The organism is Bacillus cereus group sp. BceL062 (genome assembly GCF_051780025.1).
GTDB classification, from domain to species: Bacteria; Bacillota; Bacilli; order Bacillales; family Bacillaceae_G; genus Bacillus_A; species Bacillus_A toyonensis.
In genome coordinates this window covers 461,373-519,043 of sequence record NZ_JBPWGY010000001.1, presented here as the reverse complement: position 1 = coordinate 519,043, position 57,671 = coordinate 461,373, and the positions used below count along the sequence as shown (strand labels likewise).

The following is a 57,671-nucleotide window of genomic DNA, read 5'->3' as shown; positions in this document are numbered from 1 at the left end:
GCTTCCGAAGCATATCCCTGCCCCCAATAACGCGGATGCAAATCATACCCTATTTCAGATCGTTTACTCCATAATTGTAAATTATTCAACCCAATTGTCCCAATTAAAGTGTTTGTTTCTTTTAGCACAATCCCCCATCGTATTGCCTTTTTCTCAAAGTAGTTTTTCGAAAAAGATTCAATCATACGTGAAGCTTGGCCAAATTCCGTAAAAGAATTCATACCGTAATAACATGTAACTTCATCCAATGAAAAGATTTCATATATTTTTTGACAATAAGATTGTTCTATTTCAACTAAACGCAAGCGCTCTGTTTCTAATATAGGAAATACCACAGGATCACTCCTTTCTCTCTACTAATTTATTATAGCAGAAAAAATATTCATAATTAGGCAAGTCCTCAATGTCCCACTAATCAAATATTTCTAATGACTCTTTTCCTTTTTATTCTATAACAAGTAAGAGTATACCTTCTTACTTGTTGATTACGGCCTTGGTCATATAATGTAATTTATATTTTGCTTATTTCTCTTTACATAATACTAATACCCCTCCAAATACATCTGTTCGCTCATTATAAGAATAATTTCCATTCTAAAACAACAGACTAATTCATACATTCATGTTAAAATATAGAAAATATTCCATTCTATTATGGAGGTTTAAAAATTCTATGTATATATTCATCAGCTTAGTCCTCTTACTCATTTTGCTTATTTTTTTATTCGCAAAAATATTCACACCAAACTCATTCATGATGACTAACTTTAAAGGAAATAGCTTTAAGACATTTTCAATTGGTATATTAATCGCTGCCATACTCTCTCTTTCATATGGAATCTATCACGCAGCAACATATCAACCTAGTTATTTAGATATTAAATTACATAACCAAAACTACACCGTTTTCGGTAATGTGGGCGAGTTCGGTTATTTCTCAGCGAACTTACCGAAAAAAGATGTAGAAGTTGAACTGTATTTCGCCTCTTGGGAAACATTACAGTTTAAAAATCCAGAAATATTCATAGATTATCCTTCAGGCAAACAAGAATTTTGGAGGGCAAGTATAGTATCAATATCCACAAATAAACTAAAAGAAAAACACAACATAAAAGAAATTTATCAACTCTCCCCATACTCATTTAAAGAGTCTGGAAATATTACATTAACAATAAAAGAGAATAATGGAAGAACTAAAAAAGTTTCCATTCAAGTGAAATAAATAAAAAACTGTCCCTCCAGTAGACTGAAGGGACAGTTTTTACATATGTATTCTATATTATTATTTTAACTCTTCACTTAATGTAGTCATTATTTCTTTGGCCGTACTCTTCCCGTTTCCAATACATGCACCAATTCCAACACCGTAATATGAAGCGCCAGCTAAATATACATTAGGATATAGAGCAGTCAATTTTTCATTTAATGCTTGAACCGCTTGATTATGTTCTAAATGATATTTCGGCATTAAATCTTTCCAATTTGTAACTTCAACTACTTCTGGTTCTCCTTTAATTCCAAGACTCTTTTCAATATCATATAAAGCGACTCGTACTAATTCTTCTTCACTATAATTTTTGATCGTTTCATATATCGGATTGGTACTCTTATAAAACATTCTTACTAAAAGCTTTTGTGTACCCGATGTATGTTTCCACTTCCGGCTTGTCCATGTACAAGCATCACAATGTAAATCACTGTTTTCTGTTACGATAAACCCTGTACCGTCCGCTGGTAGTTGTTCATCTGGAATGTCAAAACCTAAATAAATACTAATAAGTGATGAATTTTTAAATTTATTAAAATGCTCGTTTAACTCATTAGATTGTAATAAAGTTTGTGCTATATCATGCGGAGCTGCTAAAACAACATAATCAGCTTGGATTGATTCCTGATTTGCAATAGAAATCTCATATTGATCTCCTCGTTTACTTACAGCCGTCGTTACAGCACCTTTTTTTATGACAGTTTCAGTTAACTTGTCTTCTAAGCGATTAATTATCGTAGATAGTCCACTTTTAAATGATACAAACTTTTTATTTCCTGCTGATTGAAATTGCTTTTTATTCTCTTCAAAACCTTTCATAATACTTCCATATTTATTTTTATAATCAAGTAAATACGGTAATGTTGATGCCATTGTAAGCTCATTCAATTTACCAGAATACACGCCTGAAAGTACCGGCGCAATTTGTCTTTCCACTAACTCTTTTCCTAAAAAGCTTTCTAAAAATAGAGCAAGTGATGTATCTTTCGTAAACTCTTTATTTTTCGTTATGAAATCTTTTAAAGCAACAATTTTCCCTTTCGTTGAGACTAGCGTACTGCTAAACAACGACTCGACACTCATCGGAATACCAAATATACTGTCAGAAGGAATGGGGTGTAAAATATTATCAGAATATATGTATGAAATACCCGTTTCGTTATATACCATTTCTTCTTCTAAGTTTAAATCTTTTACAAGTGGCATAACATGTTCATTGCGAGCAACGATAGAATCCGCTCCTGATTCCATAATAAAATCCTGTTCTTCAACACTATGGATTTTACCACCTAAAGACTCTTCTTTCTCGACAAGGATTAAATGTAAATCGATATTATAATCCTTTTTTAATTTTTCTAAATAAAACATAGTAGAAAGTCCCGTTATACCTCCACCGATAACAACAACTGTTTTCATATGTGCTGCGCTCCTAACCGATACAATTAATCATTCCTTTATTTATTATACCCAATACTCCTTACATTCGACTAGCGGCTTGCGCATTCTGTAAAAAATTTGACACTATATACAAATACATTTATATACATTTAATCCGTACATAACCATCATTGTAAATGAATATATAAAAAAGAACTATAACATTTACAAATCACGTCATAGTTCTCTCTATTTTAAAAACATAAAGTAATTGATCAGTTTGTCTATTTCTTGACTTAATGCCAGTACTTTTTCATGTTGAATTCCATAATCCGATACTAAATATAAAAGTTCTTCTTTTTTTATTTCAATTACCTTTTCCAATTTTACTAGTTCCATGTCGATTTACTTCTCTCCAAACATAAAATGTATGTTATTTAGTATAGCCTACTTACATAATTAGTAAAAGTAAAATACACATGTAAAATCTTACATATTTGAAAAAACAATATACTACTAACAAAAAAAGAAACTTATATCCTCCCTTTTTACAGATTATTAAAATTCATTACGAATGAATAACATACCGGAATTGTTCTAAGGTTATACCTTTATATTCCGGAGCTCTCTTTATATGATCAAAATAACTATATGAGAATTTGAAAACATGTCCAAAATCCCAATCAAATTCACTATAGTCCTTTAGCCAAAATTGATTTTCAGTTGGTAATACGTGAGCACGTTTAGATTCAATTAAAGGCAAATGATCTATAGGAGTATGTAGATTTATTTCAGTATTCAGCATAAGTTTTTTACTAGCACGCAGTACGTATACTAGTTTTAAAAGCGGACGTATCCCTCGTTGAAATACATCTTTATGTCCTAAATCATACATTATATTAATTGCGTGGGAAAAAGTAAGCATATGGCCAATTAAATCATGATGTGATTCTGCTCTATAAATAACCTTAAACTCCGATAGTTCATTTAAAATAAACTTAGATAATTGTTTTGGATTTCTTAATTCACTTTGTATCTCGTCATATATACTTAATTGTTTAACTTCTTTCGTCGTAAAACCAATCCACGATCTACCAGGAATTGTTTTTTGAAATGATAATATAAGATCAGTTATCCCTTCTATCGCTTGATTATTTCCCCATTTTTGTAGCTCTTTCATAGCTAATAAACTTAATGCCGCATAAATGACGTTATGCCCCACCCAATGAAGTTCATCAATTGTATATTCCAATGATTTTATTATCTTTTTTTCAGCACTTTGAAAATCAATTTCTTCTTTACTATCGATGATTTCATCTAAGTTTTTCTTGTTCAGCATCATTTTTGTATGCGAATGCATATTACGAGCTATCTCTTCTTCAATATTATTATCCTTCATGAAAAAATAACTAGCAATTGCAGCTGCCCCATAATGTGCATGCCAAATATCCTTTGTTTGTTTTTTGCATTGAGAAATAATTGAAAGGCCGCCTTTTAACACACTTTTATTTTCCATTTTCTATCCCCCATAATAAAACTCACTTTATATTCATCCTAAAGATGGCGTTAATACAAATAAAATGTGATTCGATTCATCACTTTTATTCAAAAATCGATGCTTCACGTTTGGTGGGATACGTACAACATCACCTTCTTCTAAAAAATATTCTTTTCCTTCTAATTCCACATACACTTCCCCTTTCATGACAACCGCAATCTCTTCCTTATCTTCATGTGAATAGTGACTTTCCGTTGTGTTTGCTTTTTTATTTAAATCCATCATTAACATTTCAATACGCGCTTTCATAAAATCAGGTGTTAATACATCATATACAATGTGATCATTATTTTCCCGATATACTTTTTTTCGATCTTTTTTCTTAGAAATGAGTGAGTCTGTATCAATATCATTAATAAAAAGTGTAAATAGCGGCACATTTAATGCTTTCGCAATTAATTCCAATACATTTAAAGAAGGATTAGCATGTCCTCTTTCAATTTGGCTAATCAGTGACGTACTAATCCCTGCATACTCAGCAAACTCACGAATTGTCATATTATTTTTCTTACGATAACTTAAAACAGTTTGTCCAAGTCGATAGTGAATCAAAATAACTACTCCCTTTCGTCCATCATAATGTATGATTCATTCCCTTTGTGCTGACTTACTAAACAAGGGCAAATAATCCTTTTCTATCGTCTCCAAGACTTATATACTTACCTTTGTGCATTATATCGCATTAAGTATATTATAATAAACATTCTATCGGAGGGACAGACTTTGAAATCACCTATTTTTTCATATTTCATCTTATTTTTCGGTGTATTCGCCTTATCAACTTCAGCAATTTTTGTGAAATTGGCAGATGCTCCTGCGGCAATTATTGCTTTTTATCGATTATTATTTGCTACAGTAATTCTGTTACCGTTATTACTATTTAATAAAAGGAATCGAAACGAACTAAAAACATTATCGAAAAAACAATGGGGATTCGGATTTCTATCCGGGCTATTTTTAGCTGCACATTATGTACTATGGTTTGAATCCTTACAATATACTTCCGTAGCAAGTTCTACAGTTATCGTAACGTTACAACCTTTATTTTCAATGATTGGTGGTTACTTTTTATTTAAAGAGAGATTTACGAAAGGAGCGGTTATCGGTTGCTTCATTGCCATTTCAGGAAGTATCGTCATCGGTTGGCAAGATTTCCAAATTAGTGGCGACGCTTTATACGGAGATATTTTAGCATTTATGGCGGCCGGCATTCTTACAGCTTACTTTTTCATTAGTCAACACATTCGTAAAGATTTATCTCTTATACCATATTCGGTAATTAGTTATGGAAGTAGCGCATGCTTTCTCGGTATATTTGCTTATATGCAGCAACAATCTTTCATTCATTACGCTACACAAACTTGGTTGTCCTTTATTGGACTAGCTTTCATTGCAACGATTTTAGGACAAACGATATTCAATTGGTTATTAAAATGGATGAGCGCTACTGTTATTTCAATGAGTATTTTAGGTGAAACAATTGGTACTTGTGTTCTAGCATACTTTATTTTGAGTGAAACCATTACTTTACAACAAGCACTAGGAATTTCAATTATTTTCATTGGATTAACATTATTTTTATTACAACCGAAACTAGCGAATCACACATGACAATTAAAAAAGCATGACATTGATTTGTCATGCTTTTACATATTAATTATGTACAATTAAACCATCAGGTCTAAAACGACTCATCATAATTTCATTTATAAACTTTCCGTGAGCCTTTAAATTCCCTACCTTTACCCCTTCTACTACAAACCCAAATTTTTCATATAGATCTTTTGCTTTCGGATTTGTTTCTAATACACCAAGTTCTACTCTCTCTAACATTAACCAATTATCAGCTAAATCAAGCATTTTTGTAAGAAGTGCTTTGCCAATACCTTTATTATGATATTCACTGTCTACCCCAATAAATAAATCGCCTGAATGAGATCTTCGTCCTGGACTTTGTGTTAAGCCAATAAAACCTACTACTTCCCCGTCATACTCTGCAACAAATTCAAATTGATTTGGTGCTAAGTTTCGAATTCTATTTTCCATAGCGTCTACACGCATGCTAGGTAAGAAAACCATATAAGGTAAAACCTCATCCTGTATACATATACGATGAATTGCTCTAGCATCTTGTATTTCTACTGCTCGTATGTTGATTTCCATATTCCTCCCCCTCCATATAAATAACAATATATTATCATTCTAGAAACCTATATTAAATCATTCCCCACCTGTATTTCTTTATGTTATTTCTACATAATTATTTTGGTATAACATTTAGTTTCCAAACACCTTACCCTAATAACCCTATACTTTAAATTTTCACCTTATTATATAGCTCAAGCAAATTCTCTATTGGAATACCATTTATTTTCATACCAGTTACATCACAATTTACTATTTCAATATTTTTCAGGTTACTATTATGCATTGTACTACCTTCCAAATCACAGTTTTCAAATGAAAGAGGTTCCTTCTCATCTCCAAGACTTGTATTTTTGAATTGCACTCCACCTAATGTCACCAAATTAAATGTACTACTAGAAAGATTTAAATCTGCATATGAAGACCTTCTAAAGTTTATATTCCTAAACTTTGATTGACTTACATTACAATTACTCATATTCATATGCATTATATTACTACCAACAAATGCACTATTTTTTAAATTTACTTGATAATATTCTGTATGAACTAAATTACAGTTTTCGTATTGACCATTTTTCATATCTTTATTTTTAATTAGGTTCTCTTCACCTGCACCTACATTTTTTCTTTTTACATAGCAATACTCATCTTCAGATTTAAAAATGATTTCATAGGCCATTTTTTTATAAAAATGATGATTATTAACTTGTCTACTAGATGTTTCAAGATCCCAAATCCTTATGTTCGGAAATTTTTCTTCTATTAACTTAATAATCCTTGATCCAATTCCTTTTCCTTGAAGAAAAGGCTCTACAAAAATACGATCGATTCTTCCGTACGATTTACCAGAGATCGTAACTATAATTCCCCCGATTATTTTTTCATCCATTATCACTTTGTAAGAATCCAATTCTTCAATTGAATATTTCATCATTTCAACTGAAGAATATCCTGGCGGTTGAATGTTATAATCACTTACATCATCTTGGCCGCATAACCACCGCTTCGCTTCTTCGTCAAATGTTCTTTTCATTATTTCTGTTAACTTTTCAGCATCTAAAATTGTAGCTTTTTCTACAGATATTATTGTCATTTTTGTGTTCCCCTTCATTGTTACAATCTCATAACTTTTGTAATCTATATAGTTATAAAATAAAGAAAATTAAAATCAATCACTCTCTTTACTATTAAACTACAAATCAACCTATATTTTCCACTGTTACTTAGTATGAATGAATAAAAAAAGAGAACATGTAATATACACATGTTCTCTTCTTTTTATTTTACGCTTATTCACTTTCAATTTTATATAATTAAAAATTTGATATTACTTAAAGCCACTCGTTACATGTATTAACTAGTTCCTGTAAATCCTCTATAAAACGACTCGCATGATATCCATCACAAACCGCATGATGTACTTGCAATGAAAAAGGTAGCATTACCTTGCTTCCATCATTGAAATATTTTCCGCAAGTTATAATTGGTAATAGAAAATCACCATCATTATTAATATTTAAATTAAATCCTGTAAAACTAGTCCAAGGTATCCCAGAAATTGGATAAACATTTGGCGGAATATTTTCTTTCGGGAAGAGACCATGAACATTAGCAAAACATTTCATATCCTCTTCATAGTTTTTATAGAAAATGTGGAAATCACTAGAATAATCCGTCCATATACTTGAAAAAGATTTATCACCTTTATGAAAGATTGTATAACTAGGTATCATTTCCTCCCAATACCCTAAAACTCCTTCATCATTAAAACATGTTCGAAATTCTTTATGTTTATTTATCATTCTAGAAATTATATAAATAAAAGTCGGATAAAATTTTATTTCCTTTTGATGTATTTTCTCTAGCATCATCGTAATATCAACATTCGCTGTCATACTAAACGAACACTTTAATTTTAAATAATGTTCAAAATACTGCTCTCTATTCCAATTTTCTCTGTCAATTACATGAAACTTCATTTCATTAGCCTCCTAAAATTTCATTTTTATTTTAGAAGGCTAATTTCCTTGTTTTCACCACACTTGTTCACTCCTTATAGTTTACATTTATACTCACGTTTTTATTTAATTATATAGCATTTGCAAAAATCCATTCACATATTTCTTGCAATCCATCCACATACTATTAATAAGGTGAAACTTTAATCAGTGGGGGGCAGTTGATCCCCCACCTAACCTTCTTTGTTTTTGCCGAATTTTGAGGTGGAGGTCTTACTGCCCGTTAATGCGGGATAAATCAAATGACGTTTGGAGGATTCAAACATGCATGATAAAAATGAAAATAAAAAAGTAAATGTTATCGAAAACACTACATCTATTCACAATAATAATACTGCAATTCTAACTAGCGAAGAACAAGCAATGAACGGCTTATACGGAATGCCCGAAACAACCATTGAAGATGCTGATCACGCTGTAACTGATGATTTGACTTCAAAAAATTAATGAACTACATAGAAAAAAGCCAAGGAAAATATCCTCGGCTTTTTTAACTATGCATCCACTTTTTGTATTTCTTCACTCTTTTTTGAAAGTTTCCCTGGCCAAAAAGCAAAGCGACCTAAAACAACTGTAATTGCCGGTACAAGTAACGGTCTTACAATAAACGTATCAAGTAAAACTCCAATTGCGGTCACAATACCAAATTGAACTAAAACTTGAATTGGTAACGTACCTAACACCGCAAAAGTTCCTGCTAAAATTAAACCTGCAGATGTAATGACACTTCCTGTTTGTATAACACCATTTTTTACTGCATCCAAGTGATTTTGTGTCTTTCTGTTTTTCCATATTTCTGAAACCATAAAGATATTATAATCTTCACCTAAAGCAACTAAAAATACGAATGCGTATAGCGGTATCGCCCCTTGTATTGCCGGCGCTCCCATACCAAAGTGAAGTAATATCCATCCTGCTCCTAATGCAGAGAAGAATGATAAAACAACTGTTACTATTAAATAAATCATCGCTACAATTGATCGTAAGTAGACAAGTAATAGTAAAGCTATAATACTAATCATTACTGGAATAATAACTGCTTCATCACGTTCCGTAATTTGTTTTGTGTCATATAGTGACGCTGTTTCTCCACCAATCCACAATTGATCTTCAACATCATTAATCCCCGCATCTTTTAATACTTTTTCTACACTATTTTTCAATTTAGGGATTTGATCTAGCGCTTCAATAGCGTACGGATTTTCCGCTAAAGAAACTTCATACATTTGTATTTGTTTATTTTCTTTTCCCTCTTTTGGCTCTTTCACTGTATTTACAAAAGAAAATTTCTCTATCTCTTGTTTAATAGGAAGCTCTTTTCCTTTCGTATTAACAACAACTTTTACTGGCGCTAGTTCTCCAGCTGAAAAATGATCACTAATTAACGTAAACCCTTCACGTGAAGGCATATCCTTCGGAAACGATTCTAAAAGGTCATATGTGTATTGAATACGTGGTACGAATGAAGCTAATCCACCTAATACAAACATAGTTAGCATAATTATTGTCCACGGTCTTCGTACGACAATATCTCCAAGTTTATTACTAAAGGAGCCTTTTGATTTTTTAACTTTTATTACTTTCTGTTTCTTTCTTGCAAACTCCTCATTCGTCGCAGTTGTTCTTGGTATAAACGGGAAGAATGCAACTCTGCCGAAAATTAATAAAAATGCAGGAAGAATTGTTAAAGCAGCAACCCCCATTATGAATACAGCAACACTAAATGGTACTGCAAATCGATGAAAGGCGCCGTAATGAGCAAGTAATAATGTTCCTAATCCAAGTACGACAGTTAATGCACTCATTATAATTGCCCCGCCAGATGCTTTAATCGCAAGTTGCAGCGCTTTATATTTACTTTCTTCTTCTAACAAGTACTCTCTATATCTTGAAATTAAAAATAGACAATAGTCTGTACCCGCGCCAAACAATAATACGGTCATGATTGATATCGCTTGGGCATCTACTTTAATCCACCCATGATCAGCTAAAAAACCAAGTGTAGGACTAATAATACCGTATGCAAAGCCAACAACAAGTAAAGGTAAAATTGCTAAAATTGGTGAACGGTAAAGTAAAATTAATAAAACCAATACTAATAGTACAGTAGCGACTAATAATTTCACATCAGCTTGACTAAATAAACTAACCGCATCTGTTTGAATACCTACAGGGCCAGATAATCGAACATGTAAACCAGAGTCCGTTATTTTTTGTTTAAATGGATCAACATCCACCTTACTATTCACCAGTTTTCTTACATCTTCAAGATTTCCTTTTAATATATCCGTACCAGCTGATTTATTAAAGAATATCGGTGTGACAAATGATGTACCATCTTTTGATGCACTTTTTGATAATACTTGCTCTGGAATTGTATCAAATGGTGGTAACATTGATTGTTCTTTTAAAGGGCTAGCTTTTAACTCTTTATAAACGTCCTGTATAAGTTTATAGTCTTTTGACTGTAATCCACCATCTCTATGCCATACTACTAACAACGGATTTCCTGCATTATTAGGAAACTCTTTTTTCATAAGTTCTTCCGCTTGCTGTGACATAGCTGTTTCAGGTAAATTTTTCGGATTCGGTTCTTTCGTACTATTTACTTGTGGCAACGTAAATGAAAGTACTAATGTAATAAGGATCCAAACTGATAAAGTTATCCATTGCGTATTCTTCCCTGCTACAAACCTCCCTAACATATGTAACGGGTGCTTTTTCATAAAAACCCACCTTCCTTTTTTCCTACAATATTAATTATATATACTGGTCAGTTAATTAATCAAGAAAGATTAAAAATTATGTTATAATTATCTCAATAATAAATGTCAGGAGCGAATGTATTTGGAACAAAAACAACGTCCTCTCGGAAGACCTCGTCAAAATAAAAATACAAAATCTACAAAAGAAATAATTTTAGAAGTTGCAACCCGATTATTTCTTACTCAAAATTATCAAGTCGTTTCCATGGATGAGGTCGCGAAAGAATGCGGTGTTACGAAAGCAACCGTCTACTATTACTATTCTACAAAAGCTGATTTATTTACCGCTACTATGATTCAAATGATGATACGTATAAGAGAGAATATGGATCAAATACTTTCCACGAATAAAACTTTGGAAGAAAGGTTGTTAGACTTCGCTACAGTATACTTACACGCAACGATGGATATTGACATGAAGAACTTTATGAAAGATGCAAAACACTCTTTATCTGAAGAGCAGTTGAAAGAATTAAAAAATGCCGAAGATAACATGTATGAAGTGTTGGAAAAAGCACTTCATAACGCGATGCAACTTGGAGAAATAAGTAAAGGCAATCCTAAATTTGCTGCCCATGCTTTCGCATCTTTATTATCAATTGGGAATTTTAAGGATGAAAATCACAATCCTATTCTTGCAAATATAGATGAGTTAGCACAAGAAATCGTTTCTTTTTATTGGAACGGGTTAGGTCATTCGTATTAAATAGATTTCCTTTAATAAAAGAGCATATTTGAATTTTTCTCAAACATGCTCTTTTATTAATTACGTGTTGTATTTATATACTTACAATTAGATTATTCTTTAGCACCAATTAACAAAAAATTATTATTTACAAATTTTGAATTTGTGCATTTATATTCCCTTTACTTAATCCCCCATGGTAACAAACTACGGATTCAATATCTAGATTTAAATACTTCTTCAAAGACTGTTGTGCTTCCTGAACATCCAAAGTAGTTGGAGCATGAATTCCTCCTAACATTCCATTTACACTATACATTGAATCCCCAGCGATAAGAGTTTTACTTTGTTTCAAATATAAACTAATATGACCCGGCGTGTGTCCTGGCGTATGGAGAATTAGTATGCCACCGCAATACGGAAGTTCTTGTCCATCAATCACAGTATCACTCACTTTTCCCTTTGGTAGATTCTCCACATTTCCACCTTTCAATAAAGGTAAATCCCCTTCAATATACGGCTTATCTAGCTCGTGCGCATAAACTTTAATATTACTTCCACAGTTCTGCAACAACTCTGGAAGACTACCTGTATGATCTATATCCTGATGCGTTAAAATCACTGCTTTTAATTTATCAAACGATACGTCAACTCTCTCCATCTCTACTTGTATATCTTCAATTTGTCCAGGTAAGCCAGTATCTATTAATACTGCCATTTCATCATCCCATAAAAGAATTGGGTGAATAATAAATTCTTGTAATTCAAGTTGTAACATTTCTACCCCTTTAGCAATCTCCATACAGCAATTCTCCTTTATACTGAAGTTTGAAAATATGTACGAGTAAACTGAAAATATAAAGCGCCACTATCTTTTAATATGTTTTGTCATCCCAACAGAGAATACCTCAAACCCTATAGATTCATAGTAAGATTGCAATTTTTCCACACACATCAGTTGGGGAATAACCTTTTTTTGTTCACAGTGCTGGATTAATCGTTCTACTATTTCTTTTCCAATGCCAATGGACTGATATTTTGGCAATACACATACACCACAAATAACGCCTGTTATTACACCATCAGATATAACACGCCCCATGCCAATTAATTGTTGCTCTTTAAAAGCATATATCACATACCAACTTTGTTTACACATTTGTTCCAATTCATTAACCGTTAATTTTAGAGAATTCCATCCTAAAGATTCATATAAAGCTACTAATTCATTGAAATTTGTTGGATGTTCAATTATGTAGCTTATTTTAGTTTTCATAAACGCCTCCCTATTCTCCTATTTATTTGTATCCTCTTTTACATTGCTCTATTAAAATTTTTAAACCATCATCAACTTAACTTGAACAAACTTCAATAAGAAAAATAGAATTCCTTCTCAACATAAAATAAAAAGAAGTTACCTCACCTGAGATCACTTCTTTTATATAAATCTACCACTATATTATCACCCAAAAATTATGCAGCTACATACGATAAGAACGAACAAAACTAATAAACTGTTTGAGAAATAACCCATAGAATACTACCCCTTTATTTCATTATGTAAAAAATTTTATCATAAAATTATTTACAACATAATAACTGAAAAAGACATTGCATTCATTAGTTACGTATATTTAGTAATATTTTATTTTTGGCCATATTCGTCTTTTCTAAAATCACTTCTCATCCTCCTCTTCTTTAGTTCATATAATTTCAAAATAACAAATTAGTAAATATTAATTTACTATAATAAGTTTAAAAATTTGATTTATAGCTAAATTAGTAATAAAATAATGACTAAATCAAAAAAGGAAGCGAAAATAATGTCCCATAAAGAATTATTAAACGAATACATGAATTTATTATTAAATATGTCAGGTACTTTCAAATTACTATCAGAAAAGTCCTCTGAATTTACACATTTAGAACAACACGTAGTGGAGTATATCGCCCAGCAAAAAGTACCTGTAAATTCAAAGATGATTGCTAGTTATTTAAACATTCCTAAGCAACAATTAAGTGTAACTATACGTAACTTAGAACAAAACGGATATATTGTAAAAAAGCAAGATACGGTAGATAAAAGAGCTGTATTAATTTCTCTGACAGAAAAAGCTGAAAAGGTACATTATGAGAGATGGAAACAAATTTATAAAAATTTCACAGTAAACCTCGAAAAGTTATCCGAAGAAGATAGGCGGGATTTAACTTACGGACTATATAAAACAAATACAATGCTCTCAAAAATGTTAAATAACGACTAACTATATTGTTTTATTATGCAACGGAGGATGTTTCATGGTTAAAGAGTTAGATTTACAATCAGTACAAGGTACGATGCTTATTCCCCTATGGGGACGAGCATATGGCAGTGAGAAAAATAAGGATATTTTAGATGATACAGAGGCTATTCGAATAATTAAAGAATGCGATTTTGACTTCTCGACAATAGCAAATACATTTGGCGAATACGGATGTATCACATACATTACTCGTGCACGAAAAATTGATGATACGATAAAACAATTTATAGCAAAACACCCGAACGCCACTATAGTAAATATCGGTTCAGGACTAGATACTACTTTTTCAAGAATTGATAACGGTACAATACATTGGTATAACCTTGATTTACCCGATGCAATCTCTTTTCGCAAGACTTTAATTGAAGATACACCGAGGAATATTAGCATCACTAAATCATTTTTTGATACTTCTTGGTTTGACGATATAAGATATGATCCAAACGACGGTATTCTTTTTATATCAGCAGGTGTATTTTATTACTTTAAAGAAGAAGATTTAAAAGAGATCATAGTTGCTATGTCAAAACGTTTTCCTGGAGGAGAGCTATATTTTGATGCTGAATCAAAATTCGCACTGAACCTTTCGAATGCAACCGTAAAAAAATCTGGTAATAACGGCGCGATGATGTATTTTTATGTAAACAATCCAAAATCAATAGAAAAATGGTCTTCTTCCATAAAAGTATTAAGTTGCTCCCCTTTTTTTAAAGGTATACCTACAAATAAAGATTGGGATGGTAGTACACGTATTATGATGCGAATTGTAAACGTAATAAAGATGTTGAAGTTTGTTCATTTGCGGTTTGAAAAATAATAAATAAAGAAGGCCGCATTACATTTATATTTAGGTTATACATGTTAAACTTAAGAAAAAGGCAGGAACATATTTGATATGTTCCTGCCTTTTTCTTATGGGGTACCGATACATAGTCATATAGCTATGAAAAGCAACTACCCCAAAATGAGAAATTTAGCATCTTAACACCCCTCAAGTGGCTTCTGTATATAATACATTTGAAATTTAATTTTTCTTGATAAATCAAAGATTTCCTGGCATACTCTTAAAATTATTTATGCACGAATAAAATCTCTTCGTAAACGTCCAATTGCACTAAAATATACAAAAATTGAGAAATATGAAAAAGACACTCTTATGAGTGCCCTTCTTAGCAACTAAGTCTGCTGCAGCTTTTACCATAACCCATATGAATTTCGTCTGTAAGAGGAAATTTTAAGTTCATATTTAATTATTAAAATAAGCCGCACCAAAGTTTTCATTAAATCTTTTACACCAAACAGAAACCGAACCATATTCATTTACATCTATCCCTTCAGGAATTTCGTAGTTTTGGTCTCCTTTATTTCCCTTTAATTTTCCTAATTCAATATACTGATAGTTTTTTACGTCTTCATTATTTTTCAAACGATTTGTAGGAACTAATACAACTCGTACATCTGGCCCATTTGATGTTGCAAAATTAGAAAGTCGTAAAACACGTTTTCCATCCGCTAATTGGTGAATTTTTGCCGTTCCAGTTGTTTCATGGACACCGTTTTGAAACTGACCTTCCCTTATTACTCGATCACTTTGTTGCCTTACTTCAGTTGATTGTATCTCTGCTTGTGGCAATGATTCATTTACTTGCTTATCAATAAATAATTTCTCTGGTCGGAACAATGACCATAAAATCCCCAATACAATTATTAAACCACCTATAAGCCATACATATTTTCTTTTCATAAAGTAAAAAACCTCCTGTAACATACTGTGTAGTAGTATGTTAACAAGAAGGTCTTTCATTTTTCTAACGTAAATGTTACAAAAGTCTTTCAGCCATCTTATTTTTTACTGATGTGATGGGAAGAGTGAACCAAAATTCACTTCCCTGCTTACCATCTGCGCGATTCCTTACACCAATTTCCCCTTTGTGTATTTCAATTAATGATTTTGCAATAGCTAATCCAAGTCCGGAACCTCCAGATTGTGAACTTCTTGATCGATCTGTTCTAAAAAAACGTTCAAATACACGTAATTGATCATTTGGAGAAATTCCCATTCCTTCATCCCGCATAGTGAATTGGACCTGTTGAGTTGATTTATTTTCCACTACAGTCAATTCAATTGTTCCAGAGATAGGAGAATATCGAATTGCATTATGTAATAAATTACCTATGACCCTTTCAATTTTACAAGGCATAATCAAAAGTCGAGGTAATGTATCAGGGACATCCAATTGCACATGGATTTGTTTGTCTCCTAATAAGACAGAATGTGACTCTAATACATCTAATAGAACTTTATCTAAATGTGTGAAACTTGGGTGAAAATCTACTTGCTCAAACTCTAACTTTGAAAGATCAAATAAGTCGTTAATTAATCCATTTAATCTTTCTATTTCTTTTAAAACCGTTGCCAAGTATTGCTTTTTTATTTCAGGATCTTCAATCAGGTTATCTTGTAATGCTTCTATCATCATTTGCATGCTAGCCATAGGTGTTCGTAAGTCGTGTGAGATATTGGTAATTAGCTCCTTACGAGAGTTTTCCTGTTCCTCTAACTTAGTAAATCCTTCTTCTAATTTTTTTGCCATCTGTTGAAAGGCTGTTGCCAATTCTTTAAACTCACGTGGTTCTTGCCCAATTATATACATCGTTTCAAAGTGTCTATCACTAAATTGTTTCGTCAATTTTATTAAATTTTGTATAGATTTCATGATAGGACGTGTCATTAACCAATAAATAAACGTTGAAATAATGAATGCCACAAATGCAATTACTGTTAATAACCGCGTTTGTTCCGGTTCAAGTAACATTTTCGTCTCACTATACCATATAGCAATTACCATAATACTGGTACTTAATAGATTCATGAGTAACAATTGAATACGTAATCTCATGTTTCATTTCCTCCATTTGGCTCAAAGCGATATCCTATACCCCAAACCGTATGAATCCAACGATTCTTTATCGTATGCTTTTCGAGCTTTTCACGTAAACGACTCACTAACACGGTAACTGTGTTTGATGCTCCTTCATGTCCAAAATCCCAAATTAATTCAAGAAGCTGCGAGCGAGAAAATACTTGTTTTGGATGCTTTGCCATGAGATAAAGTACCTCAAACTCTTTCACCGTTAACTCCACTTCCTTATCACAAACAAGTACATATCTTGTCTTTGGATATATTTTTAAATCTGGAAACTCTATCAATTCCAATAGAGATTCTTTCGCCTGTATTGGTACATGGCTTCCTCTTCTTAGTATAATTTGAACCCTTAATACTAATTCACGAGGGGAAAATGGCTTTGTTAAATAATCATCTGCCCCCATTGTTAAGCCTAAAATTCGATCCCTTTCCTCTCCCTTAGCAGTTAACATAATAATAGGGACATTTGACTGTTGACGAATTTCCTCGCATAATTCCCATCCATCTTTTTTTGGCATCATCAAATCTAATATAATTAAATCTGGTTGATGTGTAAGAAATAAATCCCAACCTTCTTTACCATTTACAGCGGTATAAACTTCATATTCTTCTCTTTCTAAATACCGTTTGCATACTTCTCGAATATTTTCTTCATCTTCTACAATTAAAATTCTTTTCTTCATATACTATCCTCACTTCTTTTTCACCAATAACACAAAATTTATTTTTTCTATTATCCAATAAAAATATCTTTATAGGTAAAGATATAGAAACTAATCACATAAATAAATCAGAATTCCTCATTTTAGCCTCGAAACGAATGAAGAAACGAATGAAGATTCAGAAAATAGTTCATGTAATACAGATAGTAATCTTAACATTTGATTACTTATATGACTAGATAGGTATTTAAAATAGTAGTTACTAAATTATATAAATTAAAAGGAATGAGTCCGATTCAACATCGAACTCATTCCTTATTAGTAACCTAAATTATTGTATCTAACTTTTCGGATTCAATTCATTTCTGGTTCTCTTTTCAAACTTAGCAACAGAACTGTTACCTATTACTGAACTCTTGATAGATTCCATGCTATAGTATCAGTCCCATTCTCTCCATTACCATATTTCATATAATCGATTAAATATCCTACCTTTAACTTGTTACCATTAGATAGTATGTTCCATTGCTTATGGTATCCAGTGAAATTCTTTGGATATGCATGATTAAATTTAAAAGTACTTGCATTCTGTTTTTGATCTAAATGGATATAACTATCTTGAAGTTTTAAATATGCATAATCTGAATAAATAGGATTTCGAAATTTAATTAATACCTCTTCATCCTTTTTAATTGGTTTTCCAGGTTTAGGTTGACCTACTCTTTCAATAATTACATTCACTTTTTCATCGCTAGATTTTTCAACCCAAAGATACTCCCATTTATTCCCGGCATGATGACTTCCCCAATAAGCTGTATTTCCATATGAAGCTACGGTATAAGGAACCCCTTCTGTAACAAATTCACCTGAATTATCTACTACATAATCTTCAAATTCTTTATTAGCTTTAATTTCAGTATCAATCTTTTGTGTAGGGGTTAGATTGTGTGCGTCATTGATTTCAAATGTAACTTTTCTGTGCGCAGCAATTTCAGATTTAATAGGGTGTATATTTTCTCTAGACTCATATGTAAATCCATTCTCACGTTTAACTAGTGTTACTGTTTGTGACGGAGCATTCCATTTCTTACTATAAGTAGTAGGAATCTCTTTACTCACACCAAATAAACCAGGTAAAATTGTTGCCCTAATCTTTTGCGTCACAGAATCATAACTACCTTCTACTAATGTTGGTTGCTGTAGTTTTGCAAAAGCACCATGTACAGAGTCTTTATGTAAATAACCGCGATTTCCCTGTCCCGCTTTTAAATCGTTCAATGCATCAGTTCCATTATTAGCTGCAACTACTGATACGTTATTAGTACTTTTAGCCTTGTTTACAATATGATTTACTTTTTTCGTATCTATATTTACATGTTGAAAAACTTCGTTATAGGATAAAACTGGCTTATCAGCAAGGGATTTGTCTTTAGGAGTATATATCCTAAACTTTGGTATATTTCCTATATCTGTTTCTAATTGTTCAGTAGCTGCATTTACTCTAGACTCATATCTCCCTGAATCCCCCAAATGCATAATTTCTTCACCTTTTTCAATAGATAAATCCATTGTACTTGTAGGTAAAACTTCAATCGAAAGAAGTTCCCCTTGTTCAACAGCTTTCAATTCATCCAAAGATAAGACAATATTCGCATCTGCTTGTCCTTCTAAACTGTCAATTACTACTTCTGTTTTATTCCGTCCACCTTTTTCTGTACTTAAATAGTTTGCTTTAAAACGATCTTGTGTTGCCTTTACAGTATTAATAATTTTGTTTCCTAAACGAATATTAAAATGAGGCGAAACATTTTCAGCGGATGCTGTTCCTACATTCTTATATTCCAAATGTACCCGTAATTTTGCTGCGTTCGCTGTATCCACAGTTGTTGCAGTAGACCAATCAAAATTATTTGTATAACTCTCCGTTTCCGTAGTTGTTTTTGAATATCCGTATCCCACATTTGCTGAAACACTTCCGGAAGGAACAGGACCGGCTGCTGAGCCTTCTACACCACCTGAACCACTTAAACCTACATTAAATGAATGTTGTGTAGATACACTTTTTTCCCATCCTCTGCTAACTGATCCGCCATTATTATCCGTAATGGTTGCAATAGGAATTACTTCAATTCGTTTGACACCAATTTGCAAATTCGGCATGTTGGCAACTATCGGATTGAAATTAGTATCAGAATCGTTGTTATAATTCTCAACCTCATACATATCAGTAAAAGGATCACCATCCGTATTTGCATTCATAGGATTCGATATAAATTTTGGTTTCCCTTTATCCTTCTCGGGATCCCATACTTTCGCTTCATTTTTTCCAGTTTGTGAATTGAATTCAATTTTATATCCATTCATCTCTAAGTCGTTAGAAATACCATCTTTATCCCAATCGTTGTTTGCCATTTCAATGTTTTGTGTAATGAGTGAACCTATTTCCCCATCAGATCCGAGCGTGAAATTCTTATCTTCTTTTTTTACATTTGCATTCTCTTTGAATATTTCAACTGTACCTCCTGGATTCGGTTGTTTTACATCTGCTAAAGCAGGAGATGCTAAAGTCAGTGCCATCGATACACTACCTAATACACTAATTGCTGGCTTCAATTGTTTCATTGTTATTTTTCCTCCTTGGTTTCTAGGTCAATTAGAACACCTACTAGTAAGATTAATTTCATCATATATAACAAATCTTTCTTTTCTCTCTCATAACTGTTAAAAAAGTCTCTCGTAAATGTTACAAAACACTTACAGAGTTTTTAAAATCTATATATGAAACATTAAAAAACCGTAATATGAAGAATTGATTACAATATATACAAAAAAACAGCTAGCCAAAGCTAACTGCTTACTAATTTATAAAATTTCAGTAAAAGAATGTATTAATTTTGAAGTGTGCAAATTGGAAGAGTGACTTCAACTATAGTTCCCTTATTCACTTCACTCTCAATAAATACCTTCCCCTGGTGTGTTTCAATAATTTTATAACATACCATTAATCCTAAGCCGATTCCCTCTTCCTTAATACTGTAAAAAGGTTCTCCTAAGTATGGTATACGTTCTTTTGGAATCCCACATCCTTGATCGATAAAGCGAATCCTTATTTGATTATTATCAAGTTTATCAAATTGAATCAAAATTTCTCCTCCTGTTGGCATAGACTCAATTGCATTTTTTATAATATTAACAAATACTTGTTTTAATTGATTTCCTTCGCATGGAATCAATGGAATACCAGGTGTAAAATCAATTCTAATTTTTATATTATTCATCATTGCTTGAGGTTGCAGTAGCATTAAAACTTGATCCATTAGCACACTAATATCATTAGGTTGTATCTTTACCACCTGTGGTTTGGCTACCGCCATAAATTCATTAGTAATACTTTCTATACGCTCAATCTCTGATGATACTATATTTATATACCCCTGATTATTCTCAGTTTCCGTTGATTTTAGTAATTGCATAAACCCTTTCATTGCGGTTAATGGATTATTAATTTCATGAGCCATTGCAGTCGCTAATTGTCCTACGACAGCAAGTTTTTCAGATTTCCGTAGTAATTCTTCTGTTTTTAGCCGTTCAGTGATATCACGAGAAATACTCAGGAAAACCTTTTTACCATTTAAGTTAAAAACACGGACACTAAACTCAGTTGTTATTATTTTTCCTGTTGGAAAAGCATATTCATCTTGTAAAGTGAAGGAAGTTTGTCCCTCTCTAATTTTTTCTAACAACCTTACAATCATTTTAGAATCTTGTGGTACTACATTTGGAAATGGTAACGAGAGCAGCTCTTCTCTACTATATCCAAATCTTTTACAACCAACAGGGTTTACCTCAATGAATCGACTGGGAACATAATTTTCATTCAGCTCTACTACATATACTGCATCAGTTGCTTGTTCGATTAGTGCACGGTACTTCATTTCACTATCTTTTAATTGTTGATGTAATCGATGTCGCTCTCTTTCTGCTTGTTTTCTTTCAGAGATGTCTCTACATATTGCAGATAAAGCTATCACATTTCCTCTTACGTCTAATATAGGAGAAACTGTCAGACTGACATCAAGAAGACTTCCATCGTTACGTCGTCTAACAGTTTCTAATCTAGTAACTACGGATTCTCCTGTTAGAATTTTCTGAATATTTTTGAGTGATTCTTCCATTAAGAAATCTGGTACACAAGGTAATCTCTTACCTATGATTTCTTGTAATGACCATCCAAATATCTTTTCATAAGCTTTATTTGCTTGTAAAATATGCCCTTCTCGATCAGAAATGGTAATAGCATCTACATTATGCTTTATAAATGATTCTAGTAATTCTTTGGTAGCTCTTAATTCTGATTCTACCTTTTTCCTTTCGGTTATATCGACTGTAGAACCAACAACTTCAATAACTTGTCCATTTCGTTTAATCGGCCTAAGTGCAATAAGAATAATGGTTTTATCATCTGGCCAGGGTAATTCGAATATAATTTCTTTCCCTTCCCATGCCTGAAGATAATACTTCATCAATTGTGAAACTAAATGTGGTGGAACAATAGAGGCATCAATAGTCCGTAAGCTTTTCCCTACCACCTGTTCAGAGTAAAATCCTTTTTGATAATAAAACTGTCCATCACATAAAGTGTGTATAAAGTGCTTACCCACTTTTTTAAATTTAAAAATCCCTCCTTGAAGCTCATGTACGGTATCTGTAAGTTCTTGCTTGGATTTTTTTAATTCTCGATTCATTTTAGATAAGTCCTGTGTTAAATAATACAATCTCTGGTAGGCTTCCATAAGAAATAGCCCAATTAAAAGTCCTAATGCTATATATAATAAGCCTCCTGTGTAAAGTAATGTAGTATTAAATAATACACCAACTAACCACTTTATTCCGACAAAAACAGAAAAATATAAAAATGCACTTTTAAACGGATGAGGGTTTTTAAAATATGTTTTAAAAGTAACAAATAGGATACCCAAACCTAAATAAGCAATCACAGGAGGTTCCCAGTAACCTCCAATATAAAAGATACGCATTATAATAATGCTAATTAACGTAATCCAACCAGCAATGCGACCAAAGTAAATAAAAGATAAAATAAGAGGAACAACTCGAAGATCGTAGGAAAATCCCATGTATGGAAAAGAAAAGAGCATCAAAGTAACTGCAATAATCCCTCCATAGAATTTTTCGAAATATCGCCTGGAATGAACCAAAAAAACTTGAATAAATATCGCTGCGCTAACTAATAAAGAAAAAATAGAAAGATTGATGAAATAGTCTTTAATAATCATGTAATGTCCCTCCTTGCATTAAAGATATATTCGACAAAAAAACAGAAAATCCTACAAATAATATACACAGTTCAGGTGCAAAAAATATAATTCCGTACATGACAATACATGTAAATAGTATCATATTGATTCAAATCGAAAATCAGGGCATCTTCCATTTGAACCTGTAAATCCCCCAAAAATAAGGTGTTTATTTAAATGTTATGTACAAAAAAACGTAGGAATATTTAATTCCTACGTTTTTTATAAATTAATCAATTCCTTCACTATTACGATTCTTCTAATTCCTCAATTTCGGCTTTTCGCTTTAAAAATATTGCAATATCTTTATTCTCCCTTTCTATTAAACCAAGAGCATGTCTATCATTTAAAGCTAATTCTTTATAACCCCATGTATATTGTATCGTTGTCGCTTTACTATGTTTATGATTCGCAAAATACCATTCTAAAGGTTGTAAAGGGTTCGATACTTCAAACAATTCTGCTGGGTACCATGAAGGCAAGTTTTCATTTTCACCCAAGATTAGATAGTCTAATGCTCCATTCAATGAACTAATACCATAAACCACATATTCCTTATCGGTTTCTAAATTTATAATAGAGTCTCGATTATATCCTTGATCTAATAAAACCTCTGAAAATGTATCTCCTGAATTTTTTATACACATTACCTTCACATACAAGCTCCTATCAACAAAAAATTAATTTTTAAATTTAAAATCATTAAATTCGCCTGTTCTATTATTTTTAAAATAATGAATTGCTACAAGAGTTCCATTCCTAGCCACCTTCTTTGGGTCAACAAGAATCTGTCATTGGTATTCTCGTTAGAACTATTCTTTGTGGATTTGAATTAATTTTTTTCATTGCAAGTCGTTCTTTTAATGTATTTGCAGTGCTTCTACCTGCGGAGTCTCTTCCTAATATTTCAACTTCATATTTTGTATTCTTTGTAGCCTCTTCTAGTTCCTTTTCTTTCTTTTCAGGTTTGCATATATTTCATGTCAAATTACAGAAGTGAGTCAGGCCACTCTAAATCTTAGATTAGAAGAACATGAATAATATTCTTTTTTGAATTGTAATTAAACCTCAGAGTGGCACCTCATACTCAGAACGATTTCCTTACCCAACAGAAGTTAATAAAACATATTTAATTATTGCTTCACCGCTTTGGCTACAAGTGCTGCGTATGCTTCTGCACCTACTTTGGTTAAATGCACACCGTCAGGTGCAAAGTAGTCTTTCTTTCCAGCACTTGCTGCATACCAATCAACTAGAGTTACATTCGGATATTCAGATACCGTTACTTTCAGTCTCTCATTCACGATTGATTCCCACGGACGTGGTACTCTCGTATTAACAAATATGATTTTACGTTCATTTCCAATTACTTTTATTAATGAAACAAGTTGCTCAGTAGTAAAGGCTCCATTTGTACCTAAGCCAATAATGACATAATTTCCTAAATTACCTTCATATTTTAACTGTTCAACTACCGGAATCGCTTTTGACAGCTGGCGACCAATTTGGGCATCAATCCTAATATCAGGAAAAGTATTTTTTAAATACGGAGTAATATCAATCATAACGGAATCGCCTATCGCAGTAACTGTGAGTGAATTTTTAGGTTGCGCAGAATTTACTTTTCTTGATTCCCCTTGTTTTTGAGGCGTCTCTTGATTTGGATTTTCCCAAACTGCAACTGGATGTGGCGCCGGTTGTGTTTGTGCTGCTTTCACCTTATCTTGTTGAGAGTTCTCCTTAGCCTTACTAGCTTTTGATAACCCTACGACCGCTATCGACGAAACGAATAATGTACAAATTAAAGCTAACTTAACACCTAAAGTGACATTTTGAATTCTTAAATTCTTAAACTGAATGTTCCGGAGCGCACCTTGTCGGATTGGTTTTTCAATAAACTTCCATGAAATTTGCGCAATCAATATAATCAAAAGAAATTGAAGGATTGCTCTTATTAATAAAAAATCCCCAGCATTTACCTTTGGAGTCGTCAATGTAAGAATTGGATAATGCCAGAGGTATATGCCATACGATCTTATCCCTATCCAACGTAAAGGTCTAAATCGTAAAAATTGAGCAATACGACTAGCTGGATGAGCTAGATTTGCGACTAACAATGCTGTTGCAATTGATAAGAGAACCATTCCTCCCTTGTTTAGAAATGGATCATATTGATTGGTCTTCCAAAACATAACCAAAATAATAATAAGGGCAATGCCCCCACTACATCAAGAATGAAACGCGCCTTTGGGATAATTTTATTTGCAAGCCTATTGCTTGGCCAAACTAAGGCAAGTACCGCTCCGATAAGTAAGGAAAAGGCCCTCGTATCTGTACCATAATATATTCTGCTCGGATCAGCTCCAGGTTCATACAAAATTGCCATCGCTAAAGCTGAAGCAACGGCTCCCAGACAAATTAATAAAATCATACGGGATTGTTTTTTTATGTAGTAAAGCCCTAAACTAATGATAAACGGCCAAACAACGTAGAATTGTTCCTCAACTGCTAACGACCAAAAATGATTCAATGGAGAAAGCTGGTTAAAATTATCAAAGTACGATAATTTATGATAAATATACCACCAGTTACTAACATAAAATAATGCCGCTAATGAATCTCCGCGCATTTTTTCAAGTAAAGAGCTATGAAAAACCGTAATCCATGCCAACGTTATAACAAGCATTCCTCGAAGCAATCTCCTTGCCCTACTAAGCCAGAATTTTTTTAAATCAATTCTCTTATTTCTCTTCCACTCTATGGCTAGAATATCTGTAATTAAATAACCTGAAAGTACAAAAAATACAGTAACTCCTAAAAATCCTCCAGGCATCCAATTAAAATTAATATGATACAAAATAACACCTAGTATAGATAGGCCCCTTAGACTGTCCAATCCAACCATATAACGACTATTTTTTTAAAAAGGTTTAGTCATCCTACATTCACCTCTTTTTCTTGGAAATTAGGTTAATAATAACGGCACAAAGTACTATTAATCCCCTAAAATCGTATAAGCTAAACTATTGCAAACATCTTTTTGTAAGGCTCTTTTTTTTATCTTTACATGCACAGTAATTAATACTTTAGCACGTTATCTGGCTCTGTTGTGAAAATTTTTAAGCTAGATGTTCTTGTTGCTCTTCCGAAAAAGAGGAATATGATATATAATGTATATTTGAACATTTCCCTGCAAAATAACGTTATAAAGAAGGGCTACTGGTTATGAGCAGCCCCTCTTTTACCTTATTTCACATATACATATGTTTCATTTGAAATCACATTTTATGTCTTGCCCTTACTGTCGTGTATTTTATATTGTAGCGAACCTTGCATCAGAACAATATGTGTTCTGGTGCAAGGTTTTTTTAACTAGAATAAATTCTGGGAAAGCAAATAAGGAACATGACAAATGTGATATTTTAAAGAAAAATAGTTTAAGAAAAATAATAGTAGCCATTTGCTACTATTATTTTTTTCTTTAAGTTATCGTAATATGCCTGAAATTCTAAAGGGACGTGGTATGTCAATTCATCTAACAACCATTATGTGCTGAGTTCGTAAATGCGGAAATTTCATTCGTGATTTTTGAAAAATAAAACAAAAAAGAAAAACTATCTTTGAAAATGGATGAAACCTACATAAATGTCAACTAATCTATGTACGAATTCCTTTGCTTTAGCTAAGTGTTCTAGGAAATAAGGAGCCATATACCGGTCAATTTTTCAATTAACTTGGTGTCTAGTTTAGTGTACCATCTCCAATTAATGCGTTTTTTCAGGTTCAGTTCATTATATTTTCTACTTTGTCTTTATATACAACATATTCTTTTCCATCCACTACTGCTACCACCGCAAATTCATCATTTGGATTGAATGAAAGCCAGTCAGCCCACATGTTTGTATTAGCACCTCCACTCCACATATGATGAACAGTGTTTTTAGTTAAATTCATAACTTTATAAGACGCATTTGGTGCATTTGTTCCAGTCTTTATTTCAAAAGTGTATGCGTTATGGATTTTTTTATAAAAGTAAAAAACGTTTGATGGACGAAGTAGATTCATAAAATCTTGTTCTTTCTTCTCTGCAATTTTTATGCCTTCTAGTAATGTGACAACATCTGCTCTTAATGTTTTCCAACTGTCTTTAGCTGAATTCAAGTTAGGCTTTAAAAATTTATATCTATTTTGATCAACTTTTTCATCAGCTTTATCAATATGCCCCATTACGCCCGAATATTGAGAGTCTAAATCATCCCATTGTGTGGACATATAAGTAAGAGCAGTAATAGCACTATCAATCGTACTATGCATATCACTAATATTATGAAATGCAACTCCGACTACACGATTTAATGTAATTTTATAATCTACAGTTTTACGTAATTCTGCTAAAGCAGGCTCTAATCGACCTAAATTATCTCTAGCAGTACCTATCATTATGCCACCAGAAATAAGCGTGGGGATAAAAGGGACTTTCACCATTATTAACCCATCAGATTCTAATTTTTTATAATAGTTTACTTGTCCTAAAACTTCATCTAAACGCTTTTGATCAGTCTCTACATCAGCTCCTTGGTTTTTTAAAATCGATTGCAAAGTCTCTTTATGGCTTCCAAATACTCTAACATCTTCTCCAATAGCGTTTTTAAATTTAGTTAATTCTTCTATTAATGCCTTTGCAGACTTTTGGTTTCGTTGAATCCCCACCCTTAAATCTGTAATCCCCTTTTTTAAAGTATCCCCATTTCCATTATTGATTGCCTCTACTAATGTTTCATAATAATTTTCAAACTTTGTATCGTATTCAATAATGCCGGTCAAGGTATCTAAAAGCTGTTTTTTTACTTTTGTATTCCATGTAACAGCATGTGCTCTTGCATTCTTTTGATCCTGTACAATTTTACTAGGTAAATCTGCATACCCATTAATAGAAATCCCTTCAAAACTCACATCCGGATTATTAATTAGCAAATAAGAATATTCATTCATAGCCTTTGCAAATAACCCAGCATCTTGTACAGTTTTTTTCATCTTTTCTTCATTTGCTGAAAGAGACCTATCTCCAGTGTTCGTTTGTTCAGTTTCAATTGCAAAGGTTGCTACTGGTGTGACTGCATAGGTAGTTGTCATAATTAAAAATGCTGATACAGCCAGTATTTTATAAGGTTTTTTTTTCATCTTTTCTTATTCCTCCTGTATAGAGTATGATTTCAAGTCCTATTCTTATTAAAAGACGCTGTTGTTGCATAGATTCGATATTATTAAGCAAATCTATATAACCTGTCTCCTATTGATCGATTCTGTTACAAATTTTTAAAAACAAGTAAACTACATGTCTATCTTTTTATTTGGATACAACTTATATATAAGTGAAAGGCGAAGTCTTTAATGAGACTCCGCTTTTTTAATATATAAGGATTTATTAATTACCGCTTTACTGTTTATCAGTGTAATCATAGACTCTCTATGTTATGGGGCACTTTGCAACAGAATAAATATTTCCCTATTTTTGTGGAGTAACTGTTTCCACTTTTAATTCCTTTATTCCTTCTTTTAATGTAACGGCATCTGTTCGTAATGTTTTCCAACTATCTTTCGCTGCATTTAAATTAGGTTTTAAGAATTTAAATTTATTTTGATCCGCTTTTTGAGCTGCATTCTCAATATGCCCTAGAACGCCCGAATATTGAGAATCTAAATCATGCCACTGCGTTGACATATAAGTAAGAGCGTTAATAGCATCATCAAGTGCCTTGTGCATTTCATTAATATTACTATAAGCAACTCCAACTACACGATTTAATGTTACTTTATAATCCACGGTCTGACGTAATTCTGCTAATAAAGGCTCTAACTTACCTAAGTTGTCTCTTGCTACTCCCACTATAATACCGCCAATTATTGGTAGACCCAAAATAGCACCCTTCATTACATTAAACCCATCAGATTCTAATTGTTTATAATAGTTTACTGATCCTAATACTTCTTCTAGACGCTTTTGATCTGCATCAACATCTGCACCTTGGTTTTTTAGAATCGATTGCAAAAGATCTTTATTGCCTCCAAATGCTCTAACATCTTGTCCAATAGAGTCTCTTAATTTAGTTAATTCTTCTATTAATTGTTGTGCGTACTTTTGGTTTTGTTGAATTTCACCTCGTAAATCTGTAATTCCTTCTTTTAAAGTTTCTCCATCCCCTGTATTAATCGCCTCAACCAATGTTTCATAATAATTGTCGAACGTGGTATCATATTCAACAATACCAGTCAATGTATCTAAAAGCTGTTTTTTTACTTTCGTGTCCCAAGTAACAGCATGTGCTCTTGCATTCTTTTGATCTTGTACGATTCTACCAGGTAAATCTACATATCCATTAATAGTAATTCCTTCAAAATTTACATCAGGATTCTTAATTAACATATAAGAATAGGCATTCATAGATTTTGCAAATAATCCAGCCTTTTGCAAGGTCTCTTTCATTCTCGCTTCATTTGCAGAAAGAGCCGTATCTCCATTGTTCGTTTGTTCAATTTCACTTGCAAAAGTTGCTACTGGTGAGACTACAGAAGTTGCTGTCATAGTTAAAAGAGCCGATGCGACGATTAGTTTGTACGGGATATTTTTCATCATTTTATATTCCTCCAATATAATTTTTCATTTTCAGTTCTATTCCTGTTTAAAAGCAATGTCTTTTGAAATGAATTCTGCATCTTTATGAATATCATTCCAACTTTCTTTAGCAGCTTTTAAATCATCCGGTATTAAAGAGAATTTGTGGTCTTGCATAGAATCGATATTATCCAGTAAATCTGTATAATTTGCGCCCATTGTATTCCATTGCTTTTGAATATTTGTTAGAGACAATATCGCTTGATCTACAGTCTGGTACAGATATGCCAATGTTTCTTTCGCGTTAGTAAGCGAAAGAACTGCTTGATTAGCACGATCTGCTTTCATACTTAATTCTCCGATTTTGTTAGAAATTTCGTTATAGGAGTCCATATGCTTAGATGCCGTGACACCAGCCGCAGTTCCTAGACCGATACCAGCTGCTCCAAGAGCTGAAAGTCCACCAACAACAGCCGGTGTTGCTGTACCACCAGTTACAACAATTACAACCGCTCCTCCAATAGCTGCAATAACTAAAATAGCTGCTCCCAATCCACCACCAATTGACCATGCTAATACATCATCAAAATGTTTTTTCTGAGTAGAACGAAGTTGCTCAATTTCAGCTTGAAGTTGTGGAATCGTTGCCTGTTGACCTGCTAATATTGCAGTTAATCCACCTTTCCCATCTGGACCACCAACATTATTTTTAAAATCTGCAGAATTTTCATATAGTTTCCCTTTGAAGTCTTGTAGCATCTTAATTACATCTGTAACCTCTTTTGAATTTGTATTAATTGTAGTAATTAAATCATTTATGCCCTCTTTTAGACCCGCCTTATCTTTCTTTTGTACTGTATCTACTAAAGTGTCGTAATAATTTTGAAATTGTTCATCGTAATTTACAATATTACGAGCTGTTTTTTGAATCTGTGTCTTCGCTGTATCTAACCAATAATTCGCATTTATTCGTGACAGTTCTTGATTAAGGTGAATATTTTTGAGCAACTCTCCTCCTTCTGATCCTAAATCGATATTAGATAAATTTACATTCGGTTGCTTAATCATTGTTTTTGCGTACAAATCCATTACAAGAATATGAGAACCTGTTTCAGCCAATGCTTTCTTCAGTCCCTCAGGACCTAAAGCATAATTGCCTACTTTTTGTTCTTGAGCGGTCGTTTCTTGTGCAAATGCATGAATAGTGTTACCAGTAGTAGCAGTTATAACCGTTGCCAGAGTGGCTAAAGTTAGCACTTTGAATGGGAATTTTTTCATCACTTTTCTCCTTCTTTCGCTAGATTCTTATAATCTTTATAGTTTTTTCAAAAACGTAATATCAAAATTTGTATACCTGTTCTTCAAGGTAACTTATTACATTTTTTAATTGTCTTAATGTATCTTTTTGAGACTGCTCGTTAGTTGCATCAACATTAGTAGATAATTTTGTAATGTTATTTTTTATTAAATCTAAATCTTCTTTATAGCGCTTTAGTAGGTCAAGTTCTACTTCTACTTGATTTGCAAACGTATGCAAATCATTTTGTGAAAGAAGAAGCATTGATTTTTGTAAATCTGCTATTGATAGTTTCGTTGTTAAATCATATATTTTTTGGTTTTGTTTCTCTAAGTCATCTAAATATGCTCGCTGCTCTGCTGTTAGTTTATTTACTTCTGCGAAGACACCAAATGTTTTCTTAATTTTTTCAGTATCAATGGCTTTCATCAGGTCATATTCTTGCGTTTTTGCGGCTGCAGCTGCAGCTATTTCACCTTGTTTGCTTTTCTCAATTGCTTCACGAGCTGCTTTTTTTGCCGATTCAATTTCTAGAGCTGTTTTACCTTGCTCTGTCGCTTCTTGCGCTGCTTTTTTCTCAGCTTCTAGAATAGAGTTGTTAATTTCTTTTCCTTTGTTATACGCTGCCATCCCTGCTTGAGCAGCCGGTTCAATAATTTCTTTTGAAAGACTATAAACTTCTTTGAATATAGCAAATCCCTGCTCATTTAAAGCTCCTGGTATTAATGCAATTTGTTGTAAATCATTTTGAATTGCTTTTTTGGTATTTAATATTTCATTTTTTAACTGATCTATTTTTCCTGTTCCATCTGTACCTAATATGCCTTGCGCAGTTGCCACATTAGTATCGAAATCTTTTAATTTTTTATCAAGCTGTAATTTAAGATCAGTTAACTCATTAATTTGTCGTTGCGCATTTTCTTGATTCGTCATAGCCATTTCTTGAAGTACTTCAAGTCTATCCACAAAACCTTCTCTATCTTCTTTATTGTCTACATACGATTTTAATGTCGGATAATAGCTATTAAATTTTGTTACAAATCCTTTGCTTTTTGAATTTAATAGAATTAACTGTGGATAGAGTTCCGATGACCATTCCTTCATATCTTGTTTGATTAGGAATTGATTTGTATTTAAAGCTGGAACTTCCTCTAGCTGTACATTAGGACTCATTAAAGATTGATCAATATACGTTTGGATTAATTTAGATTGCGCACCTAATTTTCGTAATGATGAAGAAATATCCATGTTTTCCTGTTGAGTTTCTGCTTGAACGATTGGTGTTGCGAGAGTATTGATAGGAATAGTCGCTCCAGTTACAATGGATGTTATTAAAAATCCTGTCATTATTTTATTCTTCATTCCGTACACTCCTTTACCATTTTTTTCTATAAATTGATTCATATAACTTGTACGACCTAGCACTAGGCTCTCTCTTTGTACACGGATGAGGAAAGAGAAGTCTTTCAGATAGGGTGTTATCCTTATTTTTTACTTCTAATAGGATGTAAGAATTTTACTCATCTCTCATTTAGATACTCTATTTTTCAAAAATAAACAATAAAAATTCATCAGCTATATTTGAATTAGACACCCAATGGGTAGTAAAATATTAATTCTCCCATAGAGTTGCGGTTTAACTTACAGAACCGCGAGGATAGATAAACCAATGCTGACAGTTAATCCTGTTTTTACCTTGTTTAATATCAATTACATAACATGTCTCTTAGTTTTGTCAGCAAGAGCCTTACAAGACTACAAAAGATGAACTTATACTGTACATTGCTTATACTTTTATTGCGGAATAAATTCACTTTTGTTATGCAAAAACTTAGAACACTTTTATTACAAACTTGATCATTTTGAGATTCTAGGTCTCTCATTAATTAACTGATTATTAAGAAAATTATTTTCGACATAATGTTACTTACAACTTCGCTATACTCCTATTAGCGTCATCTTCTCCTTTCTCTCTGGTCATACCAGTTATGTTGTTCATTAAAACATTAAATTTTTAATGCGTAAATAGCAAAATTTTGTCGATTGTACTCAATAATTTAACTGTTAAGTAAAAACACGAGCCAAAAACATTATACAAATATAATTAATTAAAAATTTCACCTCTGTAATTGTAATGATTACAAATTAATATATATAAGGTTAAAAAATAACTATTTTAGCTTAACCAAGAAATTATATTTTAGAAAAAATACTTATAGAATAATTTAATAGGTTTTTTTATACTTTTTTACCTTTATTTAGTTATGTATAATTGCATAAAACATAGATATATCATGTGATATATGTTACATTATTAATTTTTACGAAATATACCCTAATATCAACATTAATAAATATTTAAAATGGAGATATTAATCTATAAACTTATCCATAGTTATAACCATAGATTTTAAAATATAAAATAGCTGCAAAGCTTTCTTAAAAATCCTTTGCAGCCTCCTGTTTTTTTGTTTTCTTTAGAAAAATAGTGTTTCAAGTTAACAATATGGTATAAACATTTCCATTGTGCTTTTGCTTGGATATATGTTTCATGGACTCTTCAAAAGCTATTTGTTTGAGCTGACGTCAGACTCGTTTGTCTAATTCAGAACTATACTGATAAATCCAGCGCCTAATTATTATTTAAAAAATAGATAAGCTTCGTTTCTCCATTATTTTTGCCAACTCCTGAAAATTGAAACTGTTCCGCTAACAAGATAATATCAGGTTGATCATACGTCTATTTGAATACAAGTTCCTTATCTAAACAAATCACACACTTTTTCTAGAGTAATAAGCTCAGTATTTTCAAGTTTTAGAGATTACTTACACCTATTTTTAAGTTTTTACATTGAGACCAGATAACAAGCCTATATTATTGTATATTTTTCACGGTACTGTCTAGGGGTCATGCTAGTAATTTTTTTGAAAACCCTCGTAAAATAACTTTGGTCATTAAAGTTAAGCCAAGCACAGATATCTGATAGCGAATAAGTAGTTAGAGTTAATAATTTTTTTGCTTCTTCCACTCGTTCCCTTTGAATATATTCGCTTAAAGTAATTCCCATTTCTTTTTTAAATAGTTTAGACAGATAAGTAGGGGTAATTTCCAAATGATTAGCAAGTTCATTGAGAGTTATTCCATCGTAAACATTTTTATTAATATGTTTCATACATGTAGTAACCGCGTATGAATACTTTTGTGCATTGAATTCTTTCACACGATCTGCAAAGGTACGTAAAGCGTCTCCTGACAATCGCTTTGCAGATTCTACGTTATCTAATTGTTCCAGAGTTTGTATATATAAAATACTATGAGCAAAAGCAATATCTGGTGGCAGGTTTCCTTCTATCGCATATCGAGTAGCTAAGGTAATCGCAATAATTCCAAGGTTTTTTTGGTTCCTGAGCGGATCCTCTATTAACGTCAGTTCAACATCCTCTTGTGAAACTGCATACATATACTGTATTAACTTTTTTTTATTTCCTTCTTTGATAGTCAAAAAGAAATCATTTACTAATGCCATGTTGTGAGTTTTAGGTTTGTTTTGTCGGCGTTTTAAAATATATAAATCAGGTTTCACAATTTTATTAGGAACTTCCTCTAGTACTTTATTTTTTTCTAAAACAATACCCACATCTAACTTTTCATTGAAAATCATGTAATGTAATAAAATTCCCATATCAATTAATGTAGTTTTTTTAATCTCAGATAAACACTGATAATAGGCTAGTCTTTCTTGAATTTTATCATTTGATTTAAATTCTTTTTGAAGTTTTATGGTCATATCATCTGAACCTTTTGGATGTATAGTGGGACCGATAATAATAGTCCCTTTAATGTGATCATGATTTTCTATATGTATTAGAACAAAATTTTCAAGATAGCTGTTACATCTGAAAAGTGGTAAGTTAAAGGGATCGTTTTCTTGATAAATATCACTAAGATGTTCTTCTTTTGAAGAATAAAAAGGACTATAAACATCATCAGATGTAGAATGATATAAAATTTTTTTGTCTGTAGATAAAATATGTACAGGGGCATTAAATGCTTTATGTGCAAGATCACACAAGTGTTGTATATCGATAGAAGTATTCATTACATTCTCCTTTTAAGTAAATTATTTGATAAATTTCCGCTTTGTTCCTTTTATAGTTTCATAATATATATTCTGCTAGGTATAATTCACGACAAATAATACTATAAAATATCAAATTAGTACAATTTACGACAAAATATTACTATATCTTTTTTATGAAAATCATATATTATTTAATTGTAATTAGCATCTAAATATCAGAGTAGATAAGAAAATGAAATGAATGAAGGTCATTTCTTAATTCTACAAGATCTAATCATTACACTTGAGAAAACAGTGAAGAACATACAAAATACAGTGGTACTCCATGCGAGGACCAAGCTGGAAAAAAGATTCAAAATACAGCGAAAGTAACAAGAGATACTGTACCACCACAAAAACCAACAATCAAAATTTCAATTCAATTACTTGTACAAATTGAATTCCAAAAATAGATAATGCTAATTTAAATGTAAAACTGAAAACCTACTGTGTTTCAAATTTTAGACAAAGATAACAAAAAGTCGGGAAATTAACAACAGAGGACAATGATAAGACTATTTATGAACCACTATGCTTCGGAAAGTACACGTTGGAAGAAATTCAAGCACCAAATAGATCTACGTTATTTAAAGATCTAATTGAGAGAAGAATCTTATCATCAGTACAAAAATAAAAAAAGAAAACATAAAAAACGAATGGAATATTTAAAATTCTGGCGATATAGGGACAACTATTTTTATCTAATCCCCACAATATTACTTGTCCCAACATTAGTTTTATTTTCCACAAATGAGGAAGAAATATATAGATTTCAAAAATACTAGGAATTGCAGGGGAGATAGAACATATGAATAAACTTTATTTATATGTTGTTCATCTTTGTATTATTAATCTTTATGCTACCTAGCTTTCATACCGCACCACATCAACATATTCTTAATTTTCCACTTTATTTTTAATTAAGAATCAAAATACCTTTAAATGAAGTTATATTATAGTTTATTAAATACTATAAATAAAAACAAAATGCTATTTAAACACCCTCTGACTACTCATATAAGGTTTTTTCTCTAATGATACCTATGGTATTAACTCCACTTTAAAGGATCATTTTAAAAGAATTTGAGAAGCCATTTTTCTAGTTCACCATCAAAAATCTTGAAATTTATGTAAAAAAGAACCCGTTTTATATATAGTTTCTTTTTTCATTTCTTTAACTTAGTCTAATCTATATTGGCCAGTTAATTGTTCCTCAGCCATTCGAGCTAAGTGTAATTATTCTAATCATTAACACCTTTTTTCTTTAAATTCTTTAGACCCTATCCTTGTTTATATGAATAGCTTTCTTATTCGAAAATAGATTTTTAAAAATTCCTACCCCTACAATTAATACACCTATTCCAACTAATTTATTTATTTGTATTGGAACGCTCTCCATTCCAAACAATCCGAATGTATCAATACATAATGCAACAACTAATTGTGTAATAAGACTAATTAACACCGTATACGCTGGACCTAAACTCTTTATTGCACCCATTATACAAATAATTAATCCAATGCCAAAAAATCCACTTATATAAAACAAATAATTTGTAGTGTAAAAATTAATGCTAATACTTTTCTCTGTTATGATATAAAATAGACCAGAACTTATGAGACCTATTCCAAGAACACATGCAGTTGTTAACCACTGTCCTACACATTCATTGACCTTTGTGTTAAAAACAGATTGTAAGCTAATTAATACTCCAGCAAATATAGCTAAACTAAATCCAATCAAAATATTCCTCTCCCTTTCATTGCTCATATATATTATCTTTAGCAACTTCCTTCATTCTAGAAAAATCTTTAATTACGATAACTCCATTTTTCTTTTCAATTAATTTTTCTTTATTTAATTTTTGTAACACCCGAATTACGTGCCTATAACTTACTCCTATAAAATCAGCAATACTTGATATGGAAGTTGCATCTAAATCCTCTTTATACATATTTCCGTTACTATCGGTTGAAATTGATAGTAAATAACTAGCTACACGCACTTCTACTGGATAAAGTAAATTTAGAGCTGTAAAACGGGTCGATATTTTTAACGTGTTCGCAATGTTTTCAAGCAAGAAGTTCATAAATATAGGATCATGTAATAACTTGTTTCTAATAACCGTATTGGAAATGGAGATAGCTACAACATCTGAACAAGCTTCAACGACATTATGAGTCTTGCTTTTTTGTATCAATTCAAGATCACCAACAACCGCCAATGGATTGATAAAGCGAAGAATTAGTTTCTTTCCTTCTGGTGTAATCGTATAAACTTTTACTTTACCTTTCACTACAAAATATAAACGATCCATTTCGGCATCTATATTGCAAATAAACTTGCCTTTTTCAAAATGATTTATTTGAAAATAAGCTGTATCTATTTCTGAAAAAATCTCAAATATTTTATTAGTTTTCAAATAATGAATAATTAAATCTGATCTATTCTCCATTCTCATTTCCTCCTTCTATTCACATATTAAATATTACAATCCCTATAATCATTACTATTGTTCCCACAATATGATATCTCTCCATCTGTATCTTTTTTATATGGAACAGTCCTTTTATTTCAATGAAAGTTGCTGTTAACAATTGAGCAACCATAAGTGTGCCAGCTGTCAATGTAACCCCCATTGAATATATCGCCATAGTTTCTGCACAAATAATGAATCCACCAAATGCACCGGCTACTAAATATGTTTTTTTCACACCCTTTAAATCCGTTACTTTCTCTTCTTTCTTTAACAAAAATATAGTTATTGCAATAAGGAACCCAATTAAATGCGTTATAATACTCGTTGACCATATGCCGATATGTGAACTAAGTTTCGCATTAAAGGTTCCTTGAAGTGTTATACATACACCAGCAAAAACAGCAAATACAATGCCTTTCAAAAAATCATCTCCTAATTTTTTATTTCTAACTTAATTAAAAGCTATGACCCTAAAAGGCAAAAGGACAAATGTCACATCACTATGAAAATAATTAGAAATGAACAAAAAACACATCTCAAAAATTTGAGATGTGTTTTTATATTTTTATTAATATATAATTTTTTACATATTATAACTACGCTACATTAACAGTCTTCTTCATAACAAACTTTGCAAATAAGAAACGCACAAGCGGCCCCATAATAATTAATTGTAATGGATAAGCCATAATGAAATTTTTAATAAAAATTGAAAAATAACTTGAAACAAATGATTCCCCTTGTAGTCCACCATGTAAATACATCATAGCCATTCCGTAAAATGACATAAAGAAAACCATTCCGATTACCATAGCTGTAGCCATCGCTACTATAATATTTATTTTCTTCGATTTATTAAACGTTATCGCGAATACAATTTTTTTCGCACAAGGTCCAACGATACATATCTCAATTAATAACGCAATCATAAATCCAATTAGTAGTTCTAATGCGATCTCCTTAATATGAATTGGCCCTCCTGCTCCGTTCAATAATAAATTGTAAAACGTCATTACGATAACCATCCCTAGGCACATCATCATACCGAATTGGAGGCTTTCCTTTCTTGTTGTTGGCAACTTTCATCATCCCTTCTCTTTGAGTCTTTGCCATTATATCGATATTGGAAACTCCTTCGTAAGTGAACATTTCGAAAGCGTTTACGTGTATTTCTGTCACTCTTCACTCAAATCTTCCCATTCTATAACTGTATGTTTATAAAGGTTTTATATATTTCAATGTTGAATTACTAAATTTAACATTGAAATATATTACTACTAGGAGGATAACTATGAATGAAGCAGAATTTTACGCATATCACATCGTTACAAAGAAAAAAATGAATATCGGACAAATCATTCATTTTGATAAAAATCAAACTAATACTTTATATCACTTCTTTTTTGAAAGAGAACAATTAAATGCTACTGGCGAAGATTCTATTCAAATTTTAAAAAGCAATTATATAGATAACGAACTACATATAAATAATGAAAATGCTCAAGTAGTTATGAATTATACGGATCAAACAATTAGAGCTGTTAGGGAAACGATTGTCGAAATGGTTAGGCTGCAAGAATATCCTGAATACCCTTCAAGGTTGTCTTGCTTATATGCTTCTAAAAGCTATGAAGATGCTTTGAAATGGAAAGCGTTATTTGATTCTTACAACCGAGATGTTTTACAGATTGTTAAGCTACTAGTGAGTGGAAATTCTTTTGAAAGCGACGGAAATCTTTTACCAAAAGAAGATGGTATTTCTTTCTCCAGAAAAATTGAACAGGCTAGAGACTATTGGAAAGGAAATAGCAAAAGCGAATTACCTGAGCTACTGATTAATGGGAAAATTCAGGTGGTGGAAATTATCAATGATTTTTCCAAAATTAAAATTTAATTCTTGGCTAAATATTAGAGAATGGAGATTACAATGATGAAAAAGGTGTACTTCAATCATGATGGTGGTGTAGATGATCTAATTTCACTATTTTTATTACTCCAGATGGGTAATGTCGAACTTACAGGTGTTTCAGTTATCCCTGCAGATTGTTATTTAGAACCCGCAATGTCTGCAAGTCGTAAAATTATTGATCGCTTCGGCAAAGGTAATATCGAAGTAGCAGCGTCAAACTCTCGTGGAAAAAATCCATTTCCGAAAGACTGGCGAATGCATGCATTTTATGTAGATGCTTTACCCATTTTAAATGAGTATGGAAAAGTTGCAACACCTGCAGCAGCCAAACCTGCGCATCATCATTTAATAGAAACTCTTCTACAAACGGAAGGAAAAACAACTTTATTATTTACAGGGCCGCTAACTGACCTAGCCCGTGCATTATATGAGGCTCCTATAATCGAAGATAAAATTGAACGTCTCGTTTGGATGGGCGGTACATTTCGGGCTGCAGGCAATGTACATGAGCCGGAACACGATGGAACGGCTGAGTGGAATTCGTTTTGGGACCCTGAAGCAGTAGCTCGTGTATGGGAGGCGAAGATTGAAATCGACTTAGTAACACTAGAAAGTACAAACCAAGTTCCGTTAACAATAGACATACGTGAACAGTGGGCAAAAGAGCGTAAATATATTGGTGTTGATTTCCTTGGTCAATGCTATGCGATGGTTCCTCCTCTCGTTCACTTTTCAACGAACTCTACTTACTATTTGTGGGATGTATTAACCGCTGCGTTTGTTGGGAAAGCTGACCTTGCAAAGGTACAAACGATTAAAAGTATTGTTCATACATACGGACCTAGCCAAGGGCGTACAGTGGAAACTGATGATGGGCGACCTGTAAATGTCGTTTATAATGTAAACCACAATGTTTTTTTCAACTATATAACTGACTTAGCAAAGAAAGCTTCCACTTGAAATTCTATCTATACGAAAAATAAATAAAGTCGTATAACTTCAGATGATAAGCCTGCAAAAAAACTCAAATTGGTTGCGGCTTAATATTTACTTATTAAAAAGAGTATTGAAGTAAACTTCAATACTCTTTTTGTACAGTTTAAGGCTATTTGATTAGAGTTGCGTTTTACTGGCTAACCATTTCATAACCATTTACAAAATACGTTATTGTTTCTAACTCATCTTCATTTAATTCTCTATCTAGCTCTTGTTTATACGCTGCCTTTATCTTCTCTTCATCGCCTTTATGAGCTTCTGTGTATGTTCCTACTGTTTTTAGCAATTGTATTTCTTTTAAAAACTCCTCCCGATTTATAGCTGTCCCATGAGAAAGAATATATGTCTCAGCATCAAATTTTTCTAATTCATCTATTAATGTAACCGTTCGTTTCGTCGTATAGTTCCACTTCGAAGAAAAAATATCTGCATATATACAGTCTCCTAAAAACAATATCTTTTCTTCTTTTATATACATAACAACAGAGTCATGTGAATGATCTCCGCCCACATGCTTTAGCACACATGTCACTTCACCAAGATCTAATTCAAGTTGATTCTGGAATGTTAAAGTTGGAGGAATAATTTTAATATTTCTCGCTTTTTCATTAAACTCTTTTTTGATACACTCCGCACAAAATTCAATTTCAGTACCCTCTTTTACACGTGTGTCCAACGCTTCATCTGTCCATTCATAAGAAACAAGTGTACTCATCTCTTTTTTCGTTTCAGAATGTGCAATAGACAATGCCTCTTGTAGTACAGGTAATCCAAAAATATGATCCCAGTGCCAATGCGTTAGTGCTACGAAATCAGGACTCGATACATTCTGTTCTTTTAGCATTTCTAAAAACAATTGTGCATGTTCTTCTGAATTCCCTGCATCAATCATTAAAGTTTTTTCTTTTCCAACGACCATTCCTAATATAGGTCTATCTGTTTCAGAAACAGGTGTCATATACCAAAATGAGTTTCCTATTTTTTTAATTTGCTGCATAATCAATTCCCCTTTTCATATTCCCACTTAAATTTAATATATAAATTATAACGAATTGCTAGTTTTTTCTCTATACTCAAACACAATTACTTGGACTAATCCAACTTAACTTTTCGTAAGCTAAAAATAAGGGAATACAATCGGAGTGTGATACTATGGAGCGTTTATGGATTCCAATGATTGTAACATTTTTTTCGTTCGGTGGACTACTATTAGGAGGTGTTGTTGGAGTTGCAACACGCCAGCTAATTGAAGAAAAGATGCATCGTTTATACGCATTATGTGGTGGTATTTTGCTTGGCCTTTTATCCCTTGAAATTATTCCTGAAACATTTTCAGGCTATGAAATGACTGGTCCTATACTTGGTATAGCTATCGGTATTTTAGTTATGAGCTTATTAGATAACTATTGTCACCATCCAATGATACATAAAAAGGATCAACAAGCATGGCAAACATTCCTGTTTCTCTCTTTCGCTATATTTATTCATAATATACCGAGTGGATTTGCGTTAGGCACAGCTTTTATTAATCATGCTGACTCAGGCATTCCCTTTTTAATAGCAATCGTCGTTCACCATATTCCAGAAGGATTAGCTTTAATTATCCCCTTTCTCTTTACAAAACATAAATATGTTTCATTTCTATTAACAACTTTATTACTTTCTCTTATTCTCGGTACCGGTACGGTGTTTGGAATTTTAATGGAAGGAAAAGCTCTTCATTTACAAGGTCTCATTATGGGCAGCGCTATCGGTTCACTTGGTTATGTCACAATTCATGAAATGCTTTGGAAAGCTAAGAAACAGCTCTCTTTCCTTACATTTCTCATGTGGGCAACTAGTGGTTTTTTACTAATAACAGTGTTTACTTTATTCGCTGGTCATCATTAAAGCTAAAAAATTTATTATTTGTATATTTTTCCTTTTTCTTCAAAACATATTGTTATCTACCTATTATGAGGAGGAACAATTATGTTTGGGAAAACAGCTGGTGAAGCATTAGTTGATTTATTAATTGACTGGGGAGTAGAACATATATACGGTATGCCTGGAGATTCTATCAATTCTATCATTGAAGCTTTAAGAAAAAAACAAGATAAAATTAAATTCATTCAAGTTCGCCACGAAGAAGCTGGCGCATTAGCAGCGGCCGCTTATGCGAAATTAACAGGGAAACTCGGTGTTTGTATGGCAATCGCAGGACCTGGAGCTATTCATTTATTAAACGGTTTATATGATGCGAAACTCGATAAGGCTCCTGTGCTAGCAATTTCAGGACAGGTAGAAACCGATTTACTCGGAACGGATTTTTTCCAAGAAGTAAACTTAGAAAGATTGTTTGATGATGTTGCAGTGTATAACCAGCGCATTATGTCAGCGGAGCAACTACCTGCTGTAGTGAATCAAGCGATTCGTATGGCCTATACGAAAAAAGGTGTATCTGTTCTCACTATTCCGGATGACGTTCCGAAATTCGAAGTAAAAAATGGGGCTCGTGTTACAAACACTTCTTTTACATTGCCTGAGCTATTTCCGCAAAAAGAAGATTTAGATGCAGCGAAACTCGCAATAAATGAAGCGACAAAACTTGTTATTTTAGCAGGTAAAGGCGCAAAACATGCAAGAGAATCTTTACTTGCATTCGCAGAACATATCGGCGCTCCAATCGTACTTACATTGCCAGCTAAAGGAATTGTTCCTGATGAACACCCACTTTGCATCGGTGGATTGGGATTAATTGGAACGAAACCATCTTATGAAGCAATGAAACACGCGGATACTTTAATTATGGTGGGTACTTCTTATCCGTTCACTGGTTTCTTACCTGAAAAGGCAAAAACAATTCATATCGATACAGATCCCGCCCAAATCGGGAAGCGTTATGTGACAGATATCGGCTTAGCCGGTGATGCTGATAAAACATTAAAATGGTTAATTGAAAATGTAGAAAAACACGAGGACCATTCCTTCTTAGAGCATCATCAAGAAATGATGAAAAAGTGGGAAGAAAAATTACACGGTCAGGAAGAAGATTCCTCTACTCCAATTAAACCACAACGCGTTATGCATGCATTGCAGCAAGTAGCAGAAGATGACGCCATCCTTTCAGTTGATGTCGGAAATGTAACGGTCTGGACAGCAAGGCACTTCCGTATGACGAACCAGCAATTTATCATTTCAAGCTGGCTCGCAACACTTGGCTGCGGTTTACCTGGTGCACTTGCTGGAAAAATTGCGTTCCCGAATAAACAAGTATTTGCAGTTTGTGGTGACGGCGGATTTGGAATGACTATGAACGATTTTGTAACAGCTGTAAAATATAAACTACCAATCGTTGTAGTCGTATTGAACAATAATAAAATTGCCATGATTAAATTCGAACAAGAAGTTATGGGTAATATCGAATTCGGCACCGATTTAACGAATCCAGATTTCGCAAAATATGCAGAGGCGTGCGGCGGTATTGGCTACCGTATTGAGAAATTAGATGAACTACTACCTGCTTTCGAAAGTGCAGTAAAACAAAACAGGCCGTGTATTATTGATGTAGTTGTAGATGTAAACGAAGCACCAATGCCAGCAAAAATCACATTTAGTCAAGCAGCTGGTTATACGAAACATATGATAAAAGAATTATTTGAAGAAGGTAAAATTGATTTACCTCCACTTTAAACGAAAAAAGATAGCTGAAAACGATTTGTCTTCAGCTATCTTTTTTTATTTTTGTACCTCTCTATAGAATGAAAAATCATTCATAGTCGGTTGTATTTGTTTCTCTACTTTCCCTTTTTTCTTTTCCCCCTTTGGCCTTCTCACATTTCCTAATTTAATTGCATCTTGCATACTATTACTAATCAAATTTCCAGATAAGATTGTCATACTATAAGAAAGGATTGGTATGACCACGATCCAAGTATGAGTAGTTAAATGGCGGAAGTTTTGACCAATTAATCCTGTCCATTCTTTTGTTACACTATCTGCCTCTGTACCAAAGATTATTGTTCCGCCGAAAAACAGTTCTAACAAACCAAGATGTAAGAGAAGTAATAGGGTGCTTACAAATTGCTGGGCTACTAATAAAAGAAATGATGGTAATATATGTGGCCATACATGGCGTTTCAACCGCTGCCACTTACTCCCTCCGAGCACAGTAGCAGCCAACATAAATTCTTCATTCTTAATACGCTTTACTTCTTGCGCCGTATACAACATAACAGTTGGTACAGCAAGGCACGCAAGAACTATAAGTTGAAACGTAACCCGTAAATGAAACGGAGCAGCCTCCTCTCCACTTTCAAACATTAAAACTTCATTTAACATAAAATAGGAAATCATAATCATCGGTACAATACTAAACGGATCAAAAAAAGATGAGATAACTGAAAATGAGCGTTTACTGTACATACCAAGCAATAAACCAATAGTTCCGCCAATTACTACACGTAAAATTGCGATAACGATACTAGCACCAACTGTCCATTTCGCTCCTTCTATTATTAACTGAAAAAGGTCGCGTCCTTTCTCATCGCTTCCAAACCAAAATTTACTCGATGGTGAAAACGGAGCAGCCTCTAATTCTCCTTTTTCGTTATACATCATCGTTAATTCACGAATATTTCCGTCAAAAAACACCGTATTTCCAATACTAACAATCATTAATACACTCAAAAAAGTAACACCTAGCCAAAATCTCACATCTCTTTTTACAACTTGCCACATGTTACACACGCTCCTTTATAACATTTTTTAAAAGCGTATGTAATAAACGAAATAGTATAAAAAGCGGTACGTATAATATAACTAAACTCACTGTAAATATTTCTAATTTGGAATTTTCTTTTACAAAAACAAACATGCCGTACGTATTAAATAGCCATTCAATAATATATAAATTTGATAACATAAATAAAATATTTGTTTTTGCATAATAGACTGTTGTTAACAAGACGTTTCTTGAAATATGGTGCGTCAAAATATGTCTTAAACTCAGTCCTTTTCCCTTTGCAAATATGCTATAATCTTTCTCTAATTCTTCTCTAAAACGTAATAATAGTAGCTTCATAAATAATAACGTTGTAGGTATAGCAAGACATATTATTGGTAACATACGAGCTCTATCCTCACCAAATCCCGCATGTTTCACTGGCATAAATCCTGTTTTTTGAAAGATAATTACTACTAGAAGTTGAGATAATAAAATTAATAAAATGTCCGGGATACTTTCCAGTGCGACGAAAACTCCATTCCATATACGTTGCTTTGATTGAGAGCGCTGCAATACCCACACAACGATAACATACGCAATGAGTAAAGAAAGTATAAATGCCGAAATAAATACAAACATTGTCTCTACATAATGAGTCCATATTTGTGGAAATAACTTTCTTGAGTTCCGAAATCCGTAAGTAATTTCACCTGGTTGTAGTAACTTCTCCCCAAGAAACAGAACTGTGTCCCAAAAACCGATTAAATCAATTTGCAGTCCTTTAAATAAACGCGGAAGTGCTCCTAAAAAAAGGATACAAATAAGTGCTGCAAATAATTGTAAACATGTAACTCCACACCACTTACCAATTCGAATGAACATAACTATTATCCTTTCTATTTAAATGAATATTCAGAAATAAAATCTATGTATAGTACCTATACCTTTTAACAAATTAACTCCTTTTTCTAAAAAACATAGCAATTCCCGTCATTTTTTGGAAGTTTTATTATATCTTTCGACCATTATCCAACATTTTCCTTCCCAATCAATTCCATACTATAAAAAAGCACTTATTTTTAAACTAAGTGCTTTTTGTATTTAATTCTATTTTACGAATGTATCACACATCCACTCATAAAACTTTTCCTTTTCTTCAAATTGAGGGTAATGTGCTGAGTTTTCAAAAGCTATAAATTCCTTTTGATCCGCTTCAATCAAATCAAAATATTTTTTAGCTGCATGAAATGAAGTATTATAGTCATATTTACCCATAAGAAAATAAAATGGTAGCTTTAGCTTAGTTACTTTAGTAGGTAATGGATTCTTTAAATCTTTTTCTAATAAGACCGTTTGGGAATGTGATAATCCAACGTTATAACGAATTACGTCTAACAAGTTATATTCATTACTAAGTAACATCTGAATGTTATCACCATCTGGATTTTCAATGAGTCTTGATGTTCCACCATATTTTGCAACATAATCTCTCGGAGTGTATGTATCGCCGTTTTTAATTTTTTCGGTTAACTCTTTTAAATATGAAACCTCCTCCGCATTTCCCTCATTTTGCGCCTGTTCAATAACGTATTTTAAACTATCCATCTCACTTTCTACTGTGTCACTCATCTGCCCTATACCAACATACGCTTCATATTTTTCAGGAGCTTTATAGGCAGCTTGCATTCCAATATATGTACCGTAAGAATGCCCAATCAATATTACTTTTTCTTTACCGAGACGTTTTGAAACATAATCTGTCATAGCTAATAAATCTTCTACAAGTAGGTCTGATGATAATTTCGAATAGTCTTCAAAAAAATGATACGATTTCCCGCTTGCCCTTTGATCATAATTAACAACTGTGAATTTCTCTTCCAATAAGTATTGATATTTTTGAGCATATGGTATTTCCGAAGAACCTTGTCCACCATGAACAAAGATAATTACTGGATTCCTCTTATCTTTGCCACGTATCATAATCTCATGACCACTTCCATTTATCTCTACTTGTTCTAATGTACTTATACTGTTATTACTCTTTATTTGCGAAGTCCATGTAGGAAATATTAGTGCTATGGTTAGTAATAGTATAGTAATGACTCCAATAAGTTTTATTGATTTTTTTATCTTTTTCATAATACGCTTCCTTTCTGTTAAATTTATAAAATATCAATTTATTTCTGCAAAACTACCTCAAGAAAATAAAAGTACAAAACAAGTACACTTTCCAATTTCATCTCAATGTTTTTGTACATTATTAATGTCCCATACACATCTTAACTTTCCGCTATATAAACCCTTAAAATTTTCTTAATTTTCAATATTTTATTATTATGAAGACTTAATAACGTCTTGCATACACGTATTTATGTATCACAAACATAGAAAAAAGCCCTTGTTTTCAAAACAAGGACTTTTTTCATAAACTATTTCCCTACCTCTTCTTTCGGCATTACCATCCCTTTATAAAGTTGAACAGTTATCCAGTAATAGATGAAATAAATGACTAAGAAAATCCCTATTGGCACCCACACTTTTACAAATGGGTCAACTAATATAAAACCGAATAAGTTAAGCCCTACTAAAACGTGGGAAATTCCAATGATCGCTGGGAAGATAAATAAATATGAAATTTCTTTATAAATACTTTTCGTTAACATACTACGTCTCACACCGATTTTTCGTAACATTTCATAGCGGCGTACGTCGCGAGAAGCACCTGTTAATATTTTGAACATAAGGGAACTTGCCATCATTGCTAAAAAGGCAATTCCGAGAAAAAATCCCATAAACATTGTTCCGCTCATGAAGCTGTTCATGAACTGATAAATTGTCATTTTCGTAAATAAATCTACCTTTGCACCTGTTGCTTTTTCAATTTGTTCTTTTTGTCTCTTGTCTATTTCGATCAACAACGGTTTATATTTTTTCATATCATCTACTTTTGCTAAAGTTACAGTATGTTCTGTTCCTTGAATTCCTTTATAATGCTCTTCATCAGCAATTCTTACAGGCTTTCCGTTAAATTGATTATGTGTAATTTGTATTTCTCTTACAACCGCATCTTCCCAATCTTTTGGCATACGAGGAAGCTTATTCGCTGCTTCGGGAGCTTCCAAAGCAGAATATACAGGTTCTGTTAAAGGTTCAGCCACACGTTTTCGTGCAGGCTCTTTTAACGTCTTTGTATCAAAATGATCTGAAATAAGTGGTGGGTTTTCAGTTAAGTCGTTACGTAAATAATAAACCGCTTCTCCATCTACTTTATATTTGTACTTGCTTTCTTCAACAATTTCCATTTCTTTCAAGTCCGCTTTATCTTGATCATTCGGATCATGAATTACAACATCATATACACGAGAAAAGTCTGTCATAATACCTACATTTTTTTGGAACGCCATACCTGCCGTCATCGCACCTGCGCCTAATGCAATTAACATTGCTACAGTACCTAATACTCTCGATAAACTATTTACTCGAAAGCGTAGCTGTGCATATGTAAAACTATTTAAGCCCGTTTCATTTCGTTTTTTATTCCCTTTAATTTTCATCACAAAAAATGGGAGCAATGAACTAAAAATAAAGTACGTTCCAAGTGTTGTAACAATCGTCGCTATTATAAAACCAAGTTCAGCATATGTTCTTATATTTACCATAAAATAATACCCTGTACTTACTAGTAATACACCCAGTACTGTCATTATAATAATGCGAGTTTTACTTTTCTTTACTTCATCTAGTGTTTCATCTTCACGAATTAACTCTAGTTCTGTTTTACGTAACAATCGAATGCTATTCATTATACCCGTAATGAAAAATAGTATTAAGAAGAAAATAGATGTAACTAAAATAGCTGGTGTGTATACAGATGCGTAACTACCTTTTGCTGAAATTTCCATGCCATTCATTAAAAAATTTCCTGCTACACTTGCAAGTAACATCCCTACTAAAATACCGATAATAATACTTACAATCCCCATACCGAATGTTTCAATAAATAATAACTGTGCTACTTTTTTCTTTTTCGCTCCAAGCATCATATACATACCAAGTTCTTTTCTTCTTAATGTAAGTAAAAAAGAATTGGCATATATAATATAAAATACAGTTATGAAAGAAAGTAATATTGCACCTACCCAGAAGACGAGTCTAATACTACTAATGAGACTATTATCTTTTGTAAATTCACTGTTCATCGCCATCGTTTGGAACATATAGAAAATACTAATACTAATAACGAGACCAATCAGTAAAACCATATAATCTTTTAACATCTTTTTCATACTATGACGTGATAATTTAAATAACATAGTTTCGCCCCCTACTTAGACTCAGCAGCTGAGCCCATATGAGCGAGCACACCTAAAATGTCTTGATAGAAATTCTCTCGAGTGCCTTGACGATTTAATTCTTTATAAAGAAGACCATCTTGAATAAATAAAATACGCTCACAGTAACTTGCACTAAACGCATCATGTGTAACCATCAAAATACTTACATTGTGATTTTCATGTAAATCTTGCATTGCTTCTAATAAACTTTTTGCATTTTTACTATCAAGTGCTCCTGTTGGTTCATCTGCTAATACGATTGCCGGATTATGTACTAAAGCTCGTGCTGCCGCTGTTCTTTGTTTTTGCCCACCAGAAACAGCAGTCGGATATTTTGTTAAAATTTCAGTAATTCCTAATTTCTTCGCAACCTCATTTACTTTTCCTGTAATCTCACTTGATGGTACGCCTTGCAAAGAAAGAGGCAAAGCAATATTTTCATAAATTGATAAGTTTTCTAGTAAGTTAAAATCTTGAAAAATAAATCCTAATTTTTGAGAACGAAAATCTGATAATGCATTCCCCTTCATAGAAGTAATATTTGTACCAGCTATCGTCACACTACCACCTGTCGCTTGATCCAGTGTACTAATCACATTAAGTAAAGTCGTTTTTCCAGATCCAGAAGGACCCATGATCCCTACAAACTCTCCTTCTTTAATATGTAATGAAACACCCCTTAACGCTTTTGACTGATTCTCATTTCTTTTCCCGTACGTTTTTTCTACACTTTCTACAGTAACTACATTTGTTGACATTTCTTTCACTCCATCCCTTTTGTATAAAATTAATTTCTCGCATATTTCTTATTATTTTGTCATTTAGATTCTTAAGAATTTTTTAATTATCCATTCAATAAGATTTACACCCTTAACATGAACCTATTTCCTACTTCATATTCTCATTTTTCTACAACTCGTTCCCTCGATTTCGCTTACATTTACCTTACATTTTTGTAAGATAAAAAAGAAAACACACTAATTTCTAATAGTGTGTTTTCTTTACAATCAATATTTTCTATTCTTTATTTCTTCTTCAATACTTGCCACAAATACATCTAACGCAATAACTTCTGACTTCTCTTCCCCATATTTACGTACATTTACAGATCCGTTTTCCATTTCCTTATCCCCAATAACAAGAACATAAGGAATTTTTTGCATTTGTGCTTCTCTTATTTTATATCCTAACTTTTCATCTCGCATATCTCGTTCAATACGAACTCCAGCTTGTGCTAATTTATCTGCAACCTCATTTGCATATTGTACATGAACTGCATTTGAAACTGGAATTACTTTCACTTGAACTGGTGCTACCCATGCCGGGAACGCGCCTCCAAAGTGTTCAATTAATATTGCTAAAAAGCGGTCTAACGAACCTAAAACTGCTCGGTGAATAACAACTGGTCTTTTCTTTTCATTCTTCTCATCTATATAATTTAAATCGAATTTCTCTGGCATTTGGAAATCAAGCTGAATTGTTCCGCACTGGTGACTTCTATTTAAGGCATCTTTAATATGGAAATCAATCTTCGGTCCATAAAATGCGCCGTCACCTTCATTTAGTCTATATTTATAATTCAATGACTGTAATACATTTTCTAATGCGGCTTCTGCTTGCTCCCACAATTTATCGTCACCCATTGAATCTTCTGGACGAGTAGATAGCTCTACTTCATATTCGAATCCAAAAGTTTTATATACGTAATCAATTTGCCCCATTACGGATTTAATTTCATCCTCAATTTGTTCCGGTGTTACAAATAAATGAGCATCATCTTGGCAGAAAGTACGAACTCTTAATAACCCGTTTAACGCACCGCTAAATTCATGTCGATGCACTTGACCGAACTCACACATGCGAATCGGTAATTCACGATAAGAATGCAATTTATTTTTAAACATAAGCATATGTCCAGGACAATTCATTGGCTTTAATGCAAAACTTTTGTTGTCTACTTCTGAGAAATACATATTATCTTTATAATGGCCCCAGTGCCCTGATCTCTCCCATACTTCTTGGTTCATCATAAACGGAGTGCGTACTTCTTGATAATTGTATTCTTTTTGAATTTCTCTTAAAAATGCTTCTAATTCATTCCGAATAATTTGGCCTTTCGGTAAATAAAATGGCATTCCCGGAGCCTCTTCAGAAAACATAAATAACTCAAGTTCATTACCTAACTTACGGTGGTTTCTTTTTGCTGCTTCTTCAACAAAATGTAAATAATCTTCTAATTCTATTTGAGAAGAAAATGCAACACCATATATACGCTGAAGCACTTGATTATTACTATCCCCTCGCCAATATGCACCGGAAACGTGAGTTAATTGAAATGCTTTCAAATAGCCTGTTGACGGTACATGTGGCCCCCTACATAAATCTACAAATTCACCTTGTTTATATAGTGTTACACTTTCCCCACTAGGAATTGCTTCTAAAAGTTCTAATTTCAAGCGATCATTCATGTCTTGAAACAGTTTAGCTGCTACTTCTCGAGAAACCTCAACTCGTTCTATACTTATATTTTCTTTTATAATATTTCTCATTTCTTTCTCGATTTTTGGTAAATCTTCTACGTTTACACTACTTGGAAGATCCATATCATAATAAAATCCATTTTCAATAACAGGCCCTACCCCAAGATTTATATCACCATACAATCTTTTTACAGCTTGCGCTAAAATATGTGCCGCAGAGTGTCTTGCAATTTCTACTCCATCATTTGAATCTATAGTAATGATTTCTACTGCCGCATTTTCTTCAATATTTCGGCGTAAATCATATAACCCCTCATTTACTTTCCCCGCGACTGCTTTCCTTTTCAAGCTACTACTAATTGATCCAGCAATTTCTTCTAAAGTAATTCCTTTTACAAATTCTTTAACACTACCATCTGGAAATTTAATTTCAATCATCTGTTCTTTCATTTTTCATCTCTCCATTTCATAATAAAAAGCACACTCATCCCTAAAATAGGGACGAGCGTGCTTTTACCCGTGGTTCCACCCAGATTCCCATTGTAAACATACAATGGCTTCTTTTACGGTAACGTCGTTTACACGGCACTAGATACTTCATTTCCCCAGTGCAGCTCTAAGGTGGTAAGTTATTTTTCTGCGTTAGGAAGTTCTCAGCTTTCCTTCCTTCTCTGTATAACCGGGTAAAATAACTCGTGTCCTTTTCTTTGCTTATTATGAAATTGAATGCAAAAAAGCATATTCATCCCTAAAATAGGGACGAATATGCTTATATCCGTGGTTCCACCCAGATTCCCATCACAATATGCAATGGCTTCTTTTGCGATAACGTCGCATACACGGCACTAGATACTTCATTTCCCCAGTGCAGCTCTAAGGTGGTAAGTTATTTTTCTGCGTTAGGAAGTTCTCAGCTTTCCTTCCTTCTCTGTATAACCGGGTAAAATAACTCGTGTCCTTTTCTTTGCTTTTATAAAACATCCATTTATTGTTATTTAATATATCTTATTCATTTTATTTTTGCAAGTGTTAAATAATATTATTTATTTAATTTAAAAAAGTGAAACCAAAAAAAATTTGGTTTCACTTCTCAATTTTACCAATCTTGTGGTTCGTAATTTAAATCTGAAAATAGGCGTCTTTTCTCTTTCTTCGATAAATCTCTCCACTGCCCAACTGGTAAATTATTCAATTCTATATTCATAATTCTCGTACGTTTTAACGTATATACTTGATAACCTAAAGCTTCACACATACGGCGAATTTGACGATTCAGCCCTTGTGTCAAAATAATTTGGAACTCATATTTTGATAACTGTGTAACCTCACAAGGAAGTGTTTTTGTACCTAAAATTTTAACTCCTGCTGCCATTTTTTCTAAGAAATCAGGTGTAATTGGCTTATCTACTGAAACGATATATTCTTTCTCATGCTTGTTTTCAGCACGTAAAATCTCATTAACGATATCGCCATCATTCGTTAACAAAATTAAACCGTCTGAGTCTTTATCTAGACGCCCAATATGACTAATACGTAAAGGGTGATTCACTAAATCAATAATATTACCTTTTACTGCTTTTTCACTTGTACATGTAATACCTACTGGTTTATTTAAAGCGATATACACATGGTCTCGAGCAATACGAAGTTGCTCTCCATTCACTCGTACATCATCACCTGGATTTACTTGGTCACCAATTTTTGCAACCTTACCGTTAATAATTACTCTTCTCTCATTAATTAATTTATCTGCTCCGCGTCGAGACGCTTTTCCAGCTTCACTAATAAATTTATTGATACGCAAGTTAGGCACATCCTTTTCATAAAAAATTTCAAGCTCACACTGCTTCTACCGTACAATACAAAAGGGTAAGCCTCCTATTTTAACTTAAATATATTAACATGAAAGGGTATATGACGTCTTCTATTAATTTCTTGTTTACAAGAAATTATCTTTATTATACATTCATTTATACACTTTTTCTGCACTTAATATACAAGCCATTCTTCCTTACATACAGCTTGTTTACCTCTTATCTCTTCTATATCTTCATGAATGTTAGCTAGTTTATACAACATAGAAAAACTCTCTTCCACATAATATTGATGCGCCATTTCATCTTCCCAATAAGTTAATACTATGTAACGAGTTTCATTTTTTAAAGACTTGGCAACTACTCCACCTAACATCCCTTTTGCATTCTCCATTCCTTTATTCCAAATTGTTTCTTGCTTATGTAAAAAATGATTTTCTTTTTCTCCCTTTACATCACATATGGCAACTCTTACGAATGATCCTTCTGTAACAACGTTTTGCAAAGGCTTAGCATTTATATCATACAACGTTTGAAATAGTTCAATTTCACATGAAAGAAACGTATCTTTTTGATTACTATTTAAATAAATTGTATCGTGAGCACCATTCATAAATGATTGATATGCACTTCTATCTTCCCATAAAGTAAATACACATGCCTCATCTTCATTCCATCCACCAAATTGCCCATGAAAACCATCTAAATGTTGTAAATCACGCCATTTTTCTTGAGCAGCCGAAAACATCTCCCTTTTCTTTTCTTCCACTCTGCAAAATATTGTTTTTAGTAACATTTCTAATTCCCCCTCATAATACAATCTCTCTTACAACAATCAGTTTACATAACAAAACTATGGTAACTACAAATTTCTACTTTTGTACAACTAATCATTTTATTAAACTATATCTATCAAACCATCTATCTATTTTCATTTCAAATAATTCGGAATATAAAAAATGTAGCTCTATACGAATTACATCGAAATCTTTTCTCCCTTGTATATCTATTGCTCAAATAAATAATACGTAATTTCTCTCGGATAATGCTATACATTTACCTTTCGTTCCACTTTTTTAAAACTAACTATGCTGGCTCCCATCCACTTGCCTTTATAATAAGCATTACACTTATATATGTATAAACCTCTTCATTATCATCATTAATATGGATTGCTGACATTGGTACTGGAAATTTTTCAATTTTAGATTCTTTGTCTACATAAATGAGTGCAAATAAAGTGAAACTTTAATCATTTTGGGATTCTTCATCCCCCACCTAACTTCTTTGCTTTCGCTGCATTTTGAAGTGGGGGTCTTACTGCCCGTTAATGCGAGATACACCAATTAATAACATACCCGTTACAATATTTAAAACTTGTTTTCTTTTATTCACTTTCACTAAAATTCCCCTTTCTTACATATTCCTTTCATCTTTTTACTAATTTTAATTAGTTACGTATAAAAAAGATGTAATTCAAATCACTTCTAACTTTATTTTCTCTATTTAAAACAACATTATTGTTATATATTATAATTATAAGTTTTTAAATTTTGGAGGCGTTACATATTGAAGAAAATTCTTTTTACTAAATGGACAGTAGTTATTTCTATTTTCATCATTTTCGGTACGATTTTCTACGTAACTAATGGTAAAAATAAAAATGATAATGAAAAAGCAACTGTAGAAACAGTGGATACAAAAACTTTCAAAACTAAATTACAACCTAAAATTAAGGAATTGACTACTAATTATAATGACATTATCGAAAAAGATTGGTTGCCTGCCTGGGAAGAGATGAATACGAACGGAGATTCAGTGGATAGAAATAAACTATTAGTTACAATGAGTGCTGTTTCCAAACAGTATGAAACACTTATGAACGAAATAGACACGATAAAAATCGAAGAAAGCATAACGGATATACATATACAAAAACAACTAATCCAATTCACAACTCAGTTTAAATCCGCATCAAATTACATGAAAAATGCAGCAGATTTAATTATTGATAAATACAATAATTCTACTCCGGCCAATGAAATAATTGAAAATACAAAACAGGCTTTAGGGCTTGCCGATCAACATATTGTCATCGCTTTATCTACTTTAAATGAAGTTAAAGATAAATTAGGAATTTCTAAAAAATAAAACTGTTTACTATTTTAAAATAAAAAAAAAGATTGCAATTCACAGTTTGTCTGTCTATAATATTTTTATTGATTTACATTCAATGTGTATATTAATTTTATAATTCGGATGAACCATTCAGGAGAAGGTCAATTGATCTACCGACGGGGCAAAAAGTTGTAATACCAACTTTGAAACTCTCAGGTCTTGGTTACAAGTAGAACTGCATGGGGACGAATCTCTGGAGAGACTCCCTCTCGCTTTTAATAGCGCGGAGGAAAAAGAGCGCCGAAGGAGCAAATCCGCTATTTTAGCGGATAATCTCTCAGGTAAAAAGGACAGAGACAAGCGAAGGAAAATGCCGATTTGTATCGGTTTATTTTTCTATTCCTTGTTTCTCCAGAGACCATTTCATTTACTTGAAGTGGTTTTTATTTTTTCTAAAAAAGGAGAATAAAGATGGAGACAGTAAGTAAAGTATTAGAACAAATGAATCATTACGTGTGGGGATTACCAACTTTGTTGCTACTCGTTGGTACTGGTATCATTCTCACAGTGCGTTTGAAAGGTTTACAGTTTAGTAAACTATTATACGCTCACAAAATAGCATTTAAAAAGTCAGAAGATACGTCATCTTCTGGAGATATTAGCCACTTCCAAGCACTCATGACAGCTATGGCCGCAACGATTGGTATGGGAAATATCGCCGGTGTTGCAACAGCTGTTACAATTGGTGGTCCTGGTGCAATTTTTTGGATGTGGATTACCGCTTTATTCGGAATGGCAACAAAGTATGCCGAAGCAATTCTAGCAGTGAAATACCGTGTTAGTAATGAGAATGGTGAATATTCAGGTGGACCAATGTATTATTTAGAGCGTGGCTTAGGTAAGAAATGGCTTGCTGTTTTATTCGCTATATTCGGTACAACTGCTTCTTTCGGGATCGGTAATATGGTGCAATCTAACTCAGTTGCAGAGGCAATGCGAATTAATTTCTCTTTCCCCCCTGCTTTAACTGGTATATTAATGTCATTTTTAATCGCTATTGTTATTTTAGGCGGTGTAAAAAAAATCGGGAAAGTAACGGGATTTATCGTTCCTATTAAAGCTTTCTTTTATATAATTGCTGGTCTTATTATTATTTTCTATCACTTTGATCAAATTCCAGAAGCATTTTCACTTATTTTTTCTGGTGCATTTCAAGGTACAGCAGCCGCAGGTGGTTTTATTGGAGCAACAGTCGCATCAGCTATTCAAATCGGAATGGCGCGCGGTGTATTTGCAAACGAAGCTGGTTTAGGTAGTGCTCCTATTGCGGCCGCTGCAGCAAAAACAGATTCACCTGCAAAACAAGCTTTAGTTTCTATGACTGGTACTTTTCTTGATACATTTATCGTCTGTACAATTACAGGACTTGTATTAATTACAACTGGAGCATGGAAATCAGGTAAAACCGGTGTTGAAGCTACAACACTTGCATTCCAATCTGTATTCGGCACCGCTGGTAGTATGATCCTTGGTATTGCCATAATTTTATTCGCCTACTCTACTATTTTAGGCTGGTCATATTACGGTGAGAAATGTGTCGCTTATTTATTTGGAGAAGGTGCTGTTCGATATTATAAAGCAATCTTTATCGTGATGATTGCGATTGGTGCCAATTTAAAACTTGGTATCGTATGGACATTTGCTGATATTGCAAATGGACTTATGGCAATTCCAAACTTAATTGGCCTAATCGGATTAAGTGGTATCGTTGTCGCTGAA

The 57,671-nt window shown here is 32.8% G+C and carries 47 protein-coding genes, 2 pseudogenes, 1 riboswitch and 2 other annotated features (2 of these 52 cut by a window edge); of the genes and pseudogenes, 13 read left to right on the top strand and 36 right to left on the bottom strand.

The annotated features are described in order from the left end of the window. Positions 1 to 335, bottom strand: partial view of a GNAT family N-acetyltransferase gene (locus ACS2MN_RS02520; RefSeq protein WP_000231762.1) — the 5' portion only. The gene continues 217 nt to the left of window position 1, outside the view; only the first 335 of its 552 coding nucleotides appear in the window; its start codon is at positions 333 to 335; its stop codon lies off the left edge, out of view. A gap of 338 nt (positions 336 to 673) precedes the next feature. On the opposite strand from ACS2MN_RS02520, the gene ACS2MN_RS02515 reads away from it, so the two are divergent. Then, complete coding sequence (locus ACS2MN_RS02515; protein ID WP_000275271.1) at positions 674 to 1,222, top strand: hypothetical protein; 549 nt, start codon at positions 674 to 676, stop codon at positions 1,220 to 1,222. 60 nt (positions 1,223 to 1,282) lie between these two features. Here ACS2MN_RS02515 and ACS2MN_RS02510 read toward each other — a convergent pair whose 3' ends face one another. The 4 genes from ACS2MN_RS02510 to ACS2MN_RS02495 form a co-directional block, all read right to left on the bottom strand. Continuing rightward, complete coding sequence (locus tag ACS2MN_RS02510) at positions 1,283 to 2,683, bottom strand: protoporphyrinogen oxidase (protein ID WP_000860342.1); 1,401 nt, start codon at positions 2,681 to 2,683, stop codon at positions 1,283 to 1,285. A gap of 210 nt (positions 2,684 to 2,893) precedes the next feature. After that, on the bottom strand, positions 2,894 to 3,043 hold the full coding sequence (locus ACS2MN_RS02505; RefSeq protein ID WP_000424361.1) for an aspartyl-phosphate phosphatase Spo0E family protein: 150 nt from the start codon (positions 3,041 to 3,043) through the stop codon (positions 2,894 to 2,896). 169 nt (positions 3,044 to 3,212) lie between these two features. Further along, positions 3,213 to 4,160, bottom strand: a complete 948-nt coding sequence (locus ACS2MN_RS02500; protein WP_000428926.1) for a hypothetical protein — start codon at positions 4,158 to 4,160, stop codon at positions 3,213 to 3,215. Between the two features lie 33 nt (positions 4,161 to 4,193). Then, positions 4,194 to 4,754, bottom strand: coding sequence for a helix-turn-helix domain-containing protein (locus tag ACS2MN_RS02495; protein ID WP_000582249.1), 561 nt, complete (start codon positions 4,752 to 4,754; stop codon positions 4,194 to 4,196). A gap of 171 nt (positions 4,755 to 4,925) precedes the next feature. Between ACS2MN_RS02495 and ACS2MN_RS02490 the strand changes: the two genes are divergently transcribed. Next, positions 4,926 to 5,813 (top strand): DMT family transporter, encoded by an 888-nt coding sequence (locus ACS2MN_RS02490; protein WP_438894654.1) that lies wholly within the window; start codon positions 4,926 to 4,928, stop codon positions 5,811 to 5,813. Positions 5,814 to 5,855: 42 nt separating this feature from the next. On the opposite strand, the gene ACS2MN_RS02485 is transcribed toward ACS2MN_RS02490, so the two are convergent. The 3 genes from ACS2MN_RS02485 to catA form a co-directional block, all read right to left on the bottom strand. Further along, entirely contained in the window at positions 5,856 to 6,365 is a 510-nt protein-coding gene (locus tag ACS2MN_RS02485) for a GNAT family N-acetyltransferase (protein WP_000405100.1), read from the bottom strand. 151 nt (positions 6,366 to 6,516) lie between these two features. Beyond that, positions 6,517 to 7,461: a GNAT family N-acetyltransferase gene (locus tag ACS2MN_RS02480; protein WP_438894653.1), complete on the bottom strand. Its 945-nt coding sequence runs from the start codon at positions 7,459 to 7,461 to the stop codon at positions 6,517 to 6,519. 220 nt (positions 7,462 to 7,681) lie between these two features. Then, a complete protein-coding gene (gene catA / locus ACS2MN_RS02475; protein WP_000668560.1) occupies positions 7,682 to 8,329 on the bottom strand; it encodes a type A chloramphenicol O-acetyltransferase in 648 nt (215 codons plus the stop codon). A gap of 303 nt (positions 8,330 to 8,632) precedes the next feature. Between catA and ACS2MN_RS02470 the strand changes: the two genes are divergently transcribed. Further along, positions 8,633 to 8,815, top strand: coding sequence for a DUF4021 domain-containing protein (locus ACS2MN_RS02470; protein ID WP_224992634.1), 183 nt, complete (start codon positions 8,633 to 8,635; stop codon positions 8,813 to 8,815). Between the two features lie 47 nt (positions 8,816 to 8,862). Here the strand turns inward: ACS2MN_RS02470 and ACS2MN_RS02465 are convergent, their stop codons facing one another. Next, positions 8,863 to 11,094, bottom strand: coding sequence for an MMPL family transporter (locus ACS2MN_RS02465; RefSeq protein WP_088055980.1), 2,232 nt, complete (start codon positions 11,092 to 11,094; stop codon positions 8,863 to 8,865). 121 nt (positions 11,095 to 11,215) lie between these two features. Between ACS2MN_RS02465 and ACS2MN_RS02460 the strand changes: the two genes are divergently transcribed. Beyond that, a complete protein-coding gene (locus ACS2MN_RS02460; protein ID WP_000436002.1) occupies positions 11,216 to 11,839 on the top strand; it encodes a TetR/AcrR family transcriptional regulator in 624 nt (207 codons plus the stop codon). A gap of 127 nt (positions 11,840 to 11,966) precedes the next feature. Here ACS2MN_RS02460 and ACS2MN_RS02455 read toward each other — a convergent pair whose 3' ends face one another. Both ACS2MN_RS02455 and ACS2MN_RS02450 read right to left on the bottom strand, forming a co-directional pair. Continuing rightward, positions 11,967 to 12,620: an MBL fold metallo-hydrolase gene (locus ACS2MN_RS02455; RefSeq protein ID WP_088055981.1), complete on the bottom strand. Its 654-nt coding sequence runs from the start codon at positions 12,618 to 12,620 to the stop codon at positions 11,967 to 11,969. A 66-nt stretch (positions 12,621 to 12,686) separates the two neighbouring features. Continuing rightward, positions 12,687 to 13,094 (bottom strand): GNAT family N-acetyltransferase, encoded by a 408-nt coding sequence (locus ACS2MN_RS02450; RefSeq protein WP_000850340.1) that lies wholly within the window; start codon positions 13,092 to 13,094, stop codon positions 12,687 to 12,689. Between the two features lie 547 nt (positions 13,095 to 13,641). Here ACS2MN_RS02450 and ACS2MN_RS02445 point away from each other — a divergent pair. Then, positions 13,642 to 14,082, top strand: coding sequence for a MarR family winged helix-turn-helix transcriptional regulator (locus ACS2MN_RS02445; protein ID WP_000018441.1), 441 nt, complete (start codon positions 13,642 to 13,644; stop codon positions 14,080 to 14,082). 34 nt (positions 14,083 to 14,116) lie between these two features. Further along, the gene (locus ACS2MN_RS02440; protein ID WP_000237904.1) at positions 14,117 to 14,938 is read left to right on the top strand and encodes a class I SAM-dependent methyltransferase; all 822 of its coding nucleotides are present in this window, start codon (positions 14,117 to 14,119) and stop codon (positions 14,936 to 14,938) included. A 429-nt stretch (positions 14,939 to 15,367) separates the two neighbouring features. On the opposite strand, the gene ACS2MN_RS02435 is transcribed toward ACS2MN_RS02440, so the two are convergent. The 7 genes and pseudogenes from ACS2MN_RS02435 to ACS2MN_RS02405 form a co-directional block, all read right to left on the bottom strand. Further along, complete coding sequence (locus ACS2MN_RS02435) at positions 15,368 to 15,865, bottom strand: DM13 domain-containing protein (protein WP_000824736.1); 498 nt, start codon at positions 15,863 to 15,865, stop codon at positions 15,368 to 15,370. A 76-nt stretch (positions 15,866 to 15,941) separates the two neighbouring features. Next, positions 15,942 to 17,021, bottom strand: coding sequence for a sensor histidine kinase (locus ACS2MN_RS02430; RefSeq protein ID WP_346994212.1), 1,080 nt, complete (start codon positions 17,019 to 17,021; stop codon positions 15,942 to 15,944). Beyond that, on the bottom strand, positions 17,018 to 17,731 hold the full coding sequence (locus ACS2MN_RS02425; RefSeq protein ID WP_000746048.1) for a response regulator transcription factor: 714 nt from the start codon (positions 17,729 to 17,731) through the stop codon (positions 17,018 to 17,020). Before ACS2MN_RS02425 ends, ACS2MN_RS02430 begins: the two co-directional genes overlap by 4 nt. 384 nt (positions 17,732 to 18,115) lie before the next feature. Then, positions 18,116 to 20,332, bottom strand: coding sequence for a binary toxin-like calcium binding domain-containing protein (locus tag ACS2MN_RS02420; protein ID WP_346994213.1), 2,217 nt, complete (start codon positions 20,330 to 20,332; stop codon positions 18,116 to 18,118). A gap of 266 nt (positions 20,333 to 20,598) precedes the next feature. Beyond that, on the bottom strand, positions 20,599 to 23,004 hold the full coding sequence (locus ACS2MN_RS02415) for a PAS domain S-box protein (RefSeq protein WP_000584275.1): 2,406 nt from the start codon (positions 23,002 to 23,004) through the stop codon (positions 20,599 to 20,601). A 269-nt stretch (positions 23,005 to 23,273) separates the two neighbouring features. Then, the gene (locus ACS2MN_RS02410; protein ID WP_346994214.1) at positions 23,274 to 23,681 is read right to left on the bottom strand and encodes a hypothetical protein; all 408 of its coding nucleotides are present in this window, start codon (positions 23,679 to 23,681) and stop codon (positions 23,274 to 23,276) included. A gap of 477 nt (positions 23,682 to 24,158) precedes the next feature. After that, positions 24,159 to 25,930: pseudogene (locus tag ACS2MN_RS02405) on the bottom strand (acyltransferase family protein). A 514-nt stretch (positions 25,931 to 26,444) separates the two neighbouring features. On the opposite strand from ACS2MN_RS02405, the pseudogene ACS2MN_RS02400 reads away from it, so the two are divergent. Beyond that, positions 26,445 to 26,575 (top strand): annotated as a pseudogene (locus tag ACS2MN_RS02400) (IS6 family transposase); the annotation flags it as partial. Between the two features lie 233 nt (positions 26,576 to 26,808). Here the strand turns inward: ACS2MN_RS02400 and hblB are convergent. The 9 genes from hblB to ACS2MN_RS02355 form a co-directional block, all read right to left on the bottom strand. Beyond that, positions 26,809 to 28,206: a hemolysin BL regulatory component HblB gene (gene hblB / locus ACS2MN_RS02395; protein WP_088055984.1), complete on the bottom strand. Its 1,398-nt coding sequence runs from the start codon at positions 28,204 to 28,206 to the stop codon at positions 26,809 to 26,811. A gap of 325 nt (positions 28,207 to 28,531) precedes the next feature. Continuing rightward, entirely contained in the window at positions 28,532 to 29,659 is a 1,128-nt protein-coding gene (gene hblA, locus ACS2MN_RS02390) for a hemolysin BL binding component B (RefSeq protein WP_000977258.1), read from the bottom strand. A 36-nt stretch (positions 29,660 to 29,695) separates the two neighbouring features. Next, entirely contained in the window at positions 29,696 to 30,916 is a 1,221-nt protein-coding gene (gene hblD / locus ACS2MN_RS02385; RefSeq protein ID WP_346994215.1) for a hemolytic enterotoxin HBL lytic component L1, read from the bottom strand. A 61-nt stretch (positions 30,917 to 30,977) separates the two neighbouring features. Further along, positions 30,978 to 32,297, bottom strand: a complete 1,320-nt coding sequence (gene hblC, locus ACS2MN_RS02380; RefSeq protein ID WP_016108361.1) for a hemolytic enterotoxin HBL lytic component L2 — start codon at positions 32,295 to 32,297, stop codon at positions 30,978 to 30,980. 1,508 nt (positions 32,298 to 33,805) lie between these two features. After that, on the bottom strand, positions 33,806 to 35,035 hold the full coding sequence (locus tag ACS2MN_RS02375; RefSeq protein WP_087950009.1) for a helix-turn-helix domain-containing protein: 1,230 nt from the start codon (positions 35,033 to 35,035) through the stop codon (positions 33,806 to 33,808). Between the two features lie 1,294 nt (positions 35,036 to 36,329). After that, complete coding sequence (locus ACS2MN_RS02370) at positions 36,330 to 36,800, bottom strand: DMT family transporter (RefSeq protein WP_087950329.1); 471 nt, start codon at positions 36,798 to 36,800, stop codon at positions 36,330 to 36,332. A 16-nt stretch (positions 36,801 to 36,816) separates the two neighbouring features. After that, a complete protein-coding gene (locus tag ACS2MN_RS02365) occupies positions 36,817 to 37,512 on the bottom strand; it encodes a Crp/Fnr family transcriptional regulator (protein ID WP_142348937.1) in 696 nt (231 codons plus the stop codon). A 19-nt stretch (positions 37,513 to 37,531) separates the two neighbouring features. Continuing rightward, positions 37,532 to 37,957, bottom strand: coding sequence for a DMT family transporter (locus tag ACS2MN_RS02360; protein ID WP_000676419.1), 426 nt, complete (start codon positions 37,955 to 37,957; stop codon positions 37,532 to 37,534). 175 nt (positions 37,958 to 38,132) lie between these two features. Then, positions 38,133 to 38,615: a hypothetical protein gene (locus tag ACS2MN_RS02355; protein WP_001143434.1), complete on the bottom strand. Its 483-nt coding sequence runs from the start codon at positions 38,613 to 38,615 to the stop codon at positions 38,133 to 38,135. Between the two features lie 212 nt (positions 38,616 to 38,827). Between ACS2MN_RS02355 and ACS2MN_RS02350 the strand changes: the two genes are divergently transcribed. Both ACS2MN_RS02350 and ACS2MN_RS02345 read left to right on the top strand, forming a co-directional pair. Continuing rightward, positions 38,828 to 39,430, top strand: a complete 603-nt coding sequence (locus ACS2MN_RS02350; protein ID WP_438894652.1) for a DUF2441 domain-containing protein — start codon at positions 38,828 to 38,830, stop codon at positions 39,428 to 39,430. A 33-nt stretch (positions 39,431 to 39,463) separates the two neighbouring features. After that, positions 39,464 to 40,405, top strand: coding sequence for a nucleoside hydrolase (locus ACS2MN_RS02345; protein ID WP_043321826.1), 942 nt, complete (start codon positions 39,464 to 39,466; stop codon positions 40,403 to 40,405). 166 nt (positions 40,406 to 40,571) lie between these two features. Here ACS2MN_RS02345 and ACS2MN_RS02340 read toward each other — a convergent pair whose 3' ends face one another. Further along, positions 40,572 to 41,438: an MBL fold metallo-hydrolase gene (locus tag ACS2MN_RS02340; RefSeq protein ID WP_001184102.1), complete on the bottom strand. Its 867-nt coding sequence runs from the start codon at positions 41,436 to 41,438 to the stop codon at positions 40,572 to 40,574. A 155-nt stretch (positions 41,439 to 41,593) separates the two neighbouring features. Here ACS2MN_RS02340 and ACS2MN_RS02335 point away from each other — a divergent pair, with 155 nt between their 5' ends. Together ACS2MN_RS02335 and ACS2MN_RS02330 are read left to right on the top strand one after the other, a co-directional pair. Next, positions 41,594 to 42,331, top strand: coding sequence for a ZIP family metal transporter (locus ACS2MN_RS02335; RefSeq protein WP_438894651.1), 738 nt, complete (start codon positions 41,594 to 41,596; stop codon positions 42,329 to 42,331). 81 nt (positions 42,332 to 42,412) lie between these two features. Beyond that, complete coding sequence (locus ACS2MN_RS02330; RefSeq protein WP_088055985.1) at positions 42,413 to 44,113, top strand: pyruvate oxidase; 1,701 nt, start codon at positions 42,413 to 42,415, stop codon at positions 44,111 to 44,113. Between the two features lie 45 nt (positions 44,114 to 44,158). Here ACS2MN_RS02330 and ACS2MN_RS02325 read toward each other — a convergent pair whose 3' ends face one another. The 8 genes from ACS2MN_RS02325 to ACS2MN_RS02290 form a co-directional block, all read right to left on the bottom strand. Beyond that, entirely contained in the window at positions 44,159 to 45,160 is a 1,002-nt protein-coding gene (locus ACS2MN_RS02325) for an ABC transporter permease (RefSeq protein WP_088055986.1), read from the bottom strand. A 1-nt stretch (position 45,161) separates the two neighbouring features. After that, positions 45,162 to 46,028 (bottom strand): ABC transporter permease subunit, encoded by an 867-nt coding sequence (locus ACS2MN_RS02320; protein WP_142286012.1) that lies wholly within the window; start codon positions 46,026 to 46,028, stop codon positions 45,162 to 45,164. A gap of 225 nt (positions 46,029 to 46,253) precedes the next feature. Next, positions 46,254 to 47,285 carry an alpha/beta fold hydrolase gene (locus ACS2MN_RS02315; protein ID WP_438894650.1) on the bottom strand — a complete coding sequence of 344 codons (1,032 nt, stop codon included), beginning with the start codon at positions 47,283 to 47,285 and terminating at the stop codon, positions 46,254 to 46,256. A gap of 290 nt (positions 47,286 to 47,575) precedes the next feature. Next, complete coding sequence (locus tag ACS2MN_RS02310; protein WP_346994222.1) at positions 47,576 to 49,459, bottom strand: ABC transporter permease; 1,884 nt, start codon at positions 49,457 to 49,459, stop codon at positions 47,576 to 47,578. 11 nt (positions 49,460 to 49,470) lie between these two features. Then, complete coding sequence (locus ACS2MN_RS02305; RefSeq protein ID WP_000106414.1) at positions 49,471 to 50,238, bottom strand: ABC transporter ATP-binding protein; 768 nt, start codon at positions 50,236 to 50,238, stop codon at positions 49,471 to 49,473. A gap of 249 nt (positions 50,239 to 50,487) precedes the next feature. Further along, positions 50,488 to 52,410 carry a threonine--tRNA ligase gene (gene thrS / locus ACS2MN_RS02300; RefSeq protein ID WP_198130536.1) on the bottom strand — a complete coding sequence of 641 codons (1,923 nt, stop codon included), beginning with the start codon at positions 52,408 to 52,410 and terminating at the stop codon, positions 50,488 to 50,490. 44 nt (positions 52,411 to 52,454) lie between these two features. Next, positions 52,455 to 52,677: a binding site (T-box leader), on the bottom strand. Positions 52,678 to 52,712: 35 nt separating this feature from the next. Further along, positions 52,713 to 52,934: a binding site (T-box leader), on the bottom strand. Positions 52,935 to 53,056: 122 nt separating this feature from the next. Beyond that, positions 53,057 to 53,764: a 23S rRNA pseudouridine(2604) synthase RluF gene (gene rluF / locus ACS2MN_RS02295; RefSeq protein ID WP_001222161.1), complete on the bottom strand. Its 708-nt coding sequence runs from the start codon at positions 53,762 to 53,764 to the stop codon at positions 53,057 to 53,059. Between the two features lie 185 nt (positions 53,765 to 53,949). Next, positions 53,950 to 54,570: a YdbC family protein gene (locus ACS2MN_RS02290; RefSeq protein ID WP_088055991.1), complete on the bottom strand. Its 621-nt coding sequence runs from the start codon at positions 54,568 to 54,570 to the stop codon at positions 53,950 to 53,952. A gap of 773 nt (positions 54,571 to 55,343) precedes the next feature. Here ACS2MN_RS02290 and ACS2MN_RS02285 point away from each other — a divergent pair. Both ACS2MN_RS02285 and ACS2MN_RS02280 read left to right on the top strand, forming a co-directional pair. Continuing rightward, positions 55,344 to 55,925 (top strand): hypothetical protein, encoded by a 582-nt coding sequence (locus ACS2MN_RS02285; protein WP_000721820.1) that lies wholly within the window; start codon positions 55,344 to 55,346, stop codon positions 55,923 to 55,925. Between the two features lie 210 nt (positions 55,926 to 56,135). Then, positions 56,136 to 56,256, top strand: a riboswitch (glycine riboswitch). Between the two features lie 107 nt (positions 56,257 to 56,363). Continuing rightward, positions 56,364 to 57,671, top strand: partial view of an alanine/glycine:cation symporter family protein gene (locus ACS2MN_RS02280; RefSeq protein ID WP_000451042.1) — the 5' portion only. The gene runs 60 nt beyond the window's last position; 1,308 of the gene's 1,368 nt are visible here — the first part of the coding sequence; its start codon is at positions 56,364 to 56,366; its stop codon lies beyond the right edge, outside the window.

Bases quoted from the DNA above. Each gene is read 5' to 3' on its own strand.
- hblA (WP_000977258.1), bottom strand. From the start codon at position 29,659: ATGATGAAAAATATCCCGTACAAACTAATCGTCGCATCGGCTCTTTTA.
- ACS2MN_RS02450 (WP_000850340.1), bottom strand. From the start codon at position 13,094: ATGAAAACTAAAATAAGCTACATAATTGAACATCCAACAAATTTCAAT.
- ACS2MN_RS02470 (WP_224992634.1), top strand. From the start codon at position 8,633: ATGCATGATAAAAATGAAAATAAAAAAGTAAATGTTATCGAAAACACT.
- hblC (WP_016108361.1), bottom strand. From the start codon at position 32,297: ATGAAGAATAAAATAATGACAGGATTTTTAATAACATCCATTGTAACT.
- hblD (WP_346994215.1), bottom strand. From the start codon at position 30,916: ATGAAAAAATTCCCATTCAAAGTGCTAACTTTAGCCACTCTGGCAACG.
- thrS (WP_198130536.1), bottom strand. From the start codon at position 52,410: ATGAAAGAACAGATGATTGAAATTAAATTTCCAGATGGTAGTGTTAAA.
- ACS2MN_RS02440 (WP_000237904.1), top strand. From the start codon at position 14,117: ATGGTTAAAGAGTTAGATTTACAATCAGTACAAGGTACGATGCTTATT.
- ACS2MN_RS02335 (WP_438894651.1), top strand. From the start codon at position 41,594: ATGGAGCGTTTATGGATTCCAATGATTGTAACATTTTTTTCGTTCGGT.
- ACS2MN_RS02375 (WP_087950009.1), bottom strand. From the start codon at position 35,035: ATGAATACTTCTATCGATATACAACACTTGTGTGATCTTGCACATAAA.
- ACS2MN_RS02365 (WP_142348937.1), bottom strand. From the start codon at position 37,512: ATGGAGAATAGATCAGATTTAATTATTCATTATTTGAAAACTAATAAA.
- ACS2MN_RS02435 (WP_000824736.1), bottom strand. From the start codon at position 15,865: ATGAAAAGAAAATATGTATGGCTTATAGGTGGTTTAATAATTGTATTG.
- catA (WP_000668560.1), bottom strand. From the start codon at position 8,329: ATGAAGTTTCATGTAATTGACAGAGAAAATTGGAATAGAGAGCAGTAT.
- ACS2MN_RS02485 (WP_000405100.1), bottom strand. From the start codon at position 6,365: ATGGAAATCAACATACGAGCAGTAGAAATACAAGATGCTAGAGCAATT.
- ACS2MN_RS02510 (WP_000860342.1), bottom strand. From the start codon at position 2,683: ATGAAAACAGTTGTTGTTATCGGTGGAGGTATAACGGGACTTTCTACT.
- ACS2MN_RS02415 (WP_000584275.1), bottom strand. From the start codon at position 23,004: ATGATTATTAAAGACTATTTCATCAATCTTTCTATTTTTTCTTTATTA.
- ACS2MN_RS02290 (WP_088055991.1), bottom strand. From the start codon at position 54,570: ATGTTACTAAAAACAATATTTTGCAGAGTGGAAGAAAAGAAAAGGGAG.
- ACS2MN_RS02320 (WP_142286012.1), bottom strand. From the start codon at position 46,028: ATGTTCATTCGAATTGGTAAGTGGTGTGGAGTTACATGTTTACAATTA.
- ACS2MN_RS02330 (WP_088055985.1), top strand. From the start codon at position 42,413: ATGTTTGGGAAAACAGCTGGTGAAGCATTAGTTGATTTATTAATTGAC.
- ACS2MN_RS02345 (WP_043321826.1), top strand. From the start codon at position 39,464: ATGATGAAAAAGGTGTACTTCAATCATGATGGTGGTGTAGATGATCTA.
- ACS2MN_RS02430 (WP_346994212.1), bottom strand. From the start codon at position 17,021: ATGAGATTACGTATTCAATTGTTACTCATGAATCTATTAAGTACCAGT.
- ACS2MN_RS02455 (WP_088055981.1), bottom strand. From the start codon at position 12,620: ATGGAGATTGCTAAAGGGGTAGAAATGTTACAACTTGAATTACAAGAA.
- ACS2MN_RS02350 (WP_438894652.1), top strand. From the start codon at position 38,828: ATGAATGAAGCAGAATTTTACGCATATCACATCGTTACAAAGAAAAAA.
- ACS2MN_RS02310 (WP_346994222.1), bottom strand. From the start codon at position 49,459: ATGTTATTTAAATTATCACGTCATAGTATGAAAAAGATGTTAAAAGAT.
- ACS2MN_RS02305 (WP_000106414.1), bottom strand. From the start codon at position 50,238: ATGTCAACAAATGTAGTTACTGTAGAAAGTGTAGAAAAAACGTACGGG.
- ACS2MN_RS02445 (WP_000018441.1), top strand. From the start codon at position 13,642: ATGTCCCATAAAGAATTATTAAACGAATACATGAATTTATTATTAAAT.
- ACS2MN_RS02425 (WP_000746048.1), bottom strand. From the start codon at position 17,731: ATGAAGAAAAGAATTTTAATTGTAGAAGATGAAGAAAATATTCGAGAA.
- ACS2MN_RS02325 (WP_088055986.1), bottom strand. From the start codon at position 45,160: ATGTGGCAAGTTGTAAAAAGAGATGTGAGATTTTGGCTAGGTGTTACT.
- ACS2MN_RS02340 (WP_001184102.1), bottom strand. From the start codon at position 41,438: ATGCAGCAAATTAAAAAAATAGGAAACTCATTTTGGTATATGACACCT.
- ACS2MN_RS02515 (WP_000275271.1), top strand. From the start codon at position 674: ATGTATATATTCATCAGCTTAGTCCTCTTACTCATTTTGCTTATTTTT.
- ACS2MN_RS02315 (WP_438894650.1), bottom strand. From the start codon at position 47,285: ATGAAAAAGATAAAAAAATCAATAAAACTTATTGGAGTCATTACTATA.
- ACS2MN_RS02420 (WP_346994213.1), bottom strand. From the start codon at position 20,332: ATGAAACAATTGAAGCCAGCAATTAGTGTATTAGGTAGTGTATCGATG.
- ACS2MN_RS02505 (WP_000424361.1), bottom strand. From the start codon at position 3,043: ATGGAACTAGTAAAATTGGAAAAGGTAATTGAAATAAAAAAAGAAGAA.
- hblB (WP_088055984.1), bottom strand. From the start codon at position 28,206: ATGAAAAAAAAACCTTATAAAATACTGGCTGTATCAGCATTTTTAATT.
- ACS2MN_RS02480 (WP_438894653.1), bottom strand. From the start codon at position 7,461: ATGAAGGGGAACACAAAAATGACAATAATATCTGTAGAAAAAGCTACA.
- ACS2MN_RS02500 (WP_000428926.1), bottom strand. From the start codon at position 4,160: ATGGAAAATAAAAGTGTGTTAAAAGGCGGCCTTTCAATTATTTCTCAA.
- ACS2MN_RS02465 (WP_088055980.1), bottom strand. From the start codon at position 11,094: ATGAAAAAGCACCCGTTACATATGTTAGGGAGGTTTGTAGCAGGGAAG.